52 protein-coding genes and 1 other RNA gene (2 of these 53 cut by a window edge) are annotated in these 56,775 nt (G+C 68.1%); 33 read left to right on the top strand and 20 right to left on the bottom strand.

The window, feature by feature from the left end; translation table 11 throughout:
• The 13 genes from LZ009_RS09885 to LZ009_RS09825 all read left to right on the top strand — a co-directional run.
• Positions 1-1,233, top strand: partial view of a xanthine dehydrogenase family protein molybdopterin-binding subunit gene (locus LZ009_RS09885; RefSeq protein WP_275697738.1) — the 3' portion only. It extends 1,143 nt beyond the left edge of the window; the window shows 1,233 of its 2,376 coding nt (coding positions 1,144-2,376); the start codon falls outside the window, past its left edge; the stop codon is at positions 1,231-1,233.
• Positions 1,234-1,252: 19 nt separating this feature from the next.
• Positions 1,253-2,047 carry an FAD binding domain-containing protein gene (locus LZ009_RS09880; RefSeq protein ID WP_275697737.1) on the top strand — a complete coding sequence of 265 codons (795 nt, stop codon included), beginning with the start codon at positions 1,253-1,255 and terminating at the stop codon, positions 2,045-2,047.
• Positions 2,048-2,090: 43 nt separating this feature from the next.
• Positions 2,091-2,999, top strand: a complete 909-nt coding sequence (locus tag LZ009_RS09875; RefSeq protein WP_275697736.1) for an AAA family ATPase — start codon at positions 2,091-2,093, stop codon at positions 2,997-2,999.
• A gap of 4 nt (positions 3,000-3,003) precedes the next feature.
• Entirely contained in the window at positions 3,004-4,182 is a 1,179-nt protein-coding gene (locus LZ009_RS09870; RefSeq protein WP_275697735.1) for a vWA domain-containing protein, read from the top strand.
• Between the two features lie 25 nt (positions 4,183-4,207).
• On the top strand, positions 4,208-4,792 hold the full coding sequence (locus tag LZ009_RS09865; RefSeq protein ID WP_275697734.1) for an SRPBCC family protein: 585 nt from the start codon (positions 4,208-4,210) through the stop codon (positions 4,790-4,792).
• Between the two features lie 8 nt (positions 4,793-4,800).
• Positions 4,801-5,805 carry a Bug family tripartite tricarboxylate transporter substrate binding protein gene (locus tag LZ009_RS09860; RefSeq protein ID WP_275697733.1) on the top strand — a complete coding sequence of 335 codons (1,005 nt, stop codon included), beginning with the start codon at positions 4,801-4,803 and terminating at the stop codon, positions 5,803-5,805.
• 2 nt (positions 5,806-5,807) lie between these two features.
• Entirely contained in the window at positions 5,808-6,551 is a 744-nt protein-coding gene (locus LZ009_RS09855; RefSeq protein WP_430300224.1) for an ABC transporter ATP-binding protein, read from the top strand.
• 34 nt (positions 6,552-6,585) lie between these two features.
• Positions 6,586-7,509 carry a PQQ-dependent catabolism-associated beta-propeller protein gene (locus LZ009_RS09850; RefSeq protein ID WP_275697731.1) on the top strand — a complete coding sequence of 308 codons (924 nt, stop codon included), beginning with the start codon at positions 6,586-6,588 and terminating at the stop codon, positions 7,507-7,509.
• A complete protein-coding gene (locus tag LZ009_RS09845; protein ID WP_275697730.1) occupies positions 7,502-8,683 on the top strand; it encodes a type 1 periplasmic-binding domain-containing protein in 1,182 nt (393 codons plus the stop codon). The genes LZ009_RS09850 and LZ009_RS09845 overlap by 8 nt, the downstream gene beginning before the upstream one ends.
• Positions 8,680-9,495, top strand: a complete 816-nt coding sequence (locus LZ009_RS09840) for an ABC transporter permease (protein WP_275697729.1) — start codon at positions 8,680-8,682, stop codon at positions 9,493-9,495. The genes LZ009_RS09845 and LZ009_RS09840 overlap by 4 nt, the downstream gene beginning before the upstream one ends.
• The gene (locus LZ009_RS09835) at positions 9,492-11,600 is read left to right on the top strand and encodes a TonB-dependent receptor family protein (protein WP_275697728.1); all 2,109 of its coding nucleotides are present in this window, start codon (positions 9,492-9,494) and stop codon (positions 11,598-11,600) included. Before LZ009_RS09840 ends, LZ009_RS09835 begins: the two co-directional genes overlap by 4 nt.
• A gap of 12 nt (positions 11,601-11,612) precedes the next feature.
• Positions 11,613-12,686 (top strand): XdhC family protein, encoded by a 1,074-nt coding sequence (locus LZ009_RS09830; RefSeq protein ID WP_275697727.1) that lies wholly within the window; start codon positions 11,613-11,615, stop codon positions 12,684-12,686.
• A 90-nt stretch (positions 12,687-12,776) separates the two neighbouring features.
• Complete coding sequence (locus LZ009_RS09825; protein ID WP_275697726.1) at positions 12,777-13,643, top strand: alpha/beta hydrolase; 867 nt, start codon at positions 12,777-12,779, stop codon at positions 13,641-13,643.
• Between the two features lie 94 nt (positions 13,644-13,737).
• Here LZ009_RS09825 and LZ009_RS09820 read toward each other — a convergent pair whose 3' ends face one another.
• Genes LZ009_RS09820 through LZ009_RS09810 form a run of 3 tightly spaced genes read right to left on the bottom strand, consistent with a single transcriptional unit; the run spans position 13,738 to position 16,577 of the window.
• Complete coding sequence (locus tag LZ009_RS09820) at positions 13,738-15,048, bottom strand: TRAP transporter large permease (protein WP_275697725.1); 1,311 nt, start codon at positions 15,046-15,048, stop codon at positions 13,738-13,740.
• A 22-nt stretch (positions 15,049-15,070) separates the two neighbouring features.
• Entirely contained in the window at positions 15,071-15,604 is a 534-nt protein-coding gene (locus LZ009_RS09815) for a TRAP transporter small permease (protein WP_275697724.1), read from the bottom strand.
• Positions 15,605-15,608: 4 nt separating this feature from the next.
• Entirely contained in the window at positions 15,609-16,577 is a 969-nt protein-coding gene (locus tag LZ009_RS09810) for a TRAP transporter substrate-binding protein (RefSeq protein ID WP_275697723.1), read from the bottom strand.
• A gap of 107 nt (positions 16,578-16,684) precedes the next feature.
• Here LZ009_RS09810 and LZ009_RS09805 point away from each other — a divergent pair, with 107 nt between their 5' ends.
• From LZ009_RS09805 to LZ009_RS09795, 3 genes are read left to right on the top strand one after another with little or no spacing between them, the layout of a single operon-like run.
• Positions 16,685-17,332, top strand: coding sequence for an aspartate/glutamate racemase family protein (locus tag LZ009_RS09805; protein WP_275697722.1), 648 nt, complete (start codon positions 16,685-16,687; stop codon positions 17,330-17,332).
• A complete protein-coding gene (locus LZ009_RS09800) occupies positions 17,329-20,910 on the top strand; it encodes a hydantoinase B/oxoprolinase family protein (protein ID WP_275697721.1) in 3,582 nt (1,193 codons plus the stop codon). The genes LZ009_RS09805 and LZ009_RS09800 overlap by 4 nt, the downstream gene beginning before the upstream one ends.
• Positions 20,907-22,007, top strand: coding sequence for an NAD(P)/FAD-dependent oxidoreductase (locus LZ009_RS09795; protein ID WP_275697720.1), 1,101 nt, complete (start codon positions 20,907-20,909; stop codon positions 22,005-22,007). Before LZ009_RS09800 ends, LZ009_RS09795 begins: the two co-directional genes overlap by 4 nt.
• Before the next feature lie 86 nt (positions 22,008-22,093).
• Here the strand turns inward: LZ009_RS09795 and LZ009_RS09790 are convergent, their stop codons facing one another.
• The 11 genes from LZ009_RS09790 to gyrA all read right to left on the bottom strand — a co-directional run bounded on the left by LZ009_RS09790 (position 22,094) and on the right by gyrA (position 35,070).
• On the bottom strand, positions 22,094-22,561 hold the full coding sequence (locus LZ009_RS09790) for a ComEA family DNA-binding protein (protein WP_275697719.1): 468 nt from the start codon (positions 22,559-22,561) through the stop codon (positions 22,094-22,096).
• Positions 22,562-22,672: 111 nt separating this feature from the next.
• Complete coding sequence (gene rfaD, locus LZ009_RS09785) at positions 22,673-23,668, bottom strand: ADP-glyceromanno-heptose 6-epimerase (RefSeq protein ID WP_275697718.1); 996 nt, start codon at positions 23,666-23,668, stop codon at positions 22,673-22,675.
• Positions 23,665-24,594 carry a D-glycero-beta-D-manno-heptose-7-phosphate kinase gene (rfaE1, locus tag LZ009_RS09780; RefSeq protein ID WP_275697717.1) on the bottom strand — a complete coding sequence of 310 codons (930 nt, stop codon included), beginning with the start codon at positions 24,592-24,594 and terminating at the stop codon, positions 23,665-23,667. Before rfaE1 ends, rfaD begins: the two co-directional genes overlap by 4 nt.
• Positions 24,591-25,727, bottom strand: a complete 1,137-nt coding sequence (gene lapB / locus LZ009_RS09775; protein WP_275697716.1) for a lipopolysaccharide assembly protein LapB — start codon at positions 25,725-25,727, stop codon at positions 24,591-24,593. Before lapB ends, rfaE1 begins: the two co-directional genes overlap by 4 nt.
• Entirely contained in the window at positions 25,717-26,007 is a 291-nt protein-coding gene (locus LZ009_RS09770; protein ID WP_275697715.1) for a LapA family protein, read from the bottom strand. Before LZ009_RS09770 ends, lapB begins: the two co-directional genes overlap by 11 nt.
• A gap of 30 nt (positions 26,008-26,037) precedes the next feature.
• On the bottom strand, positions 26,038-26,343 hold the full coding sequence (locus LZ009_RS09765; RefSeq protein ID WP_275697714.1) for an integration host factor subunit beta: 306 nt from the start codon (positions 26,341-26,343) through the stop codon (positions 26,038-26,040).
• A 108-nt stretch (positions 26,344-26,451) separates the two neighbouring features.
• Entirely contained in the window at positions 26,452-28,179 is a 1,728-nt protein-coding gene (rpsA, locus tag LZ009_RS09760; protein WP_275697917.1) for a 30S ribosomal protein S1, read from the bottom strand.
• Positions 28,180-28,233: 54 nt separating this feature from the next.
• A complete protein-coding gene (locus LZ009_RS09755; RefSeq protein ID WP_275697713.1) occupies positions 28,234-30,327 on the bottom strand; it encodes a bifunctional 3-phosphoshikimate 1-carboxyvinyltransferase/cytidylate kinase in 2,094 nt (697 codons plus the stop codon).
• Positions 30,328-30,357: 30 nt separating this feature from the next.
• Positions 30,358-31,239, bottom strand: a complete 882-nt coding sequence (locus tag LZ009_RS09750; protein WP_275697712.1) for a prephenate dehydrogenase — start codon at positions 31,237-31,239, stop codon at positions 30,358-30,360.
• Positions 31,240-31,245: 6 nt separating this feature from the next.
• Complete coding sequence (gene pheA, locus LZ009_RS09745) at positions 31,246-32,328, bottom strand: prephenate dehydratase (RefSeq protein ID WP_275697711.1); 1,083 nt, start codon at positions 32,326-32,328, stop codon at positions 31,246-31,248.
• A gap of 123 nt (positions 32,329-32,451) precedes the next feature.
• Entirely contained in the window at positions 32,452-35,070 is a 2,619-nt protein-coding gene (gyrA, locus tag LZ009_RS09740) for a DNA gyrase subunit A (RefSeq protein WP_275697710.1), read from the bottom strand.
• A 235-nt stretch (positions 35,071-35,305) separates the two neighbouring features.
• Between gyrA and ompA the strand changes: the two genes are divergently transcribed.
• The 3 genes from ompA (at position 35,306) to LZ009_RS09725 (ending at position 37,490) form a co-directional block, all read left to right on the top strand.
• A complete protein-coding gene (gene ompA / locus LZ009_RS09735) occupies positions 35,306-36,013 on the top strand; it encodes an outer membrane protein OmpA (protein ID WP_275697709.1) in 708 nt (235 codons plus the stop codon).
• A 92-nt stretch (positions 36,014-36,105) separates the two neighbouring features.
• Complete coding sequence (gene ubiG / locus LZ009_RS09730) at positions 36,106-36,816, top strand: bifunctional 2-polyprenyl-6-hydroxyphenol methylase/3-demethylubiquinol 3-O-methyltransferase UbiG (RefSeq protein ID WP_275697708.1); 711 nt, start codon at positions 36,106-36,108, stop codon at positions 36,814-36,816.
• Positions 36,816-37,490: an HAD-IA family hydrolase gene (locus tag LZ009_RS09725; protein WP_275697707.1), complete on the top strand. Its 675-nt coding sequence runs from the start codon at positions 36,816-36,818 to the stop codon at positions 37,488-37,490. The genes ubiG and LZ009_RS09725 overlap by 1 nt, the downstream gene beginning before the upstream one ends.
• Here the strand turns inward: LZ009_RS09725 and galE are convergent.
• Positions 37,487-38,518 carry a UDP-glucose 4-epimerase GalE gene (gene galE, locus LZ009_RS09720; RefSeq protein WP_275697706.1) on the bottom strand — a complete coding sequence of 344 codons (1,032 nt, stop codon included), beginning with the start codon at positions 38,516-38,518 and terminating at the stop codon, positions 37,487-37,489. The two genes, LZ009_RS09725 and galE, sit on opposite strands and share 4 nt — an antisense overlap.
• Positions 38,519-38,581: 63 nt before the next feature.
• On the opposite strand from galE, the gene ssrA reads away from it, so the two are divergent.
• The 8 genes from ssrA (at position 38,582) to LZ009_RS09680 (ending at position 46,228) form a co-directional block, all read left to right on the top strand.
• Positions 38,582-38,955, top strand: a transfer-messenger RNA (tmRNA) gene (ssrA, locus tag LZ009_RS09715).
• Between the two features lie 65 nt (positions 38,956-39,020).
• Positions 39,021-40,451, top strand: a complete 1,431-nt coding sequence (locus tag LZ009_RS09710) for a hypothetical protein (RefSeq protein WP_275697705.1) — start codon at positions 39,021-39,023, stop codon at positions 40,449-40,451.
• 44 nt (positions 40,452-40,495) lie between these two features.
• On the top strand, positions 40,496-41,275 hold the full coding sequence (locus LZ009_RS09705; RefSeq protein ID WP_275697704.1) for a 1-deoxy-D-xylulose-5-phosphate synthase N-terminal domain-containing protein: 780 nt from the start codon (positions 40,496-40,498) through the stop codon (positions 41,273-41,275).
• The gene (locus LZ009_RS09700; RefSeq protein WP_275697703.1) at positions 41,272-42,180 is read left to right on the top strand and encodes a transketolase family protein; all 909 of its coding nucleotides are present in this window, start codon (positions 41,272-41,274) and stop codon (positions 42,178-42,180) included. The genes LZ009_RS09705 and LZ009_RS09700 overlap by 4 nt, the downstream gene beginning before the upstream one ends.
• Position 42,181: 1 nt before the next feature.
• Positions 42,182-44,146 (top strand): NAD-dependent epimerase/dehydratase family protein, encoded by a 1,965-nt coding sequence (locus LZ009_RS09695; RefSeq protein WP_275697702.1) that lies wholly within the window; start codon positions 42,182-42,184, stop codon positions 44,144-44,146.
• Positions 44,147-44,148: 2 nt separating this feature from the next.
• Positions 44,149-45,081 (top strand): class I SAM-dependent methyltransferase, encoded by a 933-nt coding sequence (locus LZ009_RS09690; RefSeq protein WP_275697701.1) that lies wholly within the window; start codon positions 44,149-44,151, stop codon positions 45,079-45,081.
• Complete coding sequence (locus tag LZ009_RS09685; protein ID WP_275697700.1) at positions 45,081-45,473, top strand: GtrA family protein; 393 nt, start codon at positions 45,081-45,083, stop codon at positions 45,471-45,473. Before LZ009_RS09690 ends, LZ009_RS09685 begins: the two co-directional genes overlap by 1 nt.
• On the top strand, positions 45,470-46,228 hold the full coding sequence (locus tag LZ009_RS09680; protein ID WP_275697699.1) for a class I SAM-dependent methyltransferase: 759 nt from the start codon (positions 45,470-45,472) through the stop codon (positions 46,226-46,228). The genes LZ009_RS09685 and LZ009_RS09680 overlap by 4 nt, the downstream gene beginning before the upstream one ends.
• 13 nt (positions 46,229-46,241) lie before the next feature.
• Here LZ009_RS09680 and LZ009_RS09675 read toward each other — a convergent pair whose 3' ends face one another.
• The 5 genes from LZ009_RS09675 to LZ009_RS09650 all read right to left on the bottom strand — a co-directional run bounded on the left by LZ009_RS09675 (position 46,242) and on the right by LZ009_RS09650 (position 51,377).
• Positions 46,242-46,382: a hypothetical protein gene (locus LZ009_RS09675; RefSeq protein ID WP_275697698.1), complete on the bottom strand. Its 141-nt coding sequence runs from the start codon at positions 46,380-46,382 to the stop codon at positions 46,242-46,244.
• 177 nt (positions 46,383-46,559) lie between these two features.
• On the bottom strand, positions 46,560-46,772 hold the full coding sequence (locus LZ009_RS09670) for a hypothetical protein (RefSeq protein WP_275697697.1): 213 nt from the start codon (positions 46,770-46,772) through the stop codon (positions 46,560-46,562).
• Entirely contained in the window at positions 46,766-46,999 is a 234-nt protein-coding gene (locus tag LZ009_RS09665; RefSeq protein WP_275697696.1) for a hypothetical protein, read from the bottom strand. Before LZ009_RS09665 ends, LZ009_RS09670 begins: the two co-directional genes overlap by 7 nt.
• A gap of 33 nt (positions 47,000-47,032) precedes the next feature.
• Positions 47,033-47,383 carry a hypothetical protein gene (locus tag LZ009_RS24290; RefSeq protein WP_346730735.1) on the bottom strand — a complete coding sequence of 117 codons (351 nt, stop codon included), beginning with the start codon at positions 47,381-47,383 and terminating at the stop codon, positions 47,033-47,035.
• A gap of 121 nt (positions 47,384-47,504) precedes the next feature.
• On the bottom strand, positions 47,505-51,377 hold the full coding sequence (locus tag LZ009_RS09650) for a PAS-domain containing protein (RefSeq protein WP_275697693.1): 3,873 nt from the start codon (positions 51,375-51,377) through the stop codon (positions 47,505-47,507).
• 137 nt (positions 51,378-51,514) lie between these two features.
• Here LZ009_RS09650 and LZ009_RS09645 point away from each other — a divergent pair, with 137 nt between their 5' ends.
• From LZ009_RS09645 to LZ009_RS09620, 6 genes are all read left to right on the top strand, one after another.
• On the top strand, positions 51,515-52,294 hold the full coding sequence (locus tag LZ009_RS09645) for a pseudouridine synthase (protein ID WP_275697692.1): 780 nt from the start codon (positions 51,515-51,517) through the stop codon (positions 52,292-52,294).
• A 46-nt stretch (positions 52,295-52,340) separates the two neighbouring features.
• Positions 52,341-53,348 (top strand): YncE family protein, encoded by a 1,008-nt coding sequence (locus LZ009_RS09640; RefSeq protein WP_488168866.1) that lies wholly within the window; start codon positions 52,341-52,343, stop codon positions 53,346-53,348.
• Positions 53,335-54,126 carry a polysaccharide deacetylase family protein gene (locus LZ009_RS09635; protein ID WP_275697691.1) on the top strand — a complete coding sequence of 264 codons (792 nt, stop codon included), beginning with the start codon at positions 53,335-53,337 and terminating at the stop codon, positions 54,124-54,126. Before LZ009_RS09640 ends, LZ009_RS09635 begins: the two co-directional genes overlap by 14 nt.
• Positions 54,127-54,131: 5 nt before the next feature.
• Positions 54,132-55,115, top strand: coding sequence for a sterol desaturase family protein (locus LZ009_RS09630; RefSeq protein ID WP_275697690.1), 984 nt, complete (start codon positions 54,132-54,134; stop codon positions 55,113-55,115).
• 113 nt (positions 55,116-55,228) lie between these two features.
• Positions 55,229-56,449, top strand: coding sequence for a Fic family protein (locus LZ009_RS09625; protein WP_275697689.1), 1,221 nt, complete (start codon positions 55,229-55,231; stop codon positions 56,447-56,449).
• Positions 56,450-56,775: the beginning of an EI24 domain-containing protein gene (locus LZ009_RS09620; RefSeq protein WP_275697688.1), read on the top strand. Its footprint extends 496 nt past the window's final position; the window shows 326 of its 822 coding nt (coding positions 1-326); its start codon is at positions 56,450-56,452; its stop codon lies beyond the right edge, outside the window.

Here is a 56,775-nt window from a genome sequence, read left to right as displayed (position 1 = left end):
GCCACCTACATGCTGGAGCGCCTGGTAACGCGCTGCGCCTGGGAACTGGGCATCCCGCAGGACGAGATCCGCGAGCGCAACATGATCACGGCCTTCCCCTACCAGACGCCGGTCGCGCTGCAGTACGACACCGGCGATTACGTCGGGGCGATGCACAAGGCGAATGCGCTGGCCGACGTGAAGAACTTCGACGCGCGCCGCAAGGCCAGCGAAGCGAAGGGGCTCAAGCGTGGCATCGGCTACAGCAGCTACATCGAGGCCTGCGGCATTGCGCCGTCGAACATCGCGGGCGCGCTGGGCGCGCGGGCCGGCCTGTTCGAGTGCGGCGAGATCCGCGTGCATCCCACCGGCAGCGTGACGGTGTTCACCGGCTCGCACAGCCACGGCCAGGGCCACGAGACCACCTTCGCGCAGGTGGTGGCGGCGCGCCTGGGCATCCCGGTCGAGAACGTCGACGTCGTGCACGGTGACACGGGACGCGTACCGTTCGGCATGGGCACCTACGGCTCGCGCTCGATCAGCGTCGGCGGCGCGGCGATCATGAAGGCGCTGGACAAGATCGAGACCAAGGCCAAGAAGATCGCGGCGCACCTGATGGAAGCGGGCGAGGGCGACGTGGAGTTCGCCAACGGCGAGTTCCAGATCAAGGGCACCGACAAGAAGGTGACCTTCGGCCAGGTGGCGCTGACGGCCTACGTGCCGCACAACTACCCGCTGGACAAGCTGGAGCCGGGCCTGAACGAGACGGCCTTCTACGACCCCACCAACTTCACCTTCCCGGCCGGCACCTACATCTGCGAGGTGGAGGTCGATCCGGCGACCGGCGTTGTGAAGGTGGACCGTTTCACCGCGGTGGACGACTTCGGCACCATCATCAACCCGATGATCGTCGAGGGCCAGGTGCACGGCGGGCTGGTGCAAGGCATCGGCCAGGCGCTGCTGGAGAACTGCGTTTACGACAAGGCCACCGGCCAGCTCTTGACCGGTTCGCTGATGGACTACGCGTTGCCGCGCGCCGACGACCTGCCGAAGTTCACGCTGGACACGGTCTGCACACCTTGCACCCACAATCCGCTGGGCACCAAGGGCTGCGGCGAGGCCGGCGCCATCGGCTCGCCGCCGGCGGTGATCAATGCGGTGCTGGACGCCTTGCGCGGCTCCGGCGTGACGGACCTGGACATGCCGGCCTCGCCGTCGCGCGTCTGGGAAGCCATCCAGGCGGCCCGGCCCTGAGAAGCAGGAAGGAAACACCATGTACCAATTCACTTTCGAGCGTCCTTCCTCGCTGGCCGAGGCCTCGCGCCTGGCGGCCAACGGCAATGCCCGCGTGCTGGCCGGCGGCCAGACCCTGCTGGCGTCGATGAAGCTGCGGCTGGCGAACCCGGAGCAGTTGATCGACCTGGGCGCGATTCCCGAACTGGCCGGCATCCGGCGCGAAGGCAATGCCCTCGTGATCGGCGCGATGGCGCGGCATGCGGACGTGGCGGCCAGCGACGAGGTGCGTTCGGCGATTCCCGCGTTGGCGGACCTCGCCGGCGGCATCGGTGACCGCCAGGTGCGCGCCATGGGCACGCTGGGCGGCTCGGTGGCCAACAACGACCCGGCGGCCTGCTATCCGGCCGCGGTGCTGGCGCTGAACGCCACGGTGCAGACCACGCAGCGCAAGATCGCGGCCGACGACTTCTTCCAGGGCCTGTTCACCACGGCGCTGCAGGAAGGCGAGCTGATCACGGCGGTGAGCTTCCCACAGGCCAGGCGCGCCGCGTACATCAAGTTCCGGCAGCCCGCGTCGCGCTTCGCGCTCGTCGGTGTCTTCGTCGCTCAAACCGACAGCGGCGTGCGCGTCGCCGTCACTGGCGGGGGCAACGGCGTGTTCCGGCACGGCGGCCTGGAGCAGGCCCTCACGAAGAACTTCTCGCCGGACGCGGTAAAAGGCGTGGCGGTGGATGCGTCGACCCTGTCGAGCGACCTGCATGCGAGTGCGGCGTATCGCGCCAACCTGGTGAGCGTGCTGACGCAGCGGGCGGTGGCGAAGGCGCTGGGCTGAGGTTCTCCTCCCTCGCCCCGGGGGAGGGGACAATGCAAAGCAAATGAGCGCAAGTCCCTTCACCAGCATCGACGCCCTGCAGTCTGCCCTCCAGGCCGCCGGCTACTTCGCCGAGCGCCGCCTTGCCACCGCCGTCTTCCTCGCCCTCAAGCTGCAGCGCCCGCTGTTGCTCGAAGGCGAACCCGGCGTCGGCAAGACCGAGCTGGCGAAGGCGCTGGCGGTCGCCCTGCAGCGCGCGCTGATCCGCCTGCAGTGCTACGACGGCCTGGAGCTGCGCGAAGCGCTCTACGAATGGAACTACGCCGCGCAGCTGCTGCACATGCGCGCCGTGGAAGGGAAGGAAAGCGCCGACCAGGTCGAGCGCGAGGTCTACCAGGACCGCTACCTGATCCGCCGGCCCCTGCTGCAGGCGCTGCAGGCGCCCGAGCCGGGTGCCGTGCTGCTGATCGACGAGGTGGACCGCGCCGACGAACCCTTCGAGGCCTTCCTGCTGGAGTACCTGGGCGAGTACCAGGTGAGCATTCCCGAAATCGGCACGATCCAGGCGCGCGCGACGCCGGTCACCATCCTCACCAGCAACCGCACGCGCGAGCTGAACGACGCGGTCAAGCGCCGCTGCCTGTACCACTGGCTCGACTACCCGGAACGCGAACGCGAGCTGGCGATCGTCCAGGCGCGCGTGCCCGAAGCCGGCGACGCGCTCTCGCGCCAGGTGGCCACCTTCGTCGGCCGCTTGCGCAGCCAGCCCTTCGCCAACGCCTTCCAGCGCGCACCGGGCATCGCCGAAAGCGTCGAATGGGCCAAGGCGCTGGTGGCCCTGGACACGCTGGCGCTGGACCCGGAAGTCATCGCGGATACCGCCGGCATCCTGTTCAAGCAGCGCGAGGACGTGGCCGCGCTCACCCACGAGCTCGCCACCGAGCTGCTCAAGCCCGAGCCGGAAGCGGCCTGAAGCCATGCTGCTCGGTGACGCCCGCACCGGCAAGCTCGCCGACAACATCGCGGGTTTCGGCCGGGCCTTGCGCCGCGCCGGCCTGCGGGTCGACAGCTCGCGCATCGCCCTGGCGCAGCAGGCCGCGCAACTGGTGGGCGTGGACGACCGGCAGGACTTCGCCGCGGCGATGGAGGCGGTGCTGGTCAGCCGCGAAGAGGAGCGCGGCGTCTACCGCGAACTGTTCGACGCCTGGTTCCGCGACCCGGAGGTGGCCAACAAGCTGCTCGCGCAGATGCTGCCGTCCGCGCAGGGCCAGGCCGAGGCCGTGAAGCGCCGCCCGCGCGTGAGCGAGGCGCTGGCGCCGCGCCAGCGCTTCGGCAATGCGCCCAAGCCGCCAGACCAGGAAGTCGAATTCGACGCCGCCATGACGGCCAGCGAACGCTCGCGCCTGAAGCATGCGGACTTCAATGCGATGTCGGCCAGCGAGTTCCACCTGGTCGAACGGCTGGCGCGCGAGATCGCGCTGCCGGTGCCGCGCATCCCTGCCCGGCGCACGCGCCCCGGCGCCCGCGGCGCGCAGCTGCACTGGTCGCGCACCTTGCGCAACGCGTCGCACACCGGCGGCGAGCTGCTGCTGCTGCGCCGGCTGCAACGCAACCGCGAGCCCTTGCCGCTGCTCGTGCTGGTCGACGTGTCCGGCTCGATGGAGCGCTACGCCCGGCTCCTGCTGGCTTTCCTGCATGCAGCCACGCGCGGCCACCGCCGCCGCGACGTCTTCGCCTTCGGCACCCATCTCACCGATCTGACGCCGGCGTTCAAGATCGCCGACACCGACGCGATGCTGGCGGCCGCCGGCGCCGCCATCGACGACTTCGCCGGCGGCACGCGCCTGGGCGAATCGCTGGCCACGTTGCGCCGCGACCATGCGCGCCGCCTGGTCGGCCGCCGCACGCTGGTGCTCGTGATCAGCGACGGCCTGGACACCGGCGAGCCCGAGCTGCTGGCGCGCGAGCTGGACTGGCTCACGCACCACAGCCGGCGCCTTTTATGGCTCAATCCGCTGCTGCGCTTCGAGGGCTACGCGCCCCTAGCGCGCGGCGCCGCGGTGCTGCACCGGCATGCGCATGCGATGCTGGCGGTGCACAACCTGGCGCGGCTGCAGGACCTGGCCGCGAGCCTGGCCGCGCTGCTGAAAAACTAGAACACGACAACGAGGGATCCCTACCATGGACATGCAAGGCAGCCGCCGCCTGGCCGTATCGCAGCAACAAGCCTGGGACGCGCTCAACGACCCCGAGGTGCTCAAGACCTGCATCCCCGGCTGCGACCGGGTCGAGGCCACCGGCGAGAACCAGTACGCGATCGGCATGGCGGTGAAGATCGGGCCGGTGTCGGCGCGCTTCGCCGGCAAGATCCAGCTCACCGACGTGCTGCCGCCCAACAGCTACACGCTCGTCTTCGAAGGGCAGGGCGGCGGCGCCGGCTTCGGCAAGGGCTCGGCCAAGGTGGACCTCGCGCCGCCCGCCGAGGGCGCGGGCTGCGAACTGACCTACACGGCGCAGGCGCAGGTCGGCGGCAAGATCGCGCAGGTCGGGCAGCGGCTGGTCGACGGCGTCGCCAAGTCGATGGCCGAGGACTTCTTCAAGCGCTTCGACGCCGAGATGGAGCGCCGGCATCCGCAGGCCTATGCGGCCGAGGCCGCGCTGCCGCCGCCGACGCCGGCGCCCACCGGCGGCAAGGGCGTGCCGGTGTGGGTGTGGGCGCTGCTGGGTGTGGCGATCGTCGCCGCGCTGTTCCTGCTGCGCCGGTGAGGGATCGCATGGATCGCGCTGCAGCCGTCCGCCCGCGCTCGTGGCGCCGCCGCATGGTGGTGGCGGGCGCCGGCGCGCTGGTGGCCACGCCCGTGCTGGCGCTGGCGCAACCGGCGGCCTGGCCGGCCCGGCCGATCTCGCTGATCGTGCCCTGGCCCGCGGGCGGCCAGACCGACATCACGATGCGCATCCTGGCCGACCTCGCGGCCCGCACGCTGGGCCAGCCCATCGTCGTGGAGAACCGGCCCGGCGCGGCCGGCACGCTGGTGGCGCCCGCGCTCAAGGCGGCGGCGCCGGACGGCTACACGATCGGCCAGCTGCCCATCACCATCTACCGCGCGGCGCTGCAGCGCAAGGTGCCCTGGGACCCCTTGAAGGACATCGCGCCGGTGATCCAGATCTCCGGCGTGACCTTCGGCGTCGTGGTGCCGGCCGACACCGGCTTCCGCAGCTTCGACGAGCTGCTGGCCTGGGGCCGCGACAATCCCGGCCTGCTCACGGTGGGCTCGACCGGTATAGGCACCACCGCGCACCTGGCGATGGAGGACGTGCTCTCGCGCGAGGGCATCCGCTACATCCACGTGCCGTACAAAGGCACCGCCGACCAGATGCTGGCCGTGGCGACGCACACGCTGATGGTGGGCGTCAATTCGAACGGCTTCACGCCTTACGTGGAGACAGGGCGGCTGCGGCTGCTGGCGGTGTTCAATGCGCAGCGCAGCGCGCGCTGGCCGCAGGTGCCGACCCTGCGCGAGCTGGGGCATCCCGAAGCGGTCTATACCTCGCCCTACGGCATCGGGGTTCCGGCCGCGACCGACCCCGCGATCGTGCGCAAGCTGCACGACGCCTTCCGCACGGCGCTGTTCGATCCGCGCCACTTGCAGGAACTGGCCAAGTACGAACAGGAGCCGGACTACCTGGGCACGGAGGACTACGTGCGTTTCGTGCAGGTGGTGTCGGCGCGCGAGCGGCAACTGCTGGCGCGGCTGGGCCTGGCGACGCGGGCGGAATGAACATGGCCGCCGTCCTGGCTTGCCGGGAAGTGTCCAAGCGCTATGGCCGCACGCAGGCGCTGGACCGCGTCTCGCTGCAGGTGCAGGCCGGTGAGATGGTGGCGCTGCTGGGGCCCAACGGCGCGGGCAAGACGACCTTGTTCCAGCTACTAACCGGATTGTTCGTCGCCGACAGCGGCAGCGTGGAAGTGCTGGGCGCCGACATGCGGCGCGACCCGGTGCGCGCGCTGGCGCAACTGGGCGTGGTGTTCCAGCAGCCGGCGCTGGACCTGAACCTGTCGGTGCGGGCCAGCCTGCGCTTCCATGCCGACCTGCACGGCTTGCCGCCTTCGGTCTCGCGCCCGCGCATCGATGCCTTGCTGGAACGCTTCGGCCTGGCCGCGGCAGCCGGCGACCTGGGCCGCAGCCTGTCGGGCGGCAACCGCCGCAAGGTGGAACTGCTGCGCGCGCTGATGCACGAGCCGCGGCTCCTGCTGATGGACGAAGCGACGGTGGGCCTCGACCCGGCGTCGCGCGCGCAACTGCTGGCCGAGGTGCTGCAGGCCCGCGCCGAACGCGGCCTGGGCGTGCTGTGGGCGACGCACCTGGTCGACGAAGCCGAGCGCGCCCAGCGCGTGGTGGTGCTGCACAAGGGTACGGTGCGCTGGGACGGGGGCGTGGAAGCGCTGTGCGCGCAGCAGGGAGAGGAGACGCTGGAAGGCGCTTTCCTCGCATTGACCGGAGGGCAGCGACATGCGAAGGCCTGAAATGCGAAATCTCGCTGTCACCCTGTTGTGCCTCATGTGCTTGCCAGCCATGGCCGCCAGCGGCAAGGTGTTCGTCTCTTCCGAGAAGGACAACGCCCTGGCCATCGTCGATGTGGCCACGCAGGCAGTCACGGGCAGCGTGGCGCTGTGCAAGCGGCCGCGCCACATGCAGCTGGCGCCGGGCGGGCAACGCTTGCTGGTGGCCTGCAGCGACGACCACCGGGTGCTGGTGTGGGACATCGCGAGCGGCAAGGCGGTGGAAAAGTTCGACGTCGGCGAGGACCCGGAGATGTTCGACGTGAGTCCCGACGGCAAGATGCTCTACGTGTCCAACGAGGAGGATTCGTCCCTCACCGCCTTCGACCTGGCGACGAAGAAGAAGGCCTTCGAGGTCAAGGTCGGCGGCGAGCCGGAAGGCGTGAAGGCCAGTGCGGACGGCAAGCTGGTCTACGTGACCTCGGAGGTCGCCAGCATGGTGCACGTGATCGACGTCGCCCAGCGCCAGGTGGTCAAGAACATCCCGGTGGGCAAGCGTCCGCGCCGCTTCCTGCTGGCCGGCGGCGACCTGTGGGTGAGCAGCGAGCTCGACGCCAGCGTGAGCATCATCCGCACCAGCGACCACACGGTGCAGGCGCGCATCCCTTTCCTGCCGCCCGGCATGCGCAGCGAGGACGTGACGCCGGTGGGCATGGCGCTGTCGCCCGATGGCAAGACGGCCTATGTCGGCCTGGGCCGCGCCAACCACGTGGCGGTGGTGGACGTCGCCGGCCGGCAGGTGCGCGGCTACGTGCTAGTCGGCAAGCGCGCCTGGGGCCTGGCCGTGTCGCGCGACGGCAAGCGGCTCTACGTCGCCAACGGGCTCTCGGACGACCTGACGATCGTGGACACGGAAAGCATGAAGGGCGTGAAGACCTTGAAGATGGGCCGCGTGCCCCACAGCGTGGTGGTCGATGATTGACCGCCGGCAATGGATGGTGGCCGGCCTGGCGTTGGCCAGCGCACCGCTACATGCGCAGGCGAGGCCGTTCCAGCTAGGCATGCTGATGCAGGCCGACGACGAGCGCTATTCGCCGCAGCAACTGCAGAAGGCCTTTCCGGAGGCGCCCGGCGGCCGCTCCGACGGTGCCGCGCAGATCGGGCTGAACGACAGCGCCTTTGCCTTGCAGGCGGCCGGCTGGAAGTCGGCCAAGCTCGTGACCGTGGAAGCGCCCGATGCGGCCGCGCTGCCCGCGGCGCTGGCGCAACTGCTGCAGCAGGGCGTGCAGCACATCGTGCTGGAGCTGCCGGCGGCCGGCGTGGCCGCGGTGGCGGCCGCGGCGAAGGGCAAGGACGTGATCCTGTTCAACGCCGCCGCGCCCGACGACGTCCTGCGCGGCGCCCAGTGCGCTGCCAACCTGTTCCACACCTTGCCCAGCGACGCGATGCGCATGGACGCCATCGCGCAGCTGCTGGTGGCGCGCAAGTGGAGCAGGCCGCTGCTCCTGTACGGCACGACGCCGGCCGACCGGCCGCTGCTGGCCGCCTGGCAGCGCAGCGCGAAACGCTTCGGCATCAAGCCGCTGGCCGAGCGTGCCTTCAAGCTGTCGAACGATCCGCGCGAGCGCGACCAGGGCAACGTGCGCCTGCTCACGGCCGACCGCGACTACGACGCCGTGGTGGTGCTCGATGCGCAAGGCGAGTTCGCGCGCGACACGCCGTTTCGCACCGTGCTGCCGCGCCCCGTGCTGGGCAGCAGCGGCCTGACGGCGCAGGCCTGGAGCCCCTTCTACGAACGCAACGGCGCACCGCAATTGACCCGCCGCTTCCTGCGCAAGTCGGGCCGCCCCATGGGCAGCTACGACTGGGCCAGCTGGATCGCGGCGCGCACCGCGGCCGAAGCGGCCAGCACCTACATCAAGGCCAGCGTCGCGCAGCAGGTGCAGGCCCTGCGCCAGGGCAGCGTGGCCGTGGACGGCTACAAGGGTCAGCGCCTGAGCTTCCGCGCGTGGGACGGCCAGTTGCGCCAGCCGCTGCTGCTCGCGCACGGGGATGGCGTGGCGGAGATGGCGCCTCTGGAAGGCTTCCTGCATCCGCGCACCACGCTGGACACCCTCGGCTACGACGCGCCCGAAAGCGCATGCAAGGCGGGATGAGCCCCAACCACGCCCTGCGGGCGCTGCGCGCGGTGGCCGGGCGCGAGTTGAACAGCTTCGCGCGGCAGCCGGGCCGGCTCGCCTCGGCGCTGGTGCGTCCCCTGCTGTGGCTGCTGGTGTTCGCGGCCGGCTTCCAGAACGTCTTCGGCGTCGCCATCGCGCCCCCTTACGAGACCTACATCGAGTACCGCGTCTACCTCCTGCCCGGGTTGCTCGGGATGGTGGCCCTGTTCAACGGCATGCAGAGTTCGCTGGCGATGGTCTACGACCGCGAGATGGGCGTGATGCGCCTGCTGCTCACCGCGCCCCTGCCGCGCTGGTGGATCCTGGCCTGCAAGCTGCTGGGCGGCGCGACGCTGTCGCTGGCTCAGATGCTTGCTTTCCTGCTGGCGGCGTGGGCGTTCGGCATCGAGTTTTCGCCGGTGCATGCGCTGGCGGCGCTGCCGGTGTTCCTGCTGGCCGCCTTGATGCTGGGCGCGCTGGGGCTGGTGCTGTCGGTGTACGTGCGGCAGCTGGAGAATTTCGCCGGCACCATGAACTTCGTGATCTTCCCGATGTTCTTCCTCTCCACCGCGCTCTACCCGTTGTGGAAGCTGCAGGAGTCGGGCGCCTGGATCGTGCATGCGCTCGCGCAGTACAACCCGTTCACCCACGCGGTCGAGGCGATGCGCTTCGCCCTGTACGGGCAGGCGCTGTGGCCCAGCCTGGCGGTGGTGGCGGGCTGCGGCCTCGCTTTTTTCGCTTTGGCCTTGTGGGGCTACGATCCGCAACGTGGCGCGCCGCGGCGCGCGCCCGGAGGAGGGCCGGCATGAACAAGCACGCAGTGGTGGCCGCGGCGGCCTGCGCCGCGCTGCAGGCCGGCGCGCAGCCGGTGACCGAGGTCGTCCTGCGGCCGGTGGTGGTGACGCCGACACCCGGCCTCGCGCAGGCAGCGTTCGACACGCCGGCTTCCGTCGACGTGATCGACGGCGCCGTGATCCGCGGCGCGCAGTTGCAAGTGAACCTGTCCGAAACGCTGGTGCGCGCGCCGGGTGTCGTGGCGCTCAATCGCCAGAACTACGCGCAGGACCTGCAGATCTCCATCCGCGGCTACGGGGCGCGCTCGACTTTCGGCGTGCGCGGCCTGCGCATGTACGTCGACGGCATCCCCGCCACCGCCCCGGACGGCCAGGGCCAGGTCTCGCACTTCGACCTGTCCTCCGCCGGCCGCATCGAGGTGCTGCGCGGGCCCTTTTCCTCGCTGTACGGCAACTCCGCCGGCGGCGTGATCGCCTTGTTCACGCAGGACGGCGGCCCGGGCCAGTCGGCCGAAGCCGGCACGGCTTTCGGCAGCGACGGCACCTGGCGCCTGAACACGCAGGTGGCCGGCGAGTCCGGCGGCTGGAGCTGGCGCTTCAACGCCATGCGCTTCGAGACCGACGGCTACCGCGACCATAGCGAGGCGCAGCGCAGCGGCTTCAACGGCAAGCTGCAGTACAAGCCCTCGGGCGACACCAAGGTCACCGTGGTGCTCAACGCGATGGACATGCCGGACGTGCAGGACCCGCTGGGCCTCACGCGGGCCGAGCTGGAAGCGAACCCGCGCCAGGCCAGTCCCGCGGCGCTGCAGTTCAACACGCGCAAGTCGGTCGACCAGCTGCAGCTGGGAGCGATCGTCGAACAGCGCATCACGCCGGCGGATACCGCCAAGCTGACGGCCTGGACCGGCCACCGCAGCACGCAGCAGTTCCAGGCCATCCCGGTGGCGACGCAGGCACCCCCCAGCTCGCCCGGCGGCGTGATCTCGCTCTCTCGCGACTACCAGGGGCTGGACGCGCAATGGACGCACAAGACCCGCATCGCGGGCGCCCCTTTCGCGCTGACCGCGGGCCTTTCGGCCGACGAACTGCAGGAAGGCCGGCAGGGTTACCAGAACTTCGTCGGCACCCAGCTGGGCGTGATGGGCGCGCTGCGGCGCGAAGAGGACAACCGCGCGCGCACCTTCGACCAGTACCTGCAGGCCACCTGGACCAGTGCCAGCGTGAGCCTCACCGGCGGGCTGCGCCATTCGCGGGTGAGTTTCGATTCGCGCGACCACTACATCCGGCCCGGCAACGGCGACGACAGCGGATCCGTCGCCTACGAAGCGACGACGCCCGCGCTCGGCGTGGTCTGGCACGTGAACGACACGCTGAATCTCTACGTCGCGGCCGGCAAGGGCTTCGAGACGCCCACCTTCAACGAGCTGGCCTACCGGCCGGGCGGTTCCGGCCTCAACTTCAACCTGCGCGCGGCCGACAGCCGCCAGTGGGAGCTGGGGGTGAAGGCCGAGCCGGCGCCGCGCTGGCGCGTGAACGCGGCGCTGTTCCAGGCGCGCACCAGCGACGAGATCGTGGTGCTGAGCAACTCGGGTGGACGCAGCACGTTCCAGAACGCGGGCGACACCGAGCGGCGCGGCATCGAGGCGTCGGTGGACGGCAAGTTCGGCCAGGGCTGGTCGCTGCTGGCGGTGGGCAGCCTGCTCGATGCGACCTATTCTTCGGGTTTCCTGACGTGCATCGCCGCGCCTTGCACCTCGCCCAACACGCAGGTTGCGGCAGGCAGCCGCATCCCGGGCATTCCGCGCAGCAGCGCGTTCGTCGAGCTGGCCTGGAAGCGCGGCGGCTGGGAGGCGGCGCTGGAGTTCCGCCACACCGGCAAGATCCCGGTGGACGACCGCAACACCGATTACGCGCCGGCCTCCAACCTGTTCAACCTGCGCCTCGGCGCGCAGCAGCAATGGGCCCGCTGGACCGTGCGGGAATTCGTGCGCGTCGACAATGTGGCGGACCGCGCTTATGTAGGCTCGGTCATCGTGAACGAGGGCAACCGCCGGTTCTTCGAGCCGGCGCCCGGGCGGACCTGGCTGGTCGGCCTGAATGCCGCGTATGCATTTTGAGCAGGGGAAGGCATGGAAAACCTCGATGTGATGGTGCTCCGCACGCTGCGCGACTGGCGTGCCGCGGGCAAGCGCGCGCTGCTGGCGACGGTGGTGCGCACCTGGGGCTCGTCGCCGCGGCCGATCGGCTCGATCATGGCGCTGGCCGAAGACGGCGCGGTGGTGGGGTCGGTCAGCGGTGGCTGCATCGAGGACGACCTGATCTACCGCCACACGCAGGCCTATGCCGGCAAGGAGCCGGGCCACCAGATCCCGTCGGGGCCGCCGGCCTTCACCAAGTACGGCGTCACGGCCGATGAAGCGCATCGCTTCGGCCTGCCTTGCGGCGGCACGCTGGAACTGCTGCTGGAGTACGACCCGGCGCTGGATTCGCTCGATGAACTGGTGCGCGCGCTGGAGGCCGGCCGCCTGATGCGCCGCACCGTGCGCCTCTCGGACGGCGCCGTCACCCTGGACGAAGCGCCCGCGCCGGAGGAACTGAGCCTGCAGGACGGCGTGCTGGTCAACGTGTTCGGCCCCGAGTACCGCATGCTGCTGATCGGCGCGGGCCAGCTCACCGAATACCTGGCGACCATGGCCTTGTTCAGCGGCTTCGCGGTGACGGTGTGCGACCCGCGCGAGGAATACCGCGGCGCCTGGAGCGTCGCCGGCGCCAAGGTCGTGAGCGACATGCCCGACGACGTGGTGGCCGCCTTCAAGCCGGACCGCCGCAGCTGCGTCGTGGCGCTGACGCACGACCCCAAGCTCGACGACCTGGCGCTCATGGAAGCGCTGCGCACGGATGCTTTCTACGTCGGCGCCATCGGCAGCCGGCGCAACAACGAGGCGCGGCACCAGCGCATGGTCGACCACTTCGGCCTGTCGGCGGCGGACCTGCAGCGCCTGCGCGGGCCGATCGGCGTCTACATCGGCAGCAAGACCCCGCCCGAGATCGCCGTGAGCATCATGGCGGAGATCCTGGCCGTGAAGAACGGCGTGACCCTGCCGCGCGACATGGAAGTGGCGCAGGCGAAGAACCTGCGGGCAGTGCAGCCGAACGAGCCGCTCGTTTGTCATTCCCGCGCAGGCGGGAGTCCAGGGCTTTAGGACTCCGCGTCGTTCGCGGGATTGACGACTACGACGAACGGCCGACGCGCTGACGTCCGGCGTGAGCCATTCCCGTTAAATTGTTCCTCCATGCGAGAGGAACCCTTGGACGTCCAGACGGCCGCCGGCAAGCTCAGCGGCACGCTGGCGCTGCCGGACCGCGCGCCGCCGTGGAACCTGGTGCTGCTGGTCGGCGGCGCCGGTCCGACCGACCGCGACGGTGCGAGCTTGGTGCCGGGGCAGGAGGGCGTGCCCATGAAGGCGCTCGCCCACGACCTGGCCCGGGCCGGCATCGCTTCGCTGCGCTACGACAAGCGCGGCGTGGGCGGCAGCGTCCACCCGGGCCTGCGCGAGGAAGACCTCCGTTTCCGCCACCTGGTCGACGACGCCGTCGCGCTGATGCGGCGGCTGGAGGGCGATGCCCGCTGGCGCGCCCCGGTGCTCCTCGGTCACAGCGAGGGCGCGTTGATCGCCGCCCTGGCCGCGCGGGACAGCGCCGCGCGCGCTGTCGCCTATGTCTGCGGTGCGGGCGAGAAGGCTTCGGCCCTCATGCGCGCCCAGTTGCAAGGGCGCTTGCCCGAAGTGCTGGAACTGCCGGCGCTTGCCATGCTGGAATTGCTGGAGGCCGAGCACGTAGTCGCCGAACCGCCGGAAGCGCTGAGCCTGCTGTTCCGGCCCAGCCTGCAGCCCTACCTGGTCTCGTGGTTTCGCTACGACCCGGCAGAGGTGCTGGAAGACCTGGACCTGCCGCTGCTGCTGGTGCACGGTGGCGCCGATGCGCCGGCCGCCGCGGGGGCGGAACGCTTGCGCGCGGCACGGCCGGATGCGCGCTGGGTGCGGGTGGAAGGGATGGACCATGCGCTGGCCGTCGGCGGGAACGCCGAGGGCGGCGTGGGGGCGGTGGCGGAAGGGGTGACCGCGTTCGTGCGAAGCCTCGAGATCGCCGCGATTGGCTGACGGCCGCGCCGCGGTTCGTTCCTCACCACGGCCTACGAATTCCGAAGTGCCTCCGTAGGCCGTGGTGAGGGACGAACCGCGGCTCCCCCAAGCGCTACTTTTCCTTGCCCATCACGAGATCCGGCAACACGGTCACCACCTGCGGGAACACGGTGATGATCACGATGCACACCACCAGGCAGGCGAAGAACGGGATCGCCGCGCGTGCGATCGTGTTGCTGTCCTTGCCGGTCATGTTCTGCAGCACGAACAGGTTGAAGCCCACCGGCGGCGTCACCTCGGCGATCTCGACCAGCAGCACGATGAAGATGCCGAACCACACCAGGTCGAAGCCGGCCTTCTGGATCATGGGCAGCACCACCGCGCTGGTGAGCACGATCATGCTGATGCCGTCGAGCGCGGTGCCGAGCACCAGGTAGACCGCCGTCAGCACCGCGATCAGCGCATAGGGCGACAGGTGCATGGCGTCGACCCATTCGGCCAGCTCGCGCGGAATGCCGGTGAAGGCCATGGTCTTGGTCAGGAAGGCCGCGCCCGCCAGGATGAACATGATCATGCAGCTGCTGCGCGTCGTGCCCATCAGCCCTTCCCAAAAGGTCGCCCAGGTCAGCGACTTGCTCCACCAGGCCAGGGCCAGCGAACCGGCGACGCCGTAGGCCGCGCACTCGGTCGCCGTCGCCCAGCCCGCGATCAGCACCCAGACGATGAAGACGATCAGCACCGTGCAGGGAATGAGGTTCCCCGACAGGCGGATCTTCTCGCGCAGGGTGGTGGGCGGGTCGGCCGGCGGCACCTGGTCCGGGTTGCGCAGGCTCCACCAGATGATGTAGCCGGAGAACAGCGCCATCAGCAGGAAGCCGGGCAGGAAGCCGGCCAGGAAGATGCGGATGATCGACGCGTCGGCCGCCACGGCGTACACCACCATCGTGATCGACGGCGGGATCAGGATGCCCAGCGTGCCGGCAGTAGCGAGCGAGCCGAGCGCGATCTTCTCGCTGTAGCCGCGCTTCAGCAGCTCGGGCAGCGCCACCTTGGAAATCGTCGCGCAGGTCGCCGCGGAGGAGCCCGACACCGAGCCGAAGATGCCGCAACCCAGGATGGTCGTGTGCATCAGGCGGCCGGGAATGCGGTTCAGCCATGGCCGCAGGCCGTCGAACATCTCCTCCGACAGCTTGCTGCGAAACAGGATCTCGCCCATCCAGATGAAGAGGGGCAGCGCCGCCAGTTCCCAGGACGCGTTCGACTCCCAGAAGGAGGAGAACAGGTTGTTGCCGGGCGAGGTGGTGGTGAAGAAGGCCTGCCCGACCCAGCCGCAGATGGCCAGGGTCATGGCGATCCAGACGCCGCCGGAAAGCAGCAGCATCATGACCAGCAGCAGCAGGCCGCCGACGAGGAGGATGTCCATTGTTGTCTTTGTTGTGCCGGAATCAGACGTCGGAGGAGAAGTCGCCCTTGGCGTGGCGCTCTTCCACCGCGGCCACGTAGCTGGGCTTGTTGCCGCGCGCGACGAGGATCAGTTCGTCGACGACGGCCACCAGCAGCAGCAGCGAGCCGAAGGCAAAGCTGGCCTGCGGGATCCAGATGGGAATGGGCAGCAGGCCCTGCGCCACCTCGTTGAACTGGAAGCTCTCGTAGGTGAACTTGTTGGCCCAGAACGCGAGGTAGGCGATGGCGACGCTGCCGATGGCGAGCACCACGATCTCGAGCCGGTGCCGCGCCTTTTCCGGCAGGTGTTCCAGCAGCAGCGTGACGCGCACGAAGTCGCCGTGCTTGAAGGCATGCGCCATGGCGAAGAAGGATGCGGCGGCGCAGAACCAGGCCACCACGTCATTGACCGCGCCGGTGCGCACGCCGAATTCGCGCAGCACGCTCTGAGCGATCATCAGCACGGCGATCAGCAACACGAAAACGGCGCCCAAGGCGCCGGATGCGTAGTAGAGCCTGTCGAGGAATCGACGCAAGGCGCTACTTCTTGTTGAAGGCGTTGATCACCGCCACGCCGTCGGCGCCGGCCTTCTTCTGCCAGTCGGCCAGCATGATGCCGCCCACCTGCTTCATGTCGGCCACCAGCTTCGCCGAAGGCTTCATGATCTTCATGCCCTTCTCGGCCAGCGCCTTCTTGTACCACTCGTTCTTTTCCTCGGAGAGCGCCCAGCCGCGCTTCTCGGCATCGGCCGCGGCCTTGAGCACGGCCTCCTGCGTGGGCTTGTCGAGGGCGTCGAAGGCCTTCTGGTTGACGATGATCGCGTTCTTCGGCAGCCAGGCCTGGGTGTCGTACCAGTACTTGATGCTCTCGTAGGTCTTGCTGTCGTAGCCGGTGGAGCCCGAGCTCATGTAGCTGTTGACGACGCCGGTGGCGAGCGCCTGCGAGAGTTCGGCGGCCTGGATGGTGACCGGCTGCGCGCCGATCAGTTCGGCGATCTTGGCGGTGGCGGGGCTGTAGGCGCGCCACTTGAGGCCGCGCATGTCGGCGACCGACTCGATCGGCTTGTTCACGTAGATGCCTTGCGGCGGCCAGGCCACCGTGTACAGCAGCTTCATGCCTTGCGCGCCCAGCAGCTTGTCCAGCACCGGCTTCTGCGCGGCGGCCAGCTTCTTCGCGTCGGCGTAGCTCGCCGCCAGGAAGGGAATGCCGTCGGCGCCGTACACCGGGTTCTCGTTCTCGAAGTTCACCAGCAGCACTTCGCCGATGGGCGCCTGGCCGCTCTGCACGGCGCGCTTGATCTCGTTGGCCTTGAACAGCGAGGCGTTGGCGTGCACCTGGATCTTGAGCTTGCCGCCCGAGGCCTTGTCGACCTCGTTGGCGAACTGCACCAGGTTCTCGGTGTGGAAGTTGCTGGCGGGGTAGGCCGCGGGCAGGTCCCACTTGGTCTGGGCGAAGGCGCCGCCGGCAATGCAGCCGGCCAGCAGGGGGAGTGCGTGTTTGAGTTTCATGGTCGCTCCGTGACAATGCGCAGGATATGGACGGCAGGATAAGTGCAAGTAACGGGCCAGCGCCACCCGTATTTCCCCCCGGCGCGGCGCCGCGCCTGGGCATCCTGATGCTCGATACGCGCTTCCCGCGTCCCTTGGGCGACATCGGCAATCCCGCGAGCTGGCCCATTCCCACCCTGCTGAAGGTGGTGCCGCGGCTGGCGCCGGGCGTGGTGGTGCAGTCCGCGGCCGGCCTGCGTGCGTCCGGGGTGCTGCCCCAGTTGCAGGCCGCCTTGCTGGCGCTGGAGGAGGCGGGCTGCGAAGTGCTCACCACCAGCTGTGGCTTCCTGGTGCTGTTGCAGCAGGAGCTGCAAGCCGCCCTGAAAGTACCGCTCGTGAGTTCCAGCCTGCTGCAGCTGCCGGCCCTGCTGGCGCGGGAGCGGCGGGTGGGGGTGCTCACCATCAGCGCCGCCCATCTCGGGGAAGAGCACCTGCTAGCGGCGGGCGTGCCGCGCGAGCGCCTGGGCGACGTCGTGGTGCAAGGAGTGGATCCGCAAGGCGAGTTCGCGCGGCCGATCCTGGGCAACGACACGCGGATGGACCTGGAGCAAGCCGGCGCCGACGTGGCGGCCGCGGCGGTGGAACTGAAGCGCCGTGCACCCGACTTGCGCACGGTGGTGCTCGAGTGCACCAACATGCCGCCCTATGCGCAGCAGCTCGCGGAGGCCACCGGCCTGCGTCCGCTCAGCTTGCGCGACTCCATAATCGTTCCATGACTTCGACCAAATGGCAGTTCTGGATCGACCGCGGCGGCACCTTCACCGACGTCGTCGGCCGCCGGCCCGACGGCACGCTGGCCACGCACAAGCTGCTGTCCGAGAACCCCGAGCAATACCGTGACGCCGCCGTTGCCGGCATCCGCCACCTGCTGGGACTGAAGGCGGGCGAGCCCATCACCCCGGCGCAGGTCGAGTGCGTGAAGATGGGAACCACGGTCGCCACCAACGCCTTGCTGGAACGCAAGGGTGAGCCCACCTTGCTGGTCACCACGCGCGGCTTCCGCGATGCGCTGCGCATCGCGTACCAGAACCGGCCGCGCCTGTTCGACCGGCACATCGTGCTGCCGGAGCTGCTGTATTCGGAAGTGATCGAGGCCCACGAACGCGTCGGCGCTCAAGGCGAGATGGAGCAGCCGCTGGACGAGGCGCACCTGCGTGCGGAGCTGCAGGCGGCCCACGGGCGCGGCCTGCGCAGCGTAGCCATCGTCTTCATGCACGGCTACCGCTACACGGCACATGAAGCGGCGGCGAAGAAGATCGCGCTGGAGGCGGGCTTCGCGCAGGTGAGCACCTCGCACGAAACCAGCCCGATGATGAAATTCGTCAGCCGCGGCGACACCACCGTGGTCGATGCCTACCTGTCGCCCATCCTGCGGCGCTACGTGGAGCAGGTGGCGGCCGAAATGCCGGGCGTGAAGCTGTTCTTCATGCAGTCCTCCGGCGGCCTCACCGATGCCCACGCCTTCCAAGGCAAGGACGCGATCCTGTCCGGGCCGGCCGGCGGCATCGTCGGCATGGCACGGACTGCGCAGCTCGCGGGCCAGGCCAAGGTGATCGGCTTCGACATGGGCGGAACCTCGACCGACGTCTCGCATTTCGCCGGTGAATTCGAGCGCGAGTTCGAGACGCAGGTGGCCGGCGTGCGCATGCGCGCGCCCATGATGTCGATCCACACGGTGGCGGCCGGCGGCGGTTCCATCCTCGCCTTCGACGGTGCCCGTTTCCGCGTCGGCCCGCAGAGCGCCGGCGCCAATCCCGGGCCGGCCAGCTACCGGCGCGGCGGCCCGCTGGCGGTGACCGACGCCAACGTGATGGTGGGCAAGATCCAGCCCGCCTATTTCCCCAAAGTGTTCGGCCCGCATGCCGACGAGGCGCTCAGCCGCGAAGCGGTCGAACAGAAGTTCGGCGAGCTGGCGCAGCGCAGCGGCCGCAGCGCAGAGGAGGTGGCCGAAGGCTTCATCGCCATCGCCGTGCAGCAGATGGCCAACGCCATCAAGAAGATCTCGGTGGCGCGCGGCTACGACGTCACGCGCTACACGCTGCAGTGCTTCGGCGGCGCCGGCGGCCAGCACGCCTGCCTGGTCGCCGACGCGCTGGGCATGTCGCGCGTGTTCGTGCATCCGCTCGCGGGCGTGCTGTCCGCCTACGGCATGGGCCTGGCGGACCAGAACGTGATCCGCGAACAAGCGGTGGAGCTTCTACTGGCGCCGGAGAACCTGCCCGAGGTGGCGCAGCGCCTGCAGGCGCTTGCCACCGCGGCGCGGGCGGAACTGGAAAAGCAGGAAGTCGGCGGCGGCGCGGTGGAGGTTCGGCAGCGGGTGCACGTGCGCTACCAGGGCAGCGACTCGGCGCTGGTCGTGCCCTTCGGCGCGCTCGACGCCATCGTCCGCGGTTTCGAGACGGCCTACCGTCAGCGCTATTCCTTCCTGATGCCCGGCAAGCCGATGATCGTGGAAGCGGTGTCGGTGGAAGCCATCGTCGCCGGCGACGCGCCGGCCGAGGCCAGGCAGGCGCTGCAGCCCGCGCGCGAGGTGCCGCGCCGCGAGACCGTGCGCATGTACTCGGGCGGCCGCTGGCACGACGCCGCGCTGGTGGTGCGCGAGGACCTGCGTCCCGGTGATGCGGTCGCCGGCCCGGCCATCATCGCGGAGAAGAACGCAACGACGGTGGTCGAGCCCGGCTGGGAAGCGCGCATCACCGAGCTGGACCACATCCTGCTGGATCGCAAGGTGCCGCGCGACGTGAAGTTCGCAGCCGGCACGCAGATGGACCCAGTGCTGCTGGAGGTCTTCAACAACCTCTTCATGAACATCGCCGAGCAGATGGGCTTGCAGCTGCAGAACACCGCCTACTCGGTGAACATCAAGGAGCGGCTGGACTTCTCCTGCGCGCTGTTCGACGCCGAGGGCAACCTGATCGCCAACGCGCCGCACATGCCGGTGCACCTGGGCAGCATGGGCGAGAGCATCAAGACCGTGATCCGCGAGAACCGGGCCACGATGGCGCCCGGGGACGTGTACGTGCTGAACGATCCGTACAACGGCGGGACGCACCTGCCGGACGTGACGGTGATCACGCCCGTTTATTTGGGGTCAGAACCCAATTTCCCGATGTTCTACGTCGGCTCCCGCGGACACCATGCCGACATCGGCGGCATCACCCCCGGCTCGATGCCGCCGTTCTCGACCCGCATCGAGGAAGAAGGCGTCGAGATCAACAACTTCAAGCTGGTGGACCGCGGGACGCTGCGCGAGCAGGAGATGCTGGCGCTGCTGCGCTCCGGCAAGCATCCTTCTCGTAATCCCGAGCAGAACATGGGGGACCTGAAGGCGCAAATCGCCGCCAACGAGAAGGGCGTGCAGGAACTGCGCAAGATGGTCGACCAGTTCGGCCTGGACGTCGTGCAGGCCTACATGCGCCACGTGCAGGACAACGCCGAGGAGTCGGTGCGCCGCGTCATCACGAAGCTGAAGGACGGCGAGTTCACCCTTCCGCTGGACAACGGCGCGCAGATCCACGTGCAGATCCGCGTGAACGCGCAGGAGCGCAGCGCCGAGATCGACTTCACCGGCACCTCGCCGCAGCAGGTGAACAACTTCAACGCGCCGCGCGCGGTGTGCATGGCGGCGGTGCTGTACGTGTTCCGCACCCTGGTGAACGACGACATCCCGCTCAACGCCGGCTGCCTGAAGCCGCTGAAGGTGATCATCCCCGACGGCTGCATGCTGAACCCGCATCCGCCGGCCTCGGTGGTGGCGGGCAACGTCGAGACTTCCACCTGCATCACGAACACGCTGTACGGCGCGCTCGGCGTGATGGCGGCCGGCCAGTGCACGATGAACAACTTCACCTTCGGCAATGCGCGCCACCAGTACTACGAGACGATCTCGGGCGGCAGCGGCGCGGGCGAGGGCTTCGACGGCACGAGCGTCGTGCAGACGCACATGACCAACTCGCGCCTCACCGATCCCGAGGTGCTGGAGTTCCGATTCCCCGTGCGGCTGGAAAGCTACGAGATCCGCGCCGGTTCGGGTGGCGCGGGCCGCTGGCACGGCGGCAACGGCGGCGTGCGCCGCGTGCGCTTCCTCGAGCAGATGACGGCCAGCATCCTGTCCAACGGCCGCAAGGTGCCGTCTTTCGGCATGGCGGGCGGCTCGCCGGGGCAGGTGGGCATCAACCGCGTGGTGCGCCGCGACGGCCGGGTCGAACAGCTGGAGCACATCGGCTCCGCGCAGATGGAGCCGGGCGACATCTTCGAGATCCACACGCCGGGCGGCGGCGGCTTCGGCCGGTGATCGACGTCATCGTCGTCGGCGCGGGCATCGCCGGTGCCTCGCTGGCCTGGCGCCTGGCGGCCACCCGCAAGGTGCTGGTGCTGGAGCGCGAAGCGCAGCCCGGCTACCACTCCACGGGCCGCTCGGCCGCGATGTTCATGGAGAGCTACGGCCCGCCCGGCGTGCGCGCCCTCACGCGTGCCAGCCGCAGCTTCTACGAGCAGCCGCCGCTGGGATTCACCGATGTGCCGCTGCTCGCGCCACGCGGCGTGCTCTATCTCGCCACGCACGAACAGGCCGACCGGATGCAGGCGCTCCATGCCGAACTGGCCCCGGGTTGCGCGGGGCTGGTTAAGCTCGATGCGGCGCAGGCGCTGCAGCGCGTGCCCTGCCTGCGGCCGGAGGTCGTGCACGGCGCCCTGTACGACCCGGCCGGCGAGGACATAGACGTCGACGCGCTGCACCAGGGCTTCCTGCGGGGGCTGCGCCAGCGCGGCGGCGAAGTGCGTTGCGGCCAGTCCGTGGTTGCGGCGACCCACGATGGCGCGGCATGGACGGTGCACACGCAACAGGGCGAGAGCTTGACTGCGCCGGTCCTAGTGAATGCCGCCGGTGCCTGGGCGGACGCGCTCGCCAAGCTTGCCGGCGTGCCGCCCGTGGGCCTGCAGCCGCGCCGCCGCAGTGCCTTCACCTTCCGGCCCCCCGAGAGCATCGACGTGCACGACTGGCCGGCGGTGGTCGGCGTCGACGAGAACTACTACTTCAAGCCCGATGCGGGACTGCTGCTCGGTTCGCCGGCGAACGCCGACCCCGTGGACCCCCACGACGTGCTGCCCGAAGAACTGGACATCGCGCTGGGCATCCACCAGATCGAAGCGGTGACCACGCTGCAGATCCGGCGGCCGGTGGCGACCTGGGCCGGGCTGCGGTCCTTCGTGGCCGACGGCGAGCTGGTGATCGGGTTCGAGCCGGGGAAGGCGGGTTTCTTCTGGCTGGCCGCGCAGGGCGGGTATGGGATCCAGACCGCGGCCGGCGCGAGCGAAATGGCGGCGGCGTTGATTGCCGGGAGCGCGGTGCCGGAGGCGGGGGTGTTTTCGCCGGGGCGGTTGCGGGAATGAGGAAGGCCCGCGGGTGCGGGCCTTCCTGGGTCCCCGCCTGCGCGGGGATGACGCGCGTGCGCGTCACCGCGCGGGGATGACGGCGCTTATTTCTTCGCGCTGGCAGCGGGCTTGGCGCTGGCGGCCGGCTTGGCTTCGGCGGCCTTCTTCTCGTCCTTCTTGTCGGCCTTGGCCATGGCCTTCTCTTCCTTCTTCTCCGCCTTGGCTTCCTTCTTTTCTTCCTTGGCGGCGGCCTTGGCTTCCTTCTTCTCTTCCTTGGCGTCCTTCTTGGCAGCCTTCGCGTCGGCCTTGGTGAACTGGGCGCCGCTGACCGTCAGGCCTTCCTTCGACAGGGTGGTGGCCTTGGTCTCGCCGATGCCCTTGACGCGGGCGATCAGGTCTTCCCAGCTCTTGAAGTCGCCCTTCTTGCGCTCGGCGACGATGGCCTTGGAAGTGGTGGGGCCGATGCCCTTCACCGCGTCGAGTTCGGCCGCGGTGGCCTTGTTCACGTCGACGGCGGCGAAGCTGGCGACGGCGTACAGCATGGCCAGGACGGCCAGGATTTTCTTCAGCATGCAGTTCTCCTGAACTGGGATTGGGCTGGCCCGGCGGGCCGGCTGATCCCACAACGGGTGGATGGGCAAGCCCGTTGACGTTCAGGGATTACCCGGGGGGGCGCTGGAACCTCAATCGCGCGTCGCCAGCACCTGCATGTACTTCGCCACGCCGGTCGCCACGTCGGCGAACACATGGTCACATCCGGCGGCGCGCAAGGCCGTCAGGTCGGCCTGGGTGTAGCACTGGTACTTGCCGCGCAGGGCGTCGGGGAAGGGCACGTATTCCAGCAGGTCTTGCTGCACTGCCGCAGCCGCATCGGGCACGCCGCCGCCCTTGAGCGTGTCGACCACCGCCACGGCCACGTCGTTGAAAGGCTGGGCCCGGCCGGTGCCGAGGTTGAACACGCCGGACTTGTCCGGGTGGTCGTAGAACCACAGGTTGACGGCCACCACGTCGTCGACGAAGACGAAGTCGCGCGTCTGCTCGCCGGGCCCATAGCCACCGTACTCCCCGAACAGCTTGACCTTGCCGTGGTCGCGGAACTGGTTGAACTGGTGGAAGGCCACGCTCGCCATGCGGCCCTTGTGCTGCTCGCGCGGGCCGTAGACGTTGAAGTAGCGGAAGCCCACCACCTGCTTCCTGTTGCGCTTGAAGTTCTCGGTCTCGCGCCGCATGCGCTGGTCGAACAGCAGCTTGCTGTAGCCGTAGACGTTCAGCGGCAGCTCGAACTGCGGCGTTTCCTGGAAGGTGTCGCTGCCGCCGTAGACCGCGGCGGACGACGCATACAGCATGCGCGTGCCGTGCTGCTCGCAGGCCTCGAACAGCGCCATGGACACGCCGTAGTTGTTGTCCATCATGTACTTGCCGTCCGACTCCATCGTGTCGCTGCAGGCGCCCTCGTGGAACACGGCTTCGACCTTGCCGAACACGCCTTCGGCAAACATCGCATAGAAGTTGTCGGCATCGACGTAGTCGGCGATGCGCAGGTCGGCGAGGTTGCGGAACTTGTCGCCTTGCGTCAGGTCGTCGACGGCGATGATGTCGTCGATGCCGCGGGCGTTGAGGCCCTTGACGATGTTGGATCCGATGAAACCGGCCGCGCCGGTGACGACTACGCGGGTCATGAGAACAGTTCCTGGTAAGAGACGGTGGCGGTGCCGAACTTGCCCACCACGATGCCGCCGGCCTTGTTGGCGATCGGCACGGCCTCGCGCAGACTCAGGCCCGCGGCGGCCATGGTCGCCAGCGTGGCGATGACGGTGTCGCCGGCGCCGGTGACGTCGAACACTTCGCGCGCCTGCGCCTTGACGGTGAATTCGCCCTGCGCGTCGAACAAGGTCATGCCTTCCTCGCTGCGCGTGAGCAGCAGCGCATCGAGGTCGAGCTCGGCGCGCAGCTTGTGCGCCTTGGCGTTCAGTTCGGCCTCGCTGCTCCAGCGGCCGATCACGTCCTGCAGTTCGGCGCGGTTGGGCGTGATGACGCTGGCGCCGCGGTAGCGGCCGTAGTCGTGGCCCTTGGGGTCGACCAGCACGGTCTTGCCGGCGCCGCGGGCCGCCGCGATCATGGCGGGGATGTGGGCGAGGCCGCCCTTGCCGTAGTCGGAGAACAGCACCGCGTCCTGCGCGTCGACGAGGCCGGCGAAGGCTTCGTTCTGCAGCGCCAGCACCTCGTGGTCGGGCTCGTTCTCGAAGTCCATGCGCAGCAACTGCTGCTGCCGGCCGATGACGCGCAGCTTGACGGTGGTGCGCAGGCCCGGGTCGCGCTTCAAGTGCGTGCGGATGCCGGTCTCGGTCAGCAGCTTCTCGAGGCGGTGCCCCGGCTCGTCGTCGCCCACCACGCCCAGGAAGCTGGCCTGCGCGCCCAGCGTGCTGACGTTGTAGGCCACGTTGGCGGCGGCGCCGATGCGCTCTTCCTCGCGCGACACCTTGACCACCGGCACCGGGGCTTCCGGCGAGATGCGTTCGACGGCGCCGTGCCAGTAGCGGTCCAGCATGGCGTCGCCCACCACCAGCACGCGGGCCGCGGCGATCTGTTGTTGGCTCGGGTTCATAGTTCTTCCACCCTTCGTGCGGGGTAGCTGTCCCAGGATTGGCAGCCGGGACATTGCCAGAAATGCGTCTTGGCCTCGAAGCCGCAGGCGGCGCAGCGGTAGCGCGTGAGCGGCTTCACGGCGTGGTCCAGCGCGCGCTGCACGTCCGGATGGAACTGCTCGTGCTCCAGCTTCTCGCCGGCGATCCACTTGGCGGCGGCGACCAGCGAGGGCTCGCGCTTGAGGTGTTCGACGTAGCGGTTGCGGGCTTTCTCGGCGTCGGCGTCCAGGCTGGCGATGCCATCCAGCACGTCGAGCGAAGGCGTGTGTTCGTAGCTGCCTTCGAGGATGGCGCGGGCTTCCGCCTCGCGGCCGCAGGCCGCGGCCACGTCCGTCAGGGGCTTGGCCACCAGCGGCACCGAAGAGGGCACCACCTGCGCCAGCTCGGACAGCAGCGTCCAGGCGCCCTGCGGGTCGCCGGCGCGGCGGGCGAGCGCCGCCAGTTCCATGCGGGGGCGCGGCGCCTTGGGCGCGATCTTCATCGCGCGCTCCAGCAGTTCGCGTGCCGCCTCGGGCGCGGCGCTGGTGGCCTGCTCGCACAGGTAGTGCGCCAGGCGGCCGGCGAACTGGCCGCCGCTGCCGGCCGCTTCGAGCTTGCGGGCGATCTCGGCGGCCTGCGGCCAGTCGCGCGAACGCTCGTAGATGGCCAGCAGCGCGAGCAGGGCCTGTTCCTCGTAGGCGCTGCCTTCGAGCTTGCGCAGGGCTTCCTCGGCCCGATCGAGCAGGCCGGCCTTCAGGAAGTCGAGGGCGAGGGCATGCTGGGCGCGATGGCGGTCGGCGCGCGAGAGGTCGGCGCGCGACAGCAGGTGCTCGTGCACGCGCACGGCCCGCTCGTACTCGCCGCGGCGGCGAAACAGGTTGCCCAGCGCGAAGTGCAGCTCGGAGGTGTCGGGGTCGTTCTGCACGGCCTCGATGAAGGCGTCGATGGCCTGGTCCTGCTGTTCGTTCAGCAGGAAGTTCAGGCCGCGGAAGTAGGCCTTGGGCGCGAGGCGGTTCTCGATGCGCAGCTGGCGCAGGTCCAGGCGCGAGGCGAGCCAGCCCAGGCCGAAGGCGATCGGCAGGCCCCAGAGCAGCCAGGTGAGGTCAAAGTCCATGCGGGTTGCCGGAGCGCGTCTGCGGCCCGATCAGCGTGCTGGCGTTGGCGTCGTCGCGCGCCAGGCGCATCGCGCGGCGGTGCGCCAGCCAGCGCGGCACCATGCCCAGGGCGCCGATGGCCAGCCCGGCGGCAAAGGCGGCGAGCACCACCAGCACCAGCGGCGCCGTCCAGTGGGTGCCGAAGAAGAAGTGGACGGTGACGTCCTGCTGGTTGTTCAGCGCGAAGGCGAACAGCGTAAAAAAAATGGCTGCCTTGAGCAGCCATGCGAGGTATTTCATTTGGCCCTTCCGGAGTCCAAATTCTAGGGCCTAGCCCTTTTTCTCCAACTCCTTGGTCCGCTCGTCCACCGCTTCGCGCAGGGCCTTGCCCGGCTTGAAGTGCGGAACCCGCTTTTCCGGGATGTGCACGCTCTCGCCCGAACGGGGATTGCGGCCCATGCGGGGCGGGCGGCGGTTGATGGAGAAGCTGCCGAAGCCGCGGATCTCGATCCGGTGGCCGCGCACCAGCGCTTCGCTCATCGCGTCAAGAATGGTCTTGACGGCGTATTCGGCGTCGCGGTGGGTGAGCTGGCTGAACCGGGAGGCCAGTTCTTCGACGAGGTCGCTTCGGGTCATGACGCTTTGCTGCGCAACGCATGACTTCGCCGCCGGCGCGGCGTCAATGACTGCAATGACCAGGTCATTGCGTCATCGACGCTGCGCAGCAGCGAGGTCATTCCGTCATTACTTGTCGGAGGAGTTGTCCAGCTTGGCACGCAGCAGCGCGCCCAGGCTGGTCGTGCCGGCGTTCTCGCGGGCGGACTGCTGGCTCAGGTTGGCCATCGCGCCCTGCTCGTCGATCATGTCCTTCTGCTTGATGGACAGCTGGATGTTGCGGGTCTTGCGGTCGATGTTCACGACGACTGCCGTGACTTCGTCGCCTTCCTTCAGCACGTTGCGCGCGTCTTCCACGCGGTCGCGGCTGATTTCGGAGGCACGCAGGTAGCCGATGATGTCCTCGCCCAGGTCGATCTCGGCGCCCTTGGCGTCGACGGTCTTGACCTTGCCGGTGACGGCGGAACCCTTGTCATGCACCGAGGTGAAGGTGGCAAACGGGTCGCCATCCAGCTGCTTGATGCCCAGGGAGATGCGCTCGCGGTCGACGTCCACGCCCAGCACGATGGCTTCGACTTCCTGGCCCTTCTTGTAGTTGCGAACCGCGGCTTCGCCGGTTTCGTTCCACGAGAGGTCGGACAGGTGCACCAGGCCGTCGATGCCGGCGGCCAGGCCGACGAACACGCCGAAGTCGGTGATCGACTTGATCGGGCCCTTGACGCGGTCGCCGCGCTTGGTGTTCTGCGCGAATTCCTGCCAGGGGTTGGCCTTGCACTGCTTCATGCCCAGGCTGATGCGGCGCTTGTCTTCGTCGATCTCGAGGACCATGACTTCGACTTCGTCACCCAGCGACACGACCTTGGACGGGGCCACGTTCTTGTTGGTCCAGTCCATTTCGGAGACGTGCACCAGGCCTTCGATGCCGGGTTCCAGTTCCACGAACGCGCCGTAGTCGGCGATGTTGGTGACCTTGCCGAACATGCGGGTGCCCGGCGGGTAGCGGCGGGACACGCCCAGCCACGGATCGTCGCCCATCTGCTTCAGGCCCAGGGACACGCGGTTCTTCTCGGTGTCGAACTTGAGGATCTTGGCGGTGATTTCCTGGCCGGCGGTGACCACTTCGCTCGGGTGGCGGACACGGCGCCAGGCCATGTCGGTGATGTGCAGCAGGCCGTCGATGCCGCCGAGGTCCACGAACGCACCGTACTCGGTGATGTTCTTGACCACGCCGCGCACGATGGAGCCTTCCTTCAGGGTTTCCATCAGCTTGGCGCGCTCTTCGCCCATCGACGCTTCGACGACGGCGCGGCGCGACAGCACCACGTTGTTGCGCTTGCGATCGAGCTTGATGACCTTGAATTCCAGGGTCTTGTTCTCGTAGGGCGACAGGTCCTTGATGGGACGGGTGTCGATCAGCGAGCCGGGCAGGAAGGCACGGATGCCGTTGACCAGGACGGTCAGGCCGCCCTTGACCTTGCCGGTGGTGGTGCCGGTGACGAATTCGCCGGACTCCAGCGCCTTCTCCAGGGACATCCAGGAGGCGAGGCGCTTGGCCTTGTCGCGCGACAGGATGGTGTCGCCGTAGCCGTTTTCGATGGCGTCGATGGCAACGGAGACGAAGTCACCGGCTTGCACTTCGACTTCGCCCTGGTCGTTCTTGAATTCGTCGATCGGAATGTAGGCTTCCGACTTCAGGCCGGCGTTGACGACGACGTGGTTGTGTTCCACGCGGACAACTTCGGCGGTGATGACTTCGCCCGCGCGCATTTCAGCGCGTTGCAGCGATTCTTCGAACAGGGCGGCAAAAGATTCAGACATTGAGTTTGCGGATTGCTCCGCGGGGGTTAGGTTGTCGATCCCCGTCACCAGTGCGCTGCTGCGCGAGAGGAGTGCCGGGGGCCTGGGTACTGCTTACTCGGAGAAGGGTTGCTTCTCCTCCCACCACCGAAGCACTTGCGCCACCGATTCTTCAACCGTTTGGCTCGAGTTATCCAGCAGGAGGGCATCCTGGGCAGGCTTCAAGGGGGCCACGGTGCGGTTGGAATCGCGCGCATCGCGGGCCTCGAGGTCTGCCCGAAGACCCGGGAGTGTAGCTGAAATCCCCTTTGAAATCAACTGCTTATACCGGCGTTCGGCGCGTTGCGCGGCGCTGGCCGTCAGGTAGACCTTGAGGGTGGCGTCCGGGAAGATCACCGTGCCCATGTCGCGGCCGTCGGCGACCAGGCCGGGCAGCTTGCGAAAGCCCTGCTGGAGCGCCACCAGGGCGGTGCGCACGGCGGGCAGGGCGGACACCCGGGAGGCGTTCATGCCGGCTTCCTCGGTGCGGATGGCGTCCGTCACGTCGGCCTCGGCCAGCAGCACCCGGCCGCCGGTAAACACGATCGGCAGCGTCTCGGCCATCTTGGCAATGGTGTGCTCGTGCGCCTCGTCCAGCGCCAGCCCGGCCCGCGTGGCGGCCAGGCCGGTGATGCGGTAGAGCGCGCCCGAATCCAGGTAGTGGTAGCCCAGGCGGTGGGCCACTTCCGAGGCCAGGGTGCCCTTGCCGGAGGCCGTGGGGCCGTCGACGCAGACCACGGGGATGTGCGGGGCGTCGGTTCGGCTCACGGAGAACAGCACCTCGAAGAAGTCCGGGAAAGTCTTGGCGACGCACTTCGGGTCTTCGATGCGCACGTGGGCGCCGCGCCGGTTGAAGGCCGCCAGGGCGAAGCACATGGCCACGCGGTGGTCGTCGTAGGTGTGGATGGACGCGGCGTGCCAATCGGCGGGCGGCGTCACGCGCAGGAAGTCGGCGCCTTCCTCGACCTCGGCGCCCAGCTTCCGCAGCTCGGTCGCCATGGCGGCCAGGCGGTCGGTTTCCTTCACGCGCCAACTGGCGATGTTGCGCAGCGTGCTGGGGCCGTCGCCGTAGAGCGCCATCACGGCCAGCGTCATCGCGGCGTCCGGGATGTGGTTGCAGTCGAGGTCGATGGCCTTCAGGGGCCAGGCGCCGCGGGTGACTTCCAGCCAGTTGGGGCCGCTCGTGACCTGCGCGCCCATCTGCTGCGCGGCCTCGACGAAGCGGATGTCGCCCTGGATCGAGTCGGCGCCCACGCCTTCGATGCGGATGGGGGCGCCCGGGCGCGCGGCGATGGCGCCGAGGGCGATGAAATAGCTGGCGGAGGACGCGTCGGCCTCCACGTGGATCTCGCCGGGCGACACGTAGCGGCTGCCGGCCGGGATGGTGAAGCGCTGCCAGCCGTCGCGGCGCACCGCGATGCCGAAGCGCTCCAGCATCTTCAGCGTGATCTCGATGTAGGGCTTGGAGATCAGATCGCCGACGACCTCGATCACGATGTCGTGCCCCGCCGACGGGCCGCCCCTAGGCGGGGCAGCCCCCTCGGGGGGCAGCCCGGACACGTTAGTGCCGGGCGTGGGGGCGCTATGACTCGCCAGCGGCAGGGCCATCAGCAGCGCCGTGAGGAACTGACTGGAGACGTCGCCGCGGACGCTGATCGGCGCGTCCAGTTTCAGTGCGGTCGCGGGGTGGATCTTCAGCGGCGGGTAGCCTTCGGTGCCCAGGTAGTCGATGCGGCAGCCCAGCTGGCGCAAGGCGTCGACCAGGTCGCCGATGGGGCGCTCGTGCATGCGGGCGACGCCGGAGAGTTCGAAGTCGCCGCCGAGGAGGGCGAGGGCGGCGGTGAGGGGCCGCATGGCGGTGCCGGCGTTGCCGAGGAAGAGGCGCTTCGCGGCGCCCTGGGTTCCCGCCTGCGCGGGAATGACGTGGCCCTGGATGCCGGTGATCTCGATGCTGGCGTCTCGGTGCACCACGCTGCAACCGAGCGCGCGCAGCGCATCGAGCATCACCCGCGTGTCGTCGGAATCGAGCAGGTCGTGGACGACCGTCTTGCCCGCGCTGAGCGCGGCGAGCAGCAGAACCCGGTTGGAGATGCTCTTCGAGCCCGGCAGCGTGACGGTGCCGGCGGCTTCCTCCAGCGGCGGGAGGTCCAGGAATGCGGTCGTGAACATAGCGGTCGGCGGCCGCGCGCGGCCGCCTGCTTACTTGCCTTTTTGGCCCATGCGCCAGTGCGAGCGGCTGTTCGAGGCCTGCTCGATCATGCCTTCCAGCTTCTCGCCCTGGGAGTCTTCCACCATCTGCAGCATGTTGAGCAGGCTGCGCTGGAACATCTTGGCCTGCTCGACGACCTCGAGCTTGTTGGCGAGCAGCACGTCGCGCCACATCTTGGGGTCGCTGGCGGCGATGCGCGTGAAATCGCGGAAGCCCGGGCCGGCCAGGGCCAGGAAATCCTTGCCCATCGGCTGGTTGATGATGGCGTGCATCAGCGCGAACGCCAGCAGGTGAGGCATGTGGCTCACCGCGGCAAAGGCGGCGTCGTGCGCTTCTGGCGCCATCTGCTGCACGTGGCAGCCCATGCCTTCCCACAGTTCGACGGCGCGCTTCAGGTGGTTGACCTGCGTCTTCGGGCCGGGCGTGAGGATCACCTGCTTGCCGACGTAGAGCTCCGGGTCGGCATGTTCGACGCCGGACACTTCCTTGCCGGCGATCGGATGCGCCGGCACGAAGGAACCGAGGTTGTTGCCCAGCACGCGCGTGGCCGCATCGACCACGTCGCGCTTGGTCGAGCCCACGTCCATGATCAGCATGTTGGACGTGATCAGGTGGCGGATCGCCTTGAAGGTCGCTTCGGTCGCCGACACCGGCACGGCCAACAGCACGAGGTCGGCGCCCGACACGGCCAGCAGGGCCGAAGGCGCCTCGACGTCGATGATGCCCATCTGGCGCGCGCGCTCGGTGGTGGAGGGCGACTTGCTGTAGCCCACGACGCGCTTGACCAGGCCGGCGCGCTTGGCGGCGAGCGCGAACGAGCCGCCCATCAGGCCGCACCCGATCAAACCCAGCTGCTCGAACTTCGCTGCCATTTTTCTTTATTCCCCGAGGGGGTAGGTGCCCAGCACCTTGTAGAAGGCGCAGAGCGACTGCAGGTCGGCCAGCGCGGCCGCCATGGGCGGTTGCGACGGGTGTCCCTGCAGGTCGATGTAGAAATAGTATTCCCACTGGCCCGAACGTGCGGGGCGGGATTCGAAACGGGTCATCGAGACGCCGTGCTTTTTCAACGGCACCAGGATGTCGTGCACCGCGCCGGGCTTGTTGGGCACCGAAACGATGAGGCTCACGCAGTCCCTGCCCGAGGCTTCCGGCACCTTCAGCGTCTGCGGCAGGCAGATCACGGCAAAGCGCGTGCGGTTGTACGCGTCGTCCTGGATGGCGTGGGCCGCGATGTGCAGGCCGAACTCGGTGGCCGCGCGATCGCTGGCGATGCCGGCCCAGGCCGGGTTGCCGGCCGCGAGGCGCGCGCCTTCGGCGTTGCTCGAGACGGCGCGCCGCTCCACGTTGGGCAGGTGGTTGTTGAGCCAGCCCTGGCACTGCGCCAGCGCCTGTGGGTGGGCCAGCACCGCCTCGATGCCGTCCAGTGCGTTGTTCTTGCGCAGCAGGTTGTGGCGCACCTGCAGGCTGGTTTCGCCCACGATGTGCAGCGGCGAATTGAGGAACAGGTCCAGCGAGCGGGCGACCACGCCTTCGGTGGAGTTCTCCACCGGCACCACGCCGAACTGCGCGGAGCCGCCGGCCGTGGCGCGGAAGACCTCGTCGATGCTGACGCAGGGCACGTGCTCGATGCTGCTGCCGAAGAACTGCAGCGCGGCCTGCTCGCTGAAGGTGCCGGCCGGGCCCAAATAGGCGACGCGCTGCGGCGCTTCCAGCGCGCGGCAGGCGGACATGATCTCGCGCCAGATGTGGGCGATGTTGTCGCCCTTGAGCGGCCCCGGGTTGGCGTCCTGCAGGCCGTTGATCACCTGCGCTTCCCGCTCGGGCCGGAACACCGGCGAGCCCTCGGCGCGCTTGATCTCGCCGACCTCGTTGGCCAGCGCCGCGCGGCGATTGAGCAGCGCCAGCAGTTCGCGGTCGACTGCATCGATGCCGGTGCGGAGCTCGGTGAGGGACTTGGCCATGGGGAAGGGGCTAACTATAAGGGACGCGGTGACGAATTCTTACGAAGAACGGGCGGTTTACGTCCGGATGGACGAAACCGCCCGTGGGCGATGGGATGGTGGGGTCGCGTTCGCGAACCCACCCTACGCTTCGGGCGTCTCTTCGCCCTCGGGAGCGGCCGCATCGTTCTCCACGATCCGCTGCAGCCCACTGAGCTTGGAACCTTCGTCCAGGCCGATCAGCGTCACGCCCTGCGTCGCCCGACCCAGCTCGCGGATCTCGCTGACGCGCGTGCGCACCAACACGCCGCGGTCGGTGATCAGCATGATCTCGTCGTCGGTGTGCACCAGCGTGGCAGCCACGACCTTGCCGTTGCGCTCGCTTTGCTGGATGGCGATCATCCCCTTGGTGCCGCGGCCGTGGCGGGTGTACTCGCCGATCGGCGTGCGCTTGCCGTAGCCGTTCTCGGTGGCGGTCAGCACGCTTTGCTGTTCGTCCTCGGCCACCAGCATGGCGATGACGCCCTGGCCTTCATCGAGCTGCATGCCCTTGACGCCGCGCGCCGCCCGGCCCATGGGCCGCACGTCGTTCTCGTCGAAGCGCACCGCCTTGCCGCCGTCGGAGAACAGCATCACGTCGTGCTTGCCGTCGGTGAGGGCGGCGCCGATCAGGAAGTCGCCCTTGTCCAGGTCGACGGCGATGATGCCGGCCTTGCGCGGGTTGTTGAATTCGTCCAGCGCCGTCTTCTTCACCGTGCCCATGGACGTCGCCATGAACACGTAGTGGTCCGCCGGGAAGCTGCGGAACTCGCCGGTGAGGGCCAGCACTACGTTGATCTTCTCGCCTTCCTGCAGCGGGAACATGTTGACGATCGGACGGCCGCGCGAGCCGCGCGAGCCCGCCGGCACTTCCCACACCTTCAGCCAGTACAGGCGGCCGCGGTTGGAGAAGCACAGCAGGTAGTCGTGCGTGTTGGCGATGAAGAGCTGGTCGATCCAGTCGTCTTCCTTGGTCTGCGTCGCCTGCTTGCCGCGGCCGCCGCGCTTCTGCGCGCGGTATTCGGAGAGCGGCTGGCTCTTGATGTAGCCCAGGTGCGAGAGCGTCACCACCATGTCGGTGGGCGTGATCAGGTCTTCGGTCGCCAGGTCCTGCGCGTTGTGCTCGATGGTCGAACGGCGGGCGCCCAGCTTGGTCTGGCCGAACTCGCTGCGCAGCGCGCCGAGTTCCTCGGTGATGATGGTCGACACGCGCTCGGGGCGGGCCAGGATGTCCAGCAGGTCGTCGATCTCGGCCATCACCTCGCGGTATTCGGTGACGATCTTGTCCTGCTCCAGGCCGGTCAGGCGCTGCAGGCGCATCTGCAGGATTTCCTGGGCCTGGGTGTCGGACAGGCGATAGAGGCCGTCCGACATCATGCCGAACTGGCGCTCCAGGCCTTCGGGGCGGTAGTCGTCGGCGTTGATCACGCCGCCGTCGGCCTTGGCGCGGGTCAGCATCTCGCGCACCAGCGCGGAGTCCCAGGAGCGCGTCATCAGTTCGGCCTTGGCCACCGGCGGCGTTGGCGACTCGCGGATGATGCGGATGAATTCGTCGATGTTGGCCAGGGCGACCGCCAGGCCTTCCAGCACGTGGCCGCGCTCGCGGGCCTTGCGCAGGTTGAACACCGTGCGGCGCGTCACCACTTCGCGGCGGTGCTGCAGGAAGACGGCGATCAGGTCCTTCAGATTGCACAGCTTGGGCTGGCCGTCGATCAGGGCCACCATGTTGATGCCGAAGGTGTCCTGCAGCTGCGTCTGCTTGTACAGGTTGTTCAGCACCACTTCGGGCACTTCGCCGCGCTTGAGCTCGATCACCAGGCGCATGCCGGACTTGTCGCTCTCGTCCTGGATGTGGCTGATGCCCTCGATCTTCTTCTCGTTGACCAGTTCGGCCATCCGCTCCTGCAGGGTCTTCTTGTTGACCTGGTAGGGGAGCTCGTCGACGATGATCGCCGTGCGCTGGCCGCGGTCGATGTCCTCGAAGTGGCACTTGGCGCGCATCACCACCCGGCCGCGGCCGGTGCGGTAGCCTTCCTTGACGCCGGAGATGCCATAGATGATGCCGGCCGTGGGGAAATCCGGCGCCGGGATGATCTCCATCAATTCATCGATGGTTGCTTCCGGGTTGCGCAGCAGGTGCAGGCAGGCGTCGACCACCTCGTTCAGGTTGTGCGGCGGGATGTTGGTGGCCATGCCCACGGCGATGCCGCCCGAGCCGTTGACCAGCAGGTTGGGCAGCTTGGACGGCAGGACCAGCGGTTCCTTCTCGCTGCCGTCGTAGTTGGGCCCGAAATCGACGGTTTCCTTGTCGATGTCGGCCAGCATCTCGTGGGCGATCTTGGCCAGGCGGATTTCCGTGTACCGCATGGCCGCGGCGTTGTCGCCGTCGACCGAGCCGAAGTTGCCTTGTCCATCCACCAGCATGTGGCGCATGGAGAAGTCCTGCGCCAGGCGGACGATGGTGTCGTAGACCGACTGGTCGCCGTGGGGGTGGTATTTACCGATGACATCGCCGACGATACGGGCCGACTTCTTGTACGGCCGGTTCCAGTCATTGTTCAGCTCGTGCATCGCGAACAGCACGCGCCGGTGCACCGGCTTCAGGCCGTCGCGGGCGTCGGGCAGGGCGCGTCCCACGATCACGCTCATCGCGTAATCGAGATAGCTCCGCCGCATCTCCTCTTCGAGGCTGACGGGCAGGGTTTCTTTGGCGAAAGAGGTCATGCGTTGGGAAGGACGTGCGTGCGCGAAACCGGACATTTTACGTCGCGGCGGACCCTGTCGCGATTGGGCAACAGAAGGCGGGAATTGAGGTTTTGTCCTACGGGTGCCCACTGGCCCAGCCGTTGATTGTGTAAGCCCCTATGGCACAATCAGCCGGACGTAACTGGTGAATTGGTCACTAAGGACGTAGTTTTGACGCAGCGCAGCTGCGAATCTTTTCCCCAAGAGGAGAACCATGAAGAAACTCAACAAAGTAGCGCTGATGTTTGCATCGACGGCGCTGCTGGCGGGCTGCGGCGTCATGACCCCGTCCACCATGCCGGCCGGCACCCGTGTCGTTGCCGCCAACGGTGGCAATGTCATCGACAACTGGCAGAACGGCACCGGCGAATACGTCTGGCGCAACGGCACGAACGAACTGTGCTGGCGCGATGCCAACTGGACGCCCGCCACCGCCGCTGTCGGCTGCGACGGCGCCCTGGTCCGCGCTGCCCCGGCTCCGGCCCCGGTCGTCGCTCCTCCGCCCCCGGTCGCTCGCCCGGCTCCGGCCCCGGCGCCCACCCCGGCTCCCCAGCCCCCGGCCGCCACCAAGGTGACCTACGCCGCTGACGCCTTCTTCGACTTCGACAAGGCTGTCCTGAAGCCCGAAGGCAAGGCCAAGCTGGACGACCTGGTCGGCAAGATCCAGGGCATCAGCCTCGAAGTGATCATCGCCGTCGGCCACACCGACAGCGTCGGCTCCGATGCGTACAACCAGAAGCTGTCCGTGCGCCGCGCCGAAGCCGTGAAGGCCTACCTGGTCTCCAAGGGCATCGAGAAGAACCGCGTGTACACCGAAGGCAAGGGCGAGAAGCAGCCCGTCGCCGACAACAAGACCGCCGAAGGCCGCGCGAAGAACCGCCGCGTGGAAATCGAAGTGGTCGGCACCCGCGCCAACCGCTGATACGCAGCTGCGTAAATCCGCACGAAAGGCCCCGCTTGCGGGGCCTTTTTTCATTTGGTGACCCGCTGAGCCAGCCACAATAGGCCCCTTCCATGACCACCGAAACCGTCAACGCCGACCCCGCGGAGCTGGCCAAGTTCAGCGAGCTGGCCCACCGCTGGTGGGACCCGGACAGCGAGTTCGCGCCCCTGCACAACATCAACCCGCTGCGCCTGCAGTGGATCGACGGCATGGCGAGCCTGAAGGGCAAGCGCGTGGTGGACATCGGCTGCGGCGGCGGCATCCTGGCCGATTCCATGGCCCGCAAGGGCGCCAAGGTCCTGGGCGTGGACCTGGCGGGCAAGGCCCTGCGCGTGGCGCAGCTGCACGCCCTTGAAGCCGGCACGCCGGACGTGGAATACCGCGAGATCAGCGCCGAGGCGCTGGCGGCCGAACAGCCCGGGCAGTTCGACGTCGTGACCTGCATGGAGATGCTGGAACACGTGCCGCGGCCCGAATCGGTCGTCCAGGCCTGCGCCACCCTGGTCAAGCCGGGCGGCTGGGTCTTCTTCTCGACGATCAACCGCAACGCCAAGGCCTTCGTATACGCGATCGTCGGCGCGGAATACGTGCTGAACCTGCTGCCGCGCGGCACCCACGAATACCTGAAATTCATCAAGCCCAGCGAGCTCGCCGGCTGGGCCCGGGCCGCGGGCCTGGGCCTGCAGCAGACGCAGGGCATGGAATACAACCCGCTGACGCGGCGCTACTGGCTCTCGGGCGATACGAGCGTCAACTACCTGGCTGCCACCCGCAGAACCTGATGTTCGAACAAGTGAGAGCGGTGCTCTTCGACCTGGACGGCACCCTGATCGACAGCGCCCCCGACCTGGGCGCCGCCGCCGACAAGATGCGCATCGACCGCGGCCTGCCGTCGCTGCCGCTGGAGAGCTACCGTCCCATGGCCGGCGCCGGCGCGCGCGGCATGCTGGGCATCGCCTTCGGCATGACGCCGGAGCACCCGGACTTCCCGACCATGCGCGAGGAGTTCTTCCGCAACTACGAGAGCTGCATGACGCAGCGCACCTACGTGTTCGAAGGCGTCGCGCAACTGATCGCGAACCTGGTGGAGCACGACGTGGCGTGGGGCGTGGTCACCAACAAGTCGATGCGCTTCACCGCGCCGCTCACCAAGGGCATGCCGCTCTTTGCGACGGCGCGCGCCGTCGTCGGCGGCGACACCACGCCGCACCCGAAGCCGCATCCCGCGCCCTTGCTGGAAGCGGCCCGGCAGGTGGGCGTGAAGCCGATCCAATGCCTGTACGTGGGCGACGACCTGCGCGACGTGCAGGCCGGCAAGGCGGCGGGCATGCCGACGGTCGCGGCGTTGTACGGCTACCTGGGGAGCCACGGCGATGTGGCGACGTGGGGCGCCGACGAACGCATCGACACGCCGCTGGCGCTGTTGAAGCTGCTGAACTTCCGGGTGCCGGCCTAACCTGCGTAGCCGCGCGGATTGCGGCTTTGCCAGCGCCACGAGTCGGCGCACATTTCTTCGATTCCCAGCCTGGTCTGCCAGCCGAGCACCTCGTTGGCCTTGGACGGGTCCGCGTAGTACTCCGCCACGTCTCCGGGCCGCCGCGCCACCACCTGGTAAGGCACGGGCTTGCCGCAGGCCTTGCCGAAGGCGTCCACGATTTCCAGCACGCTCGACCCACGCCCGCTGCCGAGGTTGAGCGTGAAGCCCTGGTTGCCGCCGAGAAGCGCTTTCAGCGCCGCCACGTGGCCCAGCGCCAGGTCCTGCACGTGGATGTAGTCGCGCACGCCGGTGCCATCGCGCGTGGGGTAGTCGTTGCCGAACACGCTAAGGTGCGGGCGCAGGCCCACGGCCACCTGCGAGACGAAGGGCATGAGGTTGTTGGGAATGCCGGACGGGTCCTCGCCGATCAGGCCGCTGGGATGCGCGCCTACCGGGTTGAAGTAACGCAGGATGCCCACCCGCCACGCAGGCTGGGCGACCTGGGCGGCAAGCAGCATGTTTTCGACGTCCAGCTTGGTCTGGGCGTAGGGGCTGCTGGGGCGCAGGGGGGCGTCTTCGCGCACCGGAACGTTGTCGGGGTCGCCGTAAACGGTGGCCGTGCTGGAGAACACCAGCGCCGGCGGGGTCCCGTTCGAGGCGTTCTGGATCGCTTCCGCCAGGCTCAGCGCCCCGGCGACGTTCTGCCGGTAGTAGCGCAGGGGCTGCGCCACGCTTTCGCCCACGGCCTTGAGGCCGGCAAAGTGGACGACTCCCGCCGGCGCGTGCCGTTTCAGGACCGATTCGACCCACGGCGTATCCAGAACGTCGCCCTTTTCCAGCAGCGGCGGCTTTCCCGTGAGCTTGTGCAGGCGATCCAGCACCGCCGGGTGACTGTTGGCGAAGTTGTCGAGGATGACCGGTTCGAGGCCGGCTTCGCGGAGCGCCACAAAGGTGTGGCTGCCGATATAACCGGCACCGCCGGTGAGAAGGATGGACTGCTGAGGCATGGGGTACCGAATATAGCCTTGCGGCCTTGAAAATCCGCCGCGTGGCTTAAGATACGACTTCCTGGGGCTGCACCGGTTTCGACGTGGGTTCGGACGCGCAGCAGGGCATGTCGAGGATCAGTCACCTCGTAAATCCATCTGAAACAAACCAACTGCGAACGATAACTCGTACGCCCTCGCCGCTTAATTGCGCGTGAGCCTTGCAACGGTTGGCCGATGGGCCGGGCAAGAGGCGCAAGCCTCGAGCTGCAAGGTTATTTACATTGGCTGGCCCCGATCCGGGTACCTTGGGTCAGGGCGAGAAAATAGGGTGCTGGCTGCCTTCCCAGCGTGCGACTGCGCGGAGTTGGCGGTGAGAACCAAATCAGACCGCTAAACATGTAGAACTGTTCGTTGAAGGCTTGCGGACGCGGGTTCAATTCCCGCCAGCTCCACCAATTCCCCGCGCCCGCCCCCTGGCGAGCGGCATGCGCCCAGGGGCCGCCCGTACAATAGCTCAGCTATGAGTACACCTGCGGCCCGGCTCCAGTCCAGGCACCACCTGCTGGGACTGCTGCTTTTGCTGGCGTCGCTCGGTCTGGTCGCCATCGACATCTTCTGGGGCTTCTGGGACCACGATTCGGGCTTCTACCTGAACCAGTCGGCCATGATGGCCGCCGGGCTCAAGCCCTTCGTCGACTTCATCACGATCTATCCGCCGCTGTTCAACGGTTTGAACGCGATTCCCGTGGCCCTGGGCGTCCATCCCTGGACGCTGCTATGGGCCGTGCCGCTGTTCTGGATCAGCGCGAACTGCCTCCTGACGGTGGCCTATCTCCGTCGCGCGACGCGAGAGCGCTGGCCGGCATGGAGCGCGTGGGTGGGCGGGATTGCCTTTGCGCTCTACTGCATTGATTCCGGCGGAAATCACAATACCCTGGAACACGGCGTCGTCTTCTTCGGCCTCGCATCACTCCTTGCATTCGAAGGCTATGCGGGATTGCGTTTCCTGGCCGTGGGCGCGCTGGTCGCGTGCGCCACGCTGTCCAAGCAGGTGGGCGTGCTGCTCCTCATTCCGTTCGCCACGCAGGTCCGCAGCTGGCGACAGGCCCTGCAACTCTCGGCCGGCTTCATTGCGCCGCTGGTGGTCTGCCTGGCCTGGCTGCAATTCGACGTCGATGCGATCGCCAGAAGCTTTGAGGCGCTCAAGGGTTACGTCGGCGACGACGAGCCTGCGTCAGGCCCATGGCTCCTGCTGCAGAAGTTCGTCGTCGTGTGCCTCACCGATCTCGGCCGGGCCCCGTGGATCTTCATCCAGTCGGCGGCTTGCTGGGGTCTAGGCATGTACGGCGTCCTGCTGCTCGTTCGGCGGCGCGAATACCGGTCGGCCGCCTGGCTGGCGGCTTGGATGCTGGTCGGCGCGATGTTCTATGGCGCGCGCGTCAAGAACAACTTTCCGCACTACTCGATCAACCTGTGGCCGCCCATCGTGGCGGTCGTCGGAACATGCGCCGCGGTGGTGCCTTCGACCGTTTGCCGCCGGCTGTTCCAGGCCGCGACGGCGCTCTCGGTAGCCTTTCTGGTCGTGTTTTCGTGGCGCATCCACGACATGGTCGGCAAGCCATATTTCACGCGCTGGGAGCACGGTGGAAACCTTTTCTTCCTGAAGCGGGTGGCCGAGGAGATCCGGCGCGACGTGTCGCCGCAGGCATCGATCACGCAGCTGGGCATGGAGGAGAGTGTCATCCTGTTCATGGCGGGGTTCCTACCGAGGAACAAGGATTGGGGTCCTTACCACATGGTCGCCGAACTCGAAGGTGACGGGATCCTGTTCACCGACTATGGGCAGTCGGAAGCCGCCCAACGGAAGAAGGAAATCCTGGCCAGGGGCTACAAGCTGGCCAAGGTGTGGTCTTCTTCGCAATGGGGGACCATCCAGCTCTACTGGAGATAGGCCTGCAGCCGGGCAATCGTTTATGCTGGCCGCAAGGGAGGGACATGGGCAAGACGCTGACGCGAGGGCAGGTACTCCAGGCGCGCCGGCGCCTGCTGCAGATGCATTTCGAGAGCGGCGTCGGACACATCGGCGGCAACCTGTCGTCCCTCGACGCGATGCTGCTCGTGTTCCACGAGGCGCTGGGTCCCGGCGACAGCTTCGTGCTGTCCAAGGGTCATTCGGCCGGTGCGCTGTACACGGCGCTCTGGAGCGTGGGTCGGCTGGCGGACGACGACCTGAAGCGCTTCCATCAGGATGAAACCCTGCTGGCGGGGCATCCACCAGCCCGGGGGATCGCGGACATTCCCTTTGCCACGGGCAGCCTGGGACACGGACTCTCCCTCGCGGCCGGCACCGCGCTTGGCTTCAGGCTGCGCCAGACGCAGGACTGCGTGTTCTGCCTCACGTCCGACGGTGAGTGGCAGGAGGGCTCGACCTGGGAGGCGCTGATCTTCGCCTGCCACCACAAGCTGGCCAACCTGTGCGTGCTGGTGGACCACAACCGGTTGCAGGGCTTCGGCGGCACCGCCGAAGTCGCCTCGATGGCGCCCCTGTGGGAGCGGCTTCGCGGCTTCGATGCCGATCTCTCGACGGTGGACGGGCACGACCTGGATGCGATGCGCGCCGAGCTGGGCAAGCCGCGCGAGCGACCAGCCATCGTTTTTCTCGACACCGTCAAGGGCAAAGGCGTCAGCTTCCTGGAACACCGCATGGATTCGCACTATCTCCCGCTCAGCGAGAGCCAGTACCACGCTGCGATGCGAGAGCTGGACGCGGCATGAGAAAGCAGCTTTGCGACGCGCTCGTGGCGCGCTCGGCCGACCCGCGCATGGTGTTCCTCACCGGCGACTTGGGTTTCATGGCGCTGGAGCCGCTGCAGGCGGCCATGGGGCAGCGCTTCATCAACGCCGGCGTGGCCGAGCAGAACATGGTCACCGTGGCGGCCGCATTGGCGCGCCAGGGACTGGACACGTGGGCCTACAGCATCGCCCCCTTCGTCTATGCACGGCCCTTCGAACAGATCCGCAACGACGTCGCCTTCCACCGTCTGCCGGTCAGGTTGATCGGCAACGGTGGCGGCTACGGCTATGGCGTGATGGGCGCGACGCACCATGCCATCGAGGACTATGGCGTGCTGCTCACCTTGCCGGACATGGCGGTCTTCGCGCCCGTTTTCGACGAGGACGTGCCAGCTGTGATCGAGCGCGCCGGGGCGTCGCCGACAGCTTGCTACGTGCGGCTGGGACGCGGCGAGCCGCCCGCGGGCTACGCGGTGCCGGCCTATGCGCCGTGGCGCCAGCTGACCGAGGGTGACGGCCCGGTGCTCGCGGCCGTGGGCCCGCTGGCAGGCACCTACATCCAGGCTTGCGCCGACGTGCCTGCGGGCCGGCGTCCACGCTTGTGGGCTGTCGCCGAATTACCCGTGACTGCGAACACCGTCCCCGCGGAATTCCTGACGCAGCTCCGGTCAACGCAGCACTTGGCCGTTGCGGAGGAACACGTCGCCCAGGGCGGTTTCGCTTCGCAACTGCTGCTGCACCTGGCGCGGCAGGGCGTGGCGACCCGCCGGTTCACGCACCTGCACGCCAAGGCCCATCACTACGAGCGGTACGGCTCTCAGGCCTGGCTCCGCCGGCAGTCGGGACTGGACCCGGCGAGCCTGCTTGCCGCACTGGACGTGGATTGAAATGTCGCAGCTGAACGATTTCATCAAGGCCCTGCGCGGCCCCGTCCTGGTCACGGGCGCCTCCGGCTTCATCGGCGCCAACCTGTTCGCGAAGATCAGCGCCGTACGCAACGACGTGTTCGGCGTAGTGCGGCGCGAAAGGAACTGGCGCCTGGCCGGAGCGCGCGACGAGCGCGTGATCGCCGCCGACCTGAACGACCCGGCGGCGGTGAAGAACCTGGTGGCCAGCATCGCGCCCGAGACGGTGTTCGACTGCGTGGCCTTCGGTGCCTACTCCTTCGAAACAGAGGCCACCCTGATCTACCAGACCAACTTCCTGTCGGTGATCAACCTGGTGGAGCATCTGGCGCCGCGCAACATCGCCGCCTTCGTGCATGCCGGCAGCTCCTCGGAGTACGGCAGCAACTGCACGGCCCCGCTCGAAGACAGCATCTGCGTGCCTAACAGCGCCTATTCGGTCTCCAAGGTGGCCGTGGCCAACTACCTGGCGTTCGCCGGCAAGCAGAATGCGTTTCCCTGTGTGAACCTGCGCCTGTACTCGGTGTACGGGCCGCTGGAAGACACGTCCCGGCTGATTCCCAATGTGCTGCGCAAGGCGCTCCAGGGCACGCTGCCGCCGTTCGTGGACGCGCGCACCTCGCGCGACTTCGTGCACGTCGACGACGTCTGTGCCGCCTTCATCCTGGCGGCCGCCAAGATGAACCCCGCCTTCTACGGCGAGCATTTCAACATCGGCAGCGGCGCCAAGACTACCATCGAGCAGCTGGCCGGCTTGGTGCGCGAGGAATTCCAGGTCGCCGAGGCGCCGCGGTTCGGCGCCATGGAGGGCCGCGCCTGGGACTTGGCGGAGTGGTACGCCGATGCGCGCAAGGCGCGCGAGCAACTCGGGTGGACGGCGGAGATCGGCTTGCGCGAGGGCTTGCGGGCCAGCGCCAACTGGGTGCAGTCGCTGTCCGACGCTGACATGTCCGCGCTGACCAAGAAGGGCGGCGCCGCCCGCAAGCGCAGCGTCTCGGCCATCATCGCCTGCTACAAGGACGAGCCGGCGATCCCGGTGATGCACCGCCGCCTGACCGACACCTTCCGCCGGCTGGGCGTCGACTACGAGATCATCTTCGTCAACGACGGCAGCCCCGACGACTCGGCGCAGGTGATCCGCGAGATCAGCCAGCGCGACCCGCACGTGCTGGGCATCACGCACTCGCGCAACTTCGGCTCGCAGATGGCTTTCCGCAGCGGCATGGAGTTGTCCACCAAGGACGCGGTCGTGCTGCTGGACGGCGACCTGCAGGACCCGCCCGAGTTGATCGAGCAGTTCTACACCAAGTGGGAAGAGGGCTGGGACGTCGTCTACGGCCGCCGCATCAAGCGCGACATGCCGTGGCACTGGGGCCTGATGTACAAGGCCTTCTACCGGCTGTTCGCGCTCTTCAGCTACGTGAAGATTCCGCTGGACGCCGGCGACTTCTCGCTGATCGACCGCCGCGTCATGGGCTGGCTGTTGAATTGCCCGGAGCGCGACCTGTTCGTGCGCGGGCTGCGCGCCTACGTGGGCTTCCGCCAGACCGGCGTCGACTACGTGCGGCCCGAGCGCATGTTCGGCGTCACCACCAACAGCTTCCTCAAGAACATCGACTGGGCCAAGAAGGGCATTTTTTCCTTCAGCAACACGCCCTTGACCATGTTGACCAGCCTCGGCGTCGTTCTGTTCGGCGTGTCGATGGTGGTCGCCGTCGTCGTCGCGTTGCTGCGCCTGTTCATCCCGGACATCGCGCCGCGCGGCGTGACCACGTTGATGATCCTCATCCTCCTGTTCGGCTCGCTGAACCTGTTTGCCATCGGCTTGGTGGGCGAGTACATCGCCAAGATCATGGCCGAGGTGAAGGGGCGGCCCCGCCTGATCCGCGCCGCGTTGATCCGCCACGGCGAGTCCACCAACCTGCTGCCGGACGGCAAGGCGTACTGAGCGTGCAGCATTCCGCGTCCCGCGCCTGTCCCGTGTGCGGCACTCCCGCGGCGCGGGCGCGCCTGTTCCTCGAAGAGAACCTGGACCGGTCTCGCCTGTCCGAATTCAGCTTCGCTTCGCGCAAGGTGCCGGAGTTCATGTGCCACCGGCTGGTGCAGTGCCCCACCTGCGACCTGGTCTACGCCGACCAGCCGCCCGGCGCCGATGAACTCGCGCAGGCGTACCACACCGCCAGCTACGACAGCTCCGAGGAAGCCAACGACGCTGCGGCCGCGTACATCCGCGCCATCCGCCCGGTGCTCGACGGCCTCGGGTCCCGGGGACGCGCGCTGGAGATCGGCACCGGCACCGGCGTCTTCCTGGAGCACCTGCAGGGCGAGGGTTTCCGGGATGTCGTGGGGGTCGAGCCGTCCGCCGCCGCCATCGCAGCGGCGCCACCGCACCGCCAGGCATGGATCCGCGCCGGCATGTTCGACCCGGCCGACTTCGAGCCGGAGTCCTTCGACCTGATCTGCTGCTTCATGACCATGGAGCACGTGCGCGACCCCGCCGCGGTGGCCCGCGCGGCCCTGCGCCTGTTGCGTCCCGGCGGCGCCTTCGTGACCGTCACCCACGACTACCACGCGCCGGTCAACCGCCTGCTGGGGCGGCGCTCACCGATCATCGACATCGAACACCTCCAGCTGTTCTCGAGCGACAGCCTTCGCTACCTGTTCGACGGCGTGGGCTACGAGCGATTTCGGGTGCGGGCTTTCCGCAACCGGTATTCGCTGCGGTACTGGATGCGCCTGACGCCGGTGCCCGCGGCACTGAAGAGGGCGTGCGACGCTGTGATGCGCAGTAGCGGGCTGGCGCAGATGAAGCTGGCCGCCAATGTCGGCAACCTGATCGCGGTCGGCAGGAAGCCGGGCGGCGCCGCAGGCGACCGGGCGTGATGGCCAGCCTGCGCGGCTTCCTGGAACGGCACACGGCCGCGCGTTTCGTGCTGGCCGGTATCGCCAACACGGCCTTCGGCTTCGTGGTCTATTCCGGGGCCATCCTGCTGGGCGTGCCGGTCTGGGGCGCATTGCTGGCCGGCGTCCTGGCCGGCGTGGTCTTCAATTACGTGACCATCGGAGGTTACGCGTTCCGCCAGTTGTCGTGCCGCAACTTCCCCTGGTTCGTGGCCTGCTACGCGGTGGTGTATCTCACCAATCTGGGCCTGATCGAACTGCTGGCGTTTCGCGGGCTGGGCGTGATCCTGGCCCAGGCAGTGGTGACGGTGCCCCTGGCGGTCCTGTCGTACCTGATGATGCGCTACCTGGTCTTCACCGGATCTGCGCAATGAACCCCGCCGAGCGCGAAGGCTTCAAGCCCGTCCCGGTCGTCATTCCGGGTGCGGCCCCGTGGAAATTTGCCCTGCGGTGCGTCGTCGACCTCCAGCTCGCCACGATCGTCAGGGCGCTGCGCCCAGCGCTGGCGCAATTGCCGCCCGGCGTCGTGCTCGACGTCGGCGCCGGCCAGTCCCCGTGGCGCGGATGGCTGCCCGCGCATTGCCGGTACATGGGCCTCGACGTCGCCAACGCGGGCGACTTCGGCATGGCGCACGGCGACGACATCACCTACTACGACGGCAAGCACATTCCTTTCGCGGACCAGAGCTTCGATGCGGCTCTGTGCATCGAAGTGCTGGAGCATGCGGAAGATCCCGAGGGCCTGCTGGCGGAAATCGCCCGCGTGCTGAAGCCCGGGGCGACGCTGCTGATGACCGTGCCGTGGTCGGCGCGCCGGCACCACATCCCGCATGACTTCCACCGTTTCACGAGCGAGCGGCTGCAGTCGATGCTGGCGGCGCAGGGGTTCGGCGACGTCGAGGTGCAGGAGCGCGGGGACGACGTGGGGGTGATCGCCAACAAGCTGCTGGTGCTGGCGATCCGGCTGCTGAAGTCGGTGTCGCCAAAGAACTTCCTGCTGAAGCTGCCATTCGGTTTCCTGTTTGGCGCGCTTGCCGCATGCATGGTGGCCCTTGCGCACGTGTCCGGCGCGCTCAAGCTGGGAGGCCGGGAGGATCCCCTGGGTTACTTCTGCAGCGCGCGCAGATAGCGCTCGACGGCGTTCACGCGCCGCCGATCTCGCGCAGCATGGGCTCGATCGCCTCGCACATCCGCTTCGCCAGCGGCGCAGTGTCCTGCGCCGAGCCTGCGCGCACCACCTGCTCCGCTGCCGCCTCCTGCGCCGCCAGCGCCTTGGCCGACACCCTTTCGGGGCTCAGCGGATTAATGCCTGCGCCTTCGAAGTCCGCGAAACCTGGTCCTCCGCAACAATGCCCAGCCAATGCGGATGCTCGGCTTTTCCACGAGCCTGACCATGCACCAGCACAGCAATCCAAGAACTGGCACCGCCAGCGGGCGGGCCGGCGTCGGCCCGAGGCCCATCAGCTTAGAGGCCGTTGGCGAGATGGTCGCCAGTTGTGAAACAGATAGACGCTGAAGGTCAGCTCTGACAGCAGGAAAACCGCGCCCGTGCCGGTGAAGATGCCGCGCATGGCCGAGGCGAAGAAAGACAGGGCGAGCGCAAGTGCAGCGAAGTGTGCGCCTATGAACAGCGGGTGCCAGATGGGGATGAACCAGTGGTACTGGGTCAGCACAGGCAAACGATCGCGACCAGTGCAACGCGGCTTGCCTTGCCGTGTTCCACGAGGTAAGCCAGGGACCCGATCAGCAGGAATGGAAAGTAGAGCGTGAAGTAACCCGGCAACTGGCCTCGGGCAGGGAGCTGCCCGAGCAAGCCCAGGACCGGAACCAGTGCGATGAGCCTATAGGAGAGAAGCGTGTTGAACCGCGCGAGCTGCCTCATCGTGAAGGCCGACGCCATCAGCACTTAGAACACGACTTCGAGTTTGATCGTCTACTCCACGCGGGCCAGGGCGTACGGTGTGCCGAAGAAATCACCAATGAGAAGCACCTGGGGCAGCAAGATGCCCCAGGGCACGGGTGCACCGAGCAGAAGCAGGACGATGGAATGGATCAACACCGCGGTCACGTAGAGCGAGTAGATGCGGAACACGCGTTTCACCAGGAACTCCACCGTGTGCTCGGTCTGGAGCACGTGGGTAATGATGTATCCCGACACGAAAAAGAAGACCACCACGCCGCCGCCGCCAAAGTGGACGAACTGCAGCAGAGCGTGGCCGGCGAACGCCAGGAACCCGGTCCCGGGGACCAGACTTTCGAGGTCCGGGTAGAACTTGTGCCCGATCAGAACGCTGGTGAAGGTGACGATCCGCAGGTAATCCAGGAACAGAATTCGCCGGTCTTGCGCCGGCTGGGGATGACTCGTGTTTATGGCTTCGAATGATCGGTGAATGCGGAGGGCTTGCCTAGCCGATCGCCTTCAGCACTTCTTCGATGGCATTCTGCACGCGGCGTACCAGCGGCTGTGTCGCGATTTGCGGTCTGGCGCGTAGCGCGTGCTCCGCCTCGGCGGCCTTCGCCGCCAGTGCCTTGGCTGAAACGTTGGCGGCCATGCCCTTGATCGAGTGCATCAGCTTCGCCAAGTGGACGCCCGTGGCCGTCTCGAGGTCGCGAAGCGCGTCCTCGAGATTGCCGCGGAACACCGGCAGTACGCTGCGCAGCAGATCTTCGTCGCCGCCCATGCGGCGCACGGCGTCCGCGCGATCGAACACGATCAAGTCTCCGGCGGAGAGCGCGGACGTCGCGCGTTGCGCGGGAGCATCCGCGGGAGGATTAATGCACTGCAGGATCACCGCCACCACGTCGTTGATGGCGAAAGGCTTGGCCACGTGCTGGTTCATGCCGGCGGCCAGGCAGGCCTCGCGGTCGTTGTCCATCGCGTTGGCGGTCATCGCGATGATCGGCAGGGTGGCGCCGTCGTGGCGGGCGCGCAATGCACGGGTGGCCTCCAGGCCGTCCATCACGGGCATCTGCACGTCCATCAGGACCGCGTCGTAGTGCGTGCCGGAGGCCACGGCATCCAGCGCCAGCTCGCCGTTTTCCGCCACGTCCACCTGCGCGCCCTGGCGCACCAGCAGCTCGCGGGCGATCTGCTGGTTGACTGGATTGTCCTCGGCCACCAGCAGGCGGAGGCCGGCCAGTGGGCCGGGACGCGGCGACGCGGCGCTGTCGGCGCTGGACGGCTGTGACGCCTGCCGAAAGCGCTGCACCGCGGCGCGCAGCATGCCCGCCGTCACCGGTTTGACCAGGAAGCCATCGAGCAGCGACCGGTCCTGGTTGGAACGGCTCTCCAGCATCTCGCGGCCATGCGCCGTCACCATGATCACCAGCGGGGTGCTGTCCGGGAGGTGCAGCGATCGGATGCGGGCGCAGGTCTGCCAGCCGTCCATGCCGGCCATCACCCAGTCGACGAACACGGCTTCGTACGAGAGGCCGCGCGCCGCCGCGCCTTCGATGCGCAGCAAGGCCTGCGCGCCGTCCTGCGCCGTGTCCGCCTCCCAGCCGGCCGCGCGGCAGAGCGACGCGAGCGTGTCGCGCGCGAGTGGGTTGTCGTCGACGATGAGCACGCGTTGCGACGACCGCCGCGCCGGTGCCGGCGCCGGCGTGCTGTGCGGGCTGGCATCCAGCGGCAGCCGCACCGTGAACCAGAAGCGGCTTCCCACGCCCGGCGTGCTGGCGAGCTCCAGCTTCGCATCCATCAGTTCCGTGAGCCGGCGGCAGATGCCCAGGCCCAGGCCGGTGCCGCCGTACTTGCGGGCCGTGCCTTCGCTGGCCTGCACGAACTCGCCGAACAACTTCTGCTGCTGCTCCGGCGTGATGCCGATGCCGCTGTCCTGCACCGAGAACTCGATGCTGGCGTGGCCGTCCTCCAGCGCCGCCAGCCGCGTGCTGATCACGACCTCGCCGCGTTCGGTGAACTTCACCGCGTTGCCGCCCAGGTTGATGAGGATCTGGCGCAGCCGCATGTCGTCGCCCACCAGCCCGTCGGGCACCTGCGGATCCAGGTCGTAGAGCACCTCGAGGTCGCGGTCGCCGACGTTGGACGACAGGATCACCGACAGGTCGGCCAGCATCTGCTCCAGCGAGAACGGCCGCCGATCCAGCCGCATCTGGCCCGCTTCGATCTTGGAGAAGTCCAGGATGTCGTTCAGCAGGCTGAGGAGGGCGCGGGCGGCGCCTTCGGCCTTGCCGGCATATTCCTCCTGCGAAGGCGTGAGCTCGGTAGTGCGCAGCAGGCTCAGCATGCCCAGCACGGCGTTCATCGGCGTGCGGATCTCGTGGCTCATGCTGGAAAGGAAGCGGCTCTTGGCGCCGCTGGCCAGCTGCGCTTCCTCTTTCGCGCGAATGAGCGCGGCTTCTTCCTGTTTGCGCCGCGTGATATCGCGCGCGATGCCCAGCAGGCCGAGCGCGCGGCCTTCCTCGTCGCGCATCGCCACCTTGGCCACCTCGGTGAAGCGAAGCTCGCCGTCGGCGTCGAACTGGTGGTCTTCGTAGATCACCGGGTTGGCGCTCTCCATCGCCTGCTGGTCCGACACGCCTTGGCGGCGCGCCGTTTCCGCCCCGAACAGGTCCTCGGACCGGCGCCCCACGATGTCGGACTCCTTGAGTCCGTGGCGCCGCTGGAACGCGGGGTTGGCCAGCAGGAAGGTGCCGTTCACGTCCTTCAGCCAGACGCGGTCCGGCAGGTTGTGCACCAGGGCGCCGAGCTGCGCCTGCTTGTGCACCAGCTCCTCCTGCGTGTGCGCGTAGGCCGTGATGTCGGTGAAGGTGCGCACCACGCCGCCATCGGGCAGCGGCTTGGTGGTGACGTCGAAGCTGCGGCCGTCGCGCGTCTTGCGCACGTACGTCTCGGGGCCGCTCAGGGGCGCGAGCTTGTCGCCCACCGCGACGTAGCCGCGCGCCACCGCGTCGACGTAGGCGAAGTTGGGCCCGAAGTCGCCGCGCTCGATCTGGAAGCGCACCAGGCGGTCCATGGTCGGCTCGCCGGCCAGAACGTGGTCGGGCAGGTCCAGCAGCTCCTGGTAGCGGCGGTTCCAGAACACCAGGCGGCCGGTGGGGTCGATGGCGGAAATGCCCTGGCTCATGCTGTCGAGGGTGATCTCCAGCGCGCGGGTCTTCTCGGCCACGGCCTGCTGCACATGCACGTAGTCTGTGACATCCGAATAGGTGCGTACGGCGCCGCCGTCGGGCAGCACGCGGGTGGCGATCTCCAGCGCCTTGCCGTCGCGCGTGCGGCGCAGGTAGCTGTTGTCCGTGAACAGCCGCGCGTTCACCTCGTCGGCGGTCGGCGCGGGGCCTGCGGCGCCGGCGGCGTCGCCGCGCTCCTGCTGGTAACGGATGACATCCATGATGCGCACCGAGCCGGCCACCACGTGCTCGGGCAGGTCCAGCAGGTCGAGCGCCTGCCGGTTGAAGAGCAGCACGCGGCCTTGGGCGTCGTAGCGCAGGATGCCGCGGCCGGCGTTGTCCAGCGTGAGCTGCAGGGCCTCTTCGTACTGCTTCAGCGCCGAGATGTCGATCAGCGCATAGAACACTGTCCCGTCGCGGGCCGGGCGCGCGATCACGCGGCAATAGCCCCGTGCGGGCAGTGGCAGTTCGAATGGCGCGCCGGCAAAGCGGATGTTGTCCTGCAGCAGCGCGGCGCCGCGCTGGCGCCGGGGGTCGTCGGCGGGCACGTGCGCGGCCATCCAGGCACCGGCATACAGCGCCTGCAAGGTGGCGCCGGTGACCTGCGCGCGCGGGCCCAGGCCGAACAGCGTGCAAAAACTGGCGTTCGCCCACAGCACGCGGGCGCTGCCATCGCACACGACCAGGCCTTCAGGCACGTATTCCAGCAGCTCGCCGCCCAGCGTGGCGCCGAAGTCCATCGTGGGCGGCGTGGCCGGCAGCGGCGCCAGCGTGCGCCAGACCCGCACGCGGCCGCGACCGGGCGAGGCCAGCGAGGACACGCGCAGGCGCGTGCCGTGGTGCTCGAACTCGAAGGGCTGGGTCTGCGCGTGGTGGCGGGCGACGGCGCCTTCGATGTAGCGGTCGATGTCCGCCAGTTCATCCGGCGCCAGCCGGCTCTGGTAGAAGCGCCGCAGGTTGTGGACGTAGTCCTCACCCTCGAAGATGTGGCCGGCCTGTTCGGGAAAGAGCCGCAGGTAGGTTTGGTTCCAGGCCAGCGTGCGGTCTTCGGGGTCGAAGGCGAGCAAGGCGATTTCGAGGCCGTCGAGGAGGGCGGCCTGGAGCTTGAGCTGGGCCAACGCGTCCTCATCCGAACGGGGGACGGCGTGCATGAGTGGAAGGAGGGACGCTGACTTCAAGGTTCTGCCGGTCAAGAGAGCCGCCGGATCATCATAGGGCAGACAAGGAGCGGCCTGCGCAGCCATTCCAAGCCCTTCTGAGGCGGCCCTGGGGCAAAATCCCGCCCTTCATGCAACTCCAAGACATCCTCTTCTCCCAAGGCTTCGGCCATCGCCGCGTCTGCCTCGGCCTAGTGCAGCAGGCAAGGGTGACGGTCAACGGCCAGGCGGTCGACGATCCGTTTGCCCAGTTCGAGCCCGAGGGCCTGCAGTTCACCGTCGAAGGCAAGCCGTGGAGTTACCACGCCAAGGCCTACCTGGTCCTGCACAAACCCGCCGGCTACGAGTGCTCCCAGAAGCCCGGCGCCTGGCCCAGCATCTACACCCTGCTGCCCGCACCCCTGCGCCAACGCCCGAACAAGACCAACACGACCGGGGTGCAGGCCGTCGGCCGGCTGGACCAGGATACGACCGGCATGTTGCTGCTCAGTGACGATGGCGCCTTCATCCACCGCATGTCCTCGCCCAAGAAGCACGTGGGCAAGGTGTACGAAGTGACCACGGCGGACCCGGTGGATGGCCGCCAGGTCCGGAAGCTGCTGGAGGGCGTGGTGCTCGATGACGACCCGAAGCCGGTGCGCGGGGCCGCGTGCGAGCAGACCGGCGAGCACACCCTGCGCCTGACGCTGCTGGAGGGCAAGTACCACCAGGTCAAGCGGATGATCGCCGCCGTCGGCAACCGCGTGACGGCGCTGCACCGCTCGAGAATCGGAAACTTGTCACTGCCGGCCGACCTGTTGCCCGGCCAATGGCGGTGGCTTGACGCTGCGCAACTCGCGGCCGTCCAGGAATCGGGGACAATAGCGGCGCCCGCCGCCAGTGGTCCACCACCGGCGCCGCCCGCGCGTTGAACAGGCCGCTGCCGCCCGCGCGGGCCCCCATTCCAAGAATCGATTCGTGAACTTTTCCACACTGTGCCGCGGCTGGCTTGCCGGCCTCCTGCTGCTCGCCCTGGGCGGCATCGCCGCCGCGCAGCCGGCCCCCGCTGCTTCGCTGGCCAATTCGCCGGTGTTCGTGCTGAACTCGCTCGACGCCGACGTCAGCGTGATCGACCCGTCCAACTGGCGCGAGCTCAAGCGCATCCCCACGGGCAAGGAGCCGCACCACCTGTACATGACGCCGGACGAGAAGTCGATCATCGTCGCCAACGCGCTGGCCGATTCGCTGACCTTCATCGACCCGCGCACGGCCGAAGTGCAGAAGACGGTGCGCGGCATCATGGATCCGTACCACCTGCGCTTCTCGCCCGACATGAAGTGGCTGGTGACGGCCGGCAACCGCCTGCACCACGTCGACCTGTACCGCTGGGACGGCAAGGACCTCACGCTGGCCAAGCGCATCCCCACCGGCAAGACGCCCAGCCACATCTGGATCGACAGCCGCAGCACCACGGCCTATTCGACCATGCAGGACAGCGACGAACTGGTGGCCATCGACCTGCAGCGCCAGGAGATCAAGTGGCGCATCAAGACCGGCCCGATGCCGGCCGACGTCTACGGCACCGCCGACGACAAGACGGTGCTGGTCGGCCTGACCGGCAGCGACAGCGTGGAGGTGTTCGACGTTTCCGGCGACGCGCCGCGCTCCCTGCGCCGCATCAAGACCGGCGCCGGCGCCCACGCCTTCCGCGCCGCCGGCGACAAGCGCCACGTGTACCTCAGCAACCGCGTGGCCAACACCATCAGCAAGATCGACCTCACCACGCTGCAGGTGGTGGCCAACTATCCGGCGCCGGGCGGCCCCGACTGCATGGACGTGATGGCGGGCGGCCGCTTCCTGCTGGTCACCTCGCGCTGGGCGCGCAAGCTGACCATCATCGATACCGAGTCGGGGCAGGTGGCCCGCCAGGTCAAGGTGGGCAAGTCGCCGCACGGGGTGTGGACCCTGGACCATGCGGCAAGGTGACCTGCGCCGCCTGTTCCTGCTGAGCCTGGCGCTGGCCGGGTCCGCCGCCTTCGCCCAGTCCTGCGGCAAGCCGGTCTACCTCACCCTCGATACCGGCCACATGGGCGTGGCACCCCTGATCGCCGACGTGCTCAATCGGCAGAACGTCAAGGTCACCTTCTTCGCCGCCAACGAAAAGACACGCGAAGGCGACGGCAGCCTGGGCGACTACTGGGCGCCCTGGTGGAAGGCGCGGGCCGCCGAAGGCCACGAGTTCGCCTCGCACACCTGGGACCACGCCATCTGGCGCGCCGACGTTCCGGGCGACCCCGTCCGCTTCCGCGTGCGTCCCACCGCCGGCCCCAAGGCCTATGCCGACCAGGTGGTGACGGGCGCCGAGTACTGCGCCGACATCGCGCAGGCGGCCAGGCGGCTGGAAGAGATCACCGGCAAGAAGACGCTGCCGCTCTTTCGCGCGCCGGGCGGCAAGGTTTCCCCCCGCTTCCTGAAGGCCACGCGGGCCTGCGGCTACCAGCACGTGGCCTGGGCGCCGGCCGGATTCCTGGGTGACGAGCTCCCGAGTGAAACTTTCTCGAACGAACAGCTTCTGAAGAAGGCATTGCGCGACATCCGACCGGGCGACATCCTCCTGGCCCACCTGGGCATCTGGTCGCGCAAGGACCCGTGGGCGCCTGCCAACCTCGAGCCGCTGATCACGGGGCTGAAGGCCAGGGGCTTTTGTTTTGCCACCCTGCGCGAGCACCCTGCCTACCGGGACTGGGTCTCGCGCGTTAAGTAGTCACCATGCAGTCGCTTCTCGACCTTTTCGAATGGGCCCAGCAGGGCCTGTTCGAGCTGGCCATCCAGCCGATCATGTTCTCGTTCGGCCTCGGCAACTTCCTGGAAGACGGCTACACCGCCACCGGCTGGCTGCTGGTGGGCCTGATCCAGATAGCCGTCATGCTGGCCATCATCGGTCCGCTGCAGCGCTGGCGCCCGGTGGAGCCGATGGTCGACACGGCCGCCGTGCGCACCGACGTTCTGTACACGCTGCTGCACCGCCTGGGCCTGTTCCGCGTGGCGCTGTTCTTCAGCGTGGAGCCGCTGTTCGACGACATCTTCGGCTGGCTGCGCGTGCACGGCGTGGGCACTTGGCACATCGACCAATTGATGGCCGGCGTCACCGACCATCCTTTCATCAGTTTCGCGCTGTACCTGGTGGTGTTCGACTTCGTCGACTACTGGATCCACCGCGGCCAGCATGCCGTGGGCTGGTGGTGGAGCCTGCATTCGCTGCACCACTCGCAGCGGCAGATGACGATGTGGAGCGACAACCGCAACCACCTGCTCGACGACTTGGTGCGCGACAGCATCCTCGTCGTGCTGGGCCAGCTGATCGGCGTCGGCCCCGGCCAGTTCGTCGCCATCGTCGCCGTCACGCAGCTGAGCGAAAGCCTGCAGCACGCCAACCTGCGCCTGCACTTCGGCGCCATCGGCGAGCGGCTGTGGATCAGCCCGCGCTTCCATCGCCTGCACCACAGCATCGGCATCGGCCACGAGAAGCGCGCCGGCGTCGCCGTGCTGAAGGACGGCAAGAGCCCGGCGCTGGGCGGCCACAACTTCGGCGTGCTGCTGCCCTGGTGGGACGTCCTGTTCCGCACCGCCAACTTCGAGCTGCGCTACGACCCCACTGGCGTGCGCGACCAGGTGGAGAAGGGCCGCAACTACGGGCAGGGCTTCTGGTCGCAGCAGTGGCTAGGGGTGCTGCGGCTGGTCGGGCGGGCTTGACGATCGGCCAAAAGACCGGCCAAAAGACCGGCCAAACTTGCGCCGGATTTTAAAAAAGACGTTTTATTTCAATGAGGTAGACCGATCTATCCGTTCTGGGGATAATCGGCCAAATGAGCGTTCCGTCCCGGATCGTCGCCGTCTACGATCAACCGCACCAGTTCGAACCCCTGCTGCCGCAGCAGAACGTGGGTGGCCTGGTGGAGCTCACCCGCAGCGTGCTGGAGAAGTCCTATCGACTGCAGCACGCCGTCGCTCCGCAAACGCGCGATGCGCTGCGGCGGCTGGTTCGGGGGATGAACTCCTACTACTCGAACCGGATCGAGGGGCAGGGGACGCATCCGCAAAACATCGAACGCGCGCTGCGCGCCGATTTTTCCGAGTCCCCCGACGTCGCGAAGCGCCAGCGGATCGCGCTGGCCCACATCGATGCGGAACAGGAACTGGAAGCCTCGATGCCCGCGACTGATGTCGAGGCCCATGCGCTGCAATCGGCGTTCCTGTTGCGTGCCCACGATGCCTTGTACCGACGCCTGGATGCACCGGACCGGACGACCGAGGACGGGCGGGTGATCGAGCCGGGCCGCTTGCGTTCGGAGGACGTGGCCGTCGGCCGGCACCAGCCACCCGCGGCCGCATCGGTGCCCTTGTTCCTTGCCCGCATGGACCAGGTCTATCCCGCCATCCGGGGACTCGACAGCCTGCTGTTCGGCATTGCAGCGGCACATCATCGTGCGGCGCGGGTCCATCCGTTCGGGGACGGGAACGGGCGCGCTTGCCGCCTGCAGACGCATTGCGCGTTGCTCCCGGTCAGCGCCGGGCTCTGGTCGGTCAACCGGGGCCTGGCGCGCCAGCGCGAAAGGTACTACGAGATGCTCGCCAACGCCGACAGGGCGCGCCAGGGAGACCTGGATGGACGCGGCAACCTGAGCGAGCGGATGCTGCGCGAGTGGTGCGAGTTCTTCCTGCACGTGGCGGATGACCAGGTGGGCTTCATGACGGCAATGCTCCGGCTCGACGGGTTGCGGGACCGCATCGCAGGGCTCATGGCCTTGCGGTCGCAGGGCGCGCAGTACGGCAACTACAGCGTGCAAGCCACCTTGCCTTTGCATCACGTCCTGGTCGCCGGGCCGCTGCTGCGCGGCGAGTTCATCCAGATGATGGGCATGCCCGAGCGCAGCGGCCGCCGCGTGCTGTCGCAGCTGTTGAAGGACGGGATCCTGGTCAGCGACGGTCCCAAGGGAGCGGTGTCGTTCAACTTTCCGCTCGACGCACTGAACATCCTGCTGCCGAACCTCTATCCCGAAGCGGCAACGGTCAACACCGAACCCTGAATGTCCCTGTTCCTCGATTCCTTTTGGCGCGCCGTCGCCTACTGCCTGCACCCGCGCGTCATCGGCCTGTCGCTGCTCCCCTTGGTGCTGATGGTCGCCATTGCAGGCGGCCTGGGCTATTTGTTCTGGGACGGCGCGGTCAACACCGTCTTCCTCTGGCTCGAGTCGTCGACGCTCATGGCCACCATCGGCCACTGGCTGCAGGACATGGGCATGGGCGGGCTGCGCACCGCGCTCGCGCCGCTGCTGATCATCTTTGCCATCACGCCGCTGCTGGTGGTGCTGGTGCTGTTCTTCGTGGCGCTGCTCATGACGCCGGCCATCGT

This window comes from Ramlibacter paludis (assembly GCF_022012305.1).
Lineage (GTDB): Bacteria > Pseudomonadota > Gammaproteobacteria > Burkholderiales > Burkholderiaceae_C > Ramlibacter > Ramlibacter paludis.
Note: the sequence above shows the minus strand (reverse complement) of the source record. Positions and strands in the feature narration are given on the sequence as shown.

Coding starts and splice junctions, on each gene's coding strand:
- LZ009_RS09880 (WP_275697737.1), top strand. CDS start 1,253: ATGTACCAATTCACTTTCGAGCGTCCTTCCTCGCTGGCCGAGGCCTCG.
- LZ009_RS09875 (WP_275697736.1), top strand. CDS start 2,091: ATGAGCGCAAGTCCCTTCACCAGCATCGACGCCCTGCAGTCTGCCCTC.
- LZ009_RS09870 (WP_275697735.1), top strand. CDS start 3,004: ATGCTGCTCGGTGACGCCCGCACCGGCAAGCTCGCCGACAACATCGCG.
- LZ009_RS09865 (WP_275697734.1), top strand. CDS start 4,208: ATGGACATGCAAGGCAGCCGCCGCCTGGCCGTATCGCAGCAACAAGCC.
- LZ009_RS09860 (WP_275697733.1), top strand. CDS start 4,801: ATGGATCGCGCTGCAGCCGTCCGCCCGCGCTCGTGGCGCCGCCGCATG.
- LZ009_RS09855 (WP_430300224.1), top strand. CDS start 5,808: ATGGCCGCCGTCCTGGCTTGCCGGGAAGTGTCCAAGCGCTATGGCCGC.
- LZ009_RS09850 (WP_275697731.1), top strand. CDS start 6,586: ATGTGCTTGCCAGCCATGGCCGCCAGCGGCAAGGTGTTCGTCTCTTCC.
- LZ009_RS09845 (WP_275697730.1), top strand. CDS start 7,502: ATGATTGACCGCCGGCAATGGATGGTGGCCGGCCTGGCGTTGGCCAGC.
- LZ009_RS09840 (WP_275697729.1), top strand. CDS start 8,680: ATGAGCCCCAACCACGCCCTGCGGGCGCTGCGCGCGGTGGCCGGGCGC.
- LZ009_RS09835 (WP_275697728.1), top strand. CDS start 9,492: ATGAACAAGCACGCAGTGGTGGCCGCGGCGGCCTGCGCCGCGCTGCAG.
- LZ009_RS09830 (WP_275697727.1), top strand. CDS start 11,613: ATGGAAAACCTCGATGTGATGGTGCTCCGCACGCTGCGCGACTGGCGT.
- LZ009_RS09825 (WP_275697726.1), top strand. CDS start 12,777: ATGCGAGAGGAACCCTTGGACGTCCAGACGGCCGCCGGCAAGCTCAGC.
- LZ009_RS09820 (WP_275697725.1), bottom strand. CDS start 15,048: ATGGACATCCTCCTCGTCGGCGGCCTGCTGCTGCTGGTCATGATGCTG.
- LZ009_RS09810 (WP_275697723.1), bottom strand. CDS start 16,577: ATGAAACTCAAACACGCACTCCCCCTGCTGGCCGGCTGCATTGCCGGC.
- LZ009_RS09805 (WP_275697722.1), top strand. CDS start 16,685: ATGCTCGATACGCGCTTCCCGCGTCCCTTGGGCGACATCGGCAATCCC.
- LZ009_RS09800 (WP_275697721.1), top strand. CDS start 17,329: ATGACTTCGACCAAATGGCAGTTCTGGATCGACCGCGGCGGCACCTTC.
- LZ009_RS09790 (WP_275697719.1), bottom strand. CDS start 22,561: ATGCTGAAGAAAATCCTGGCCGTCCTGGCCATGCTGTACGCCGTCGCC.
- rfaD (WP_275697718.1), bottom strand. CDS start 23,668: ATGACCCGCGTAGTCGTCACCGGCGCGGCCGGTTTCATCGGATCCAAC.
- rfaE1 (WP_275697717.1), bottom strand. CDS start 24,594: ATGAACCCGAGCCAACAACAGATCGCCGCGGCCCGCGTGCTGGTGGTG.
- lapB (WP_275697716.1), bottom strand. CDS start 25,727: ATGGACTTTGACCTCACCTGGCTGCTCTGGGGCCTGCCGATCGCCTTC.
- LZ009_RS09770 (WP_275697715.1), bottom strand. CDS start 26,007: ATGAAATACCTCGCATGGCTGCTCAAGGCAGCCATTTTTTTTACGCTG.
- LZ009_RS09765 (WP_275697714.1), bottom strand. CDS start 26,343: ATGACCCGAAGCGACCTCGTCGAAGAACTGGCCTCCCGGTTCAGCCAG.
- LZ009_RS09755 (WP_275697713.1), bottom strand. CDS start 30,327: ATGTTCACGACCGCATTCCTGGACCTCCCGCCGCTGGAGGAAGCCGCC.
- LZ009_RS09750 (WP_275697712.1), bottom strand. CDS start 31,239: ATGGCAGCGAAGTTCGAGCAGCTGGGTTTGATCGGGTGCGGCCTGATG.
- pheA (WP_275697711.1), bottom strand. CDS start 32,328: ATGGCCAAGTCCCTCACCGAGCTCCGCACCGGCATCGATGCAGTCGAC.
- gyrA (WP_275697710.1), bottom strand. CDS start 35,070: ATGACCTCTTTCGCCAAAGAAACCCTGCCCGTCAGCCTCGAAGAGGAG.
- ompA (WP_275697709.1), top strand. CDS start 35,306: ATGAAGAAACTCAACAAAGTAGCGCTGATGTTTGCATCGACGGCGCTG.
- ubiG (WP_275697708.1), top strand. CDS start 36,106: ATGACCACCGAAACCGTCAACGCCGACCCCGCGGAGCTGGCCAAGTTC.
- LZ009_RS09725 (WP_275697707.1), top strand. CDS start 36,816: ATGTTCGAACAAGTGAGAGCGGTGCTCTTCGACCTGGACGGCACCCTG.
- galE (WP_275697706.1), bottom strand. CDS start 38,518: ATGCCTCAGCAGTCCATCCTTCTCACCGGCGGTGCCGGTTATATCGGC.
- LZ009_RS09710 (WP_275697705.1), top strand. CDS start 39,021: ATGAGTACACCTGCGGCCCGGCTCCAGTCCAGGCACCACCTGCTGGGA.
- LZ009_RS09705 (WP_275697704.1), top strand. CDS start 40,496: ATGGGCAAGACGCTGACGCGAGGGCAGGTACTCCAGGCGCGCCGGCGC.
- LZ009_RS09700 (WP_275697703.1), top strand. CDS start 41,272: ATGAGAAAGCAGCTTTGCGACGCGCTCGTGGCGCGCTCGGCCGACCCG.
- LZ009_RS09695 (WP_275697702.1), top strand. CDS start 42,182: ATGTCGCAGCTGAACGATTTCATCAAGGCCCTGCGCGGCCCCGTCCTG.
- LZ009_RS09685 (WP_275697700.1), top strand. CDS start 45,081: ATGGCCAGCCTGCGCGGCTTCCTGGAACGGCACACGGCCGCGCGTTTC.
- LZ009_RS09680 (WP_275697699.1), top strand. CDS start 45,470: ATGAACCCCGCCGAGCGCGAAGGCTTCAAGCCCGTCCCGGTCGTCATT.
- LZ009_RS09665 (WP_275697696.1), bottom strand. CDS start 46,999: ATGGCGTCGGCCTTCACGATGAGGCAGCTCGCGCGGTTCAACACGCTT.
- LZ009_RS09650 (WP_275697693.1), bottom strand. CDS start 51,377: ATGCACGCCGTCCCCCGTTCGGATGAGGACGCGTTGGCCCAGCTCAAG.
- LZ009_RS09645 (WP_275697692.1), top strand. CDS start 51,515: ATGCAACTCCAAGACATCCTCTTCTCCCAAGGCTTCGGCCATCGCCGC.
- LZ009_RS09635 (WP_275697691.1), top strand. CDS start 53,335: ATGCGGCAAGGTGACCTGCGCCGCCTGTTCCTGCTGAGCCTGGCGCTG.
- LZ009_RS09630 (WP_275697690.1), top strand. CDS start 54,132: ATGCAGTCGCTTCTCGACCTTTTCGAATGGGCCCAGCAGGGCCTGTTC.
- LZ009_RS09625 (WP_275697689.1), top strand. CDS start 55,229: ATGAGCGTTCCGTCCCGGATCGTCGCCGTCTACGATCAACCGCACCAG.